This is a genomic window from Actinomadura sediminis (genome assembly GCF_042675525.1).
GTDB lineage: Bacteria > Actinomycetota > Actinomycetes > Streptosporangiales > Streptosporangiaceae > Spirillospora > Spirillospora sediminis.
In genome coordinates this window covers 1-55,767 of sequence record NZ_JBHTJA010000012.1, presented here as the reverse complement: position 1 = coordinate 55,767, position 55,767 = coordinate 1, and the positions used below count along the sequence as shown (strand labels likewise).

Genomic DNA, 55,767 nt, shown 5'->3' with positions numbered 1-55,767 from the left:
GCGCAGCGCGCACAGGCCGCTGCCGACGACCTCCCGGTAGATCCGGTCGGACACGACGAGCGCCAGGTCGCGGTCGGGCCGCTCGGCGAGCCGGCGGCGCACCGGCTCCGCGTCCAGCAGCCGCGCGACCAGCACCGGGGCGTCCCCGGCCGGGCCGAACGGCGACACCGGGCTCGTCACGACGAAGCCGTAGTGGACGGCGAGGCGGAGCCGCAGGCGGGGCCCGGGACGGCCGGCGCGCGCGAGCCGCGCCAGTTCGCGCTCGATGTTCGCGGGGAGCCGGCCGACGATCCGGGCGTAGTCGATGCCCTCGGGCAGGACGACCAGGGCGCCGTCGCCGCCCGGTTGCAGCCGCCAGCGGCGCGGGTCGACACCGGTGGCGAGGGCCGCGCGGCCCAGCACCCGCGCGAGGTCCCGCTGGGCGTCGTCCTGCATTTTCGCAATGCGTCCGCCGAAGTTCTCGATGTCGACGCCGAACACGAGCCGCGGCTGCATGGAACGGACGGACGTGTCACCGGCGGCGAACTTCGACGGGTTGAGGAATCGGAAGGGATTTCCGGACGGTGACGGCACTGCAAAGATCCGCATGGTGTCCTCTTCTGTTCGGGCCCCGCTTCCCGAACGTAGGATGACATGCGGATCCGCCCTTTACCAGGCGCCTTTCGGGCCGCCGGGAGCAGAGTGGCAGGTGGCATCGAGCCATCCGGCGCGACGACACGGAGCACAAGTGAATATGGCCGCTGGGTCATCCGGAAAAATGACTGGTCTCCGCGATGACACCATTGGGCATATTCCAGTTCGCCACATGGCACGGCGACAGTTGTCCGGAACGGCGGCCGAGAAATTTTCGACCGCGCCCCCGGGTATGCGGGGCCGGGGGCAGTGCGGTGAATGCCGGGAACCGGTACAACAGGGTGAAACCGCCAGCGCTCCCGGCGGGTCAGATCTCCTGACACGTACAGGCGACGGCCGGAGGGAGAAGATCCGTGAGCAGTGGCGACGACCCCGCCGGCCGGGCGGACACGGGCAAGGACCGGCCGGGCGCGCCCGGCCCGTACGCCGACCTGGCGCGGGCGCCCCGGCCGCAGGCGAACCGGACGCGCGCGGGCCGGACGCGCGCGGACCGGGCCGGCCGTCCCGCGTCCGGGGGCGAACCCGCGGGGCCCGCGTGGCTCGTCGTGCCGCTCCGCGCGATCGCCTTCGTGATCGTCCTGCCGTTCCGGCTGCTGTACGACCTGATCCGGGTGGTCGGCAGGGGTCTCGGGCGGGTGTTCGGCGGTATCTGGAACGCCCTGTACAGGTGGATTCTCGCGCCCGTGGGCCGCGCCATCGGTGTGACGCTGTACTACCTGCTCGTCGTCCCGGCGCGGTGGGTCCACCGGGTCCTGCTGACCCCGCTCGGGCACGGTATCGCCGCGGCCCTCCGGTGGATCGGGTGGCTGCTCGGCCTCGTGCTGCTGACGCCGCTGCTGTGGCTGCTGAACGTGCTGATCGCGATCCCGGCCGTCTTCCTGTGGAAGTACGTCCTTTACCCGCCGCTCTTGTGGATCGGGAAGATGTTCAAGGCCGTGGGGCGCGGGCTGGCCTGGGCGTGGAACGTCCTGATCGTGACGCCGTGGGGGTACGCCGCCCGGTTCCTCAAGTGGCTGTGGCGGGTGTTCGTCGCGACGCCGTCCAGGTGGCTGTGGACGAACGTGCTGAGCCCCGTCGGGCGCGGCATCGGCGCCGTCGGGAACGTGGTCGTCGGCGTCCCCTACCGGGCCGTCCGGCAGGCGCTCCGCGACGTGCGGCTGACGCTCCGGCGCATGTTCCGCGGCGCGTGAGCCCGCCGCGTGAGCCCGCCGCGTGAGCCCGCTGTGTGAGCCCGCCGTGTGCGGGCCGCGCATGGGAAGCGCGCCGGTTCCCGGGGGAACCGGCGCGCATCATGCTACTTCTCGTTCTCCGCGGCGGGCCGCTCGTTGCGTTCCCGCATCTTCTCGAGCAGTTCGCGCTTCGCCGCGGCGGCGTCGTTCCGGTCGCCGGACGTCCGCGCCGTCTCGCCGCGCAGCCGGCGCCGCGAGACGTTGTTGCGCTGGCCGCCGACGCCCAGCAGTCCGTTCCGGCCCTTCTTGGCCATGGTCACTCCCGTGCATCTCGTGCCTGAATGGTCCGCACGTCCGGCTGCGGGAGCACGGCGGATCTCAGCCGCCGATCGCTTCCCGGCCGGACTGGTCGGCGGGGCGGGGGCGGTACGCCCGGATCGGAAGCGGCCACCATCCGGTGGCCAGGGCATTGATCAGCATGCGGTCAGCCTACGCGGCAGGGCACCGGGCCGTCGAAAGGTTTTTCCTGGGATACTGGCGGCGATGTACCGACTCCTGTTCGCACTGGTCGTCGCCCGGGTCCCGGCCGAGACCGTGCACCACCTGACGATGCGGGCGCTGCGGGCGATCCAGACCGTGCCGGGACTCGCGCCCCTGCTGCGCCGCCTGCTGGCCCCCCGCGACCCGGCCCTGGCCGTCCGCGCGTTCGGGCTCGACTTCCCGAGCCCGCTGGGCCTCGCCGCCGGGTTCGACAAGGACGCCGTCGCCTACGAGGCCCTCGGCGCGTTCGGGTTCGGGCACGTCGAGATCGGCACGGTGACCGGGCGCCCGCAGCCGGGCAACCCGCGGCCCCGGCTGTTCCGGCTGCCCCTCGACCGGGCCGTCGTCAACCGGATGGGGTTCAACAACGCGGGCTCCGAGGCGGCCGCCGAGCGCCTCCGCGGGCGCGGCGGCGCCACGATCGTCGGGGTCAACATCGGCAAGACGAAGGCCGTGCCGGAGGCCGAGGCCGTCACCGACTACGTCGCGAGCGCCCGGCGGCTCGCGCCGTTCGCCGACTACCTCGTCGTCAACGTCAGCTCCCCGAACACCCCCGGACTGCGGAACCTGCAGGCCGTCGAGCACCTGCGGCCGCTCCTCGGCGCGGTCCGCGAGGCCGCCGACCACGCCGCGGGCCGGCACGTCCCGCTGCTCGTCAAGATCGCCCCGGATCTCGCCGACGCCGACGTCGACGCCGTCGCCGACCTCGCCGTCGACCTCGGCCTGGACGGCGTCATCGCCACCAACACCACCATCGGCCGCGACGGCCTGCGCAGCGCCCCCGAGCTGGCCGCCGAGACCGGCGGGCTGTCCGGCGCCCCGCTGAAGGACCGCTCGGTCGAGGTGCTGCGCCGCCTGCGCGCCCGCGCCGGCGACCGGCTCGTCCTCGTCTCCGTCGGCGGCGTCGAGACCGCCGACGACGTGTGGGAGCGTGTGCGCGCGGGCGCCACGCTCGTCCAGGGGTACACGGGGATGATCTACGGCGGGCCGCTGTGGGCGCGCCGCGTCCAGCTCGACCTGGCCCGCCGCCTGCGCGGCAGCGCCTTCGCGACCATCGAGGACGCCCGCGGCTGAGCCCGCGCGGGTCAGCGGAAGAAGCCGTCCGCGATCAGCTCCGGGAGGACGGCGTCCGCGTGCGCGCGCACGCTGTCGGCGTCCATCCCGGTGAGGCGCGCGATGGCGTCGAGGAGCGGCTCCAGGGGCAGCGAGCCGTCGCAGACCCCGGCGAGGCCCGCCTCGACCGTCCCGACGCCCGCCGCCCGGCGGAGCCGCCCGGTCTGCCGGAGGACGATCCGTTCCGGGTCTTCGGCGCCGGGCGGGCCGATCTGCTCCTGCACCAGCCCGGGCGCCGCGCGCAACGTTCGTCCACAGGCTGTGGAGAACTCGGCGCCCGCACGGAACCCGTCGAGGACGTCCGCCACGTAGGCGCCCACGGGTTCCTCGACCGCGTGCCGCAGCTCCTCGACCCGGACCGGGCCGTCGCCCCGCCGCAGCGTGATCCACCCGAACCCGACGCCCGTCACCCGGTGCCGCTCGAAGTGCCCGAGCCACGCCTCGTACCGCGCGCGGTACTCGGGCGTCCCCGCCTCGCACGAGTCCCGCAGCCACAGCTCCGCGTACTCCGCCGGATCCTGCACGTCCCGCTGCACGATCCACGCCTCGCACCCCGACGCCTCCGCCCAGCCGCCGACGCGCTCGTCCCACGGCACCCCGTCCACGTGCAGCCAGTTGGCCAGGAGCTGGCAGTATCCCCCGTCGTTCAACATCCCGGCGGACTCCGTGACGAGCCGCCTGCAGAAGTCGTCACCCGGCATTCCGGACTCGCGGTAGGTGAACGTCCGGTCGCCGGGCGGCGCGACCACGAACGGCGGGTTCGAGACGATCAGGTCGAACCGCCGCCCCCGGACGGGCTCGAACAACGGCCCGTCCAGCACCTCGACGTCGTCCGTTCCGGACAGCGCGAAGCTCATCCGCGCCAGTTCGAGCGCCCGCGCGTTGACGTCCGTCGCGGTGATCCGGCGCGCCTGCCCGCGCGCCGCCAGGTGCACCGCCTGGACGCCGCATCCCGTGCCGAGATCGAGGACGTTGTCCACAGGCCTGTGGACGACCAGCCGCGCGAGGCTCGCCGACGCCCCGCCCGCGCCCACGACGTGATCGGGCGCCGGGACCCCGTCGCCCGGCCGCACCTTCCGGTCCGACACGACGTACCCGGCGTGCCCGTCCCCGCCGACGTCCTCCAGCGGCTCGACATGGAACAGGCCCCGGACCTCGCCGCCCGACTCCTCCGCGAGCCCCGCCCGGACGAGCTCGCCCGTCGTCCCGTCCGCGGGCACGGGCACCTGGAGCCAGAACAGCCGGGTCAGGGTCTCCAGCGCCGAACCGCCCCCGGTCGCCCGCAGCGCGGGCACGATCTCGTCCCGCGCCAGCGCCCCGCCCGCCACCGGCCCCAGCAGCGCGCGCACACCGGCGACGGTGTACCCGGCCTCCAGCAGGACGTCACGGACACGGTTCAGCGGCACACGAAGATCGGACATCCCCCCATCCTGCCCGTCCGTCCCCGCCCGCACCGCCGAACACCCCGCGCGATCGACGACGGGCGCGGGGCGTCACGCGAGGTCCGGCCGTGCCGCCGTCCCGATCGGCGCGCGCGGGGAGCGCGGCGCGCGCGGGGAGCGCACGGCGGGCCGGGGTCAGGGGGTGTCGGGGCTCCAGGAGGCGACGAGGCGCAGGAGCCCCGGGAAGCGCTCGTCGAGGTCGGCGATGCGGACCTCGCTGCGGCGTTCGAGGCCGTACTGGCGCTGCCGGAGGACGCCGGCCTCGCGGAGCGCCTTGAAATGGTGCGTGAGGGACGACTTCGGGCGGTCGATGCCGAACCAGCCGCAGGGGTGGTCGAACTCCTCGCGGTCGAGGAGGAGCTTGCGGACGATCCCGAGGCGCAGCGGGTCGCTCAGGGCGCCGAGGACGACGGGGAGGCTCAGGTCCGCCACGTCGGGCTCGGGGAGCGGGGACGGCAGGCCGGCGGGTTCCGGCAGCACCTTGATGTCGGGCATGGGCGGCCTCCTCACCTTCAGTACGAGTTCGATCGTACTGGATGCTAAGTTCGATTCGATTCGTACAAGTACGAGCAAAGTCGAACTTAGGAGGTCCCGTGCGGGGATCGATGCGGTGGGTGTGGCTCGCGGCGTGGCCGGTCACGGCCGTGTTCGTGCTGTCGAACGCGGCGACGCCGCTGTACGTGCTGTGGCAGCGGGAACTCGGGTTCTCGGACGGCACGCTCACGGTCGTCTTCGCGTGCTACATCGCGGGGCTGATCGCCTCGCTGCTGGTCTCCGGCGTGCTGTCCGACCGGTTCGGCCGCAGGCCGGTGCTGCTGCCCGCGCTCGGGCTCGCCCTCGTCGCGTGCGCGGTGTTCGCCGCGGCCCCGTCCGTCGCCGCGCTGATGCTCGCGCGGCTGCTCACCGGCATCGCGGTCGGCGCGGTCGTGTCGGCCGGCATGGCGGCCGTGACGGACGTCGCGGGCCCGCGGCGCGCGCGCCTGGCCGCGCTCCTGGCGTCCACGGCGATGGTGCTCGGCGCGGGGCTCGGGCCCCTGCTGGCCGGGGTGCTCTCGGAGACGCTGCCCGCGCCCACGCGGACCGTGTTCGCCGTCGAGGCCGTCCTGCTCGCCGCCGCCGTCGCCGTGGTGGCGCGGATGCCGGCGGGACGGCCCGCGGCGCCGGACGCGCGCGGGTTCGTCCGGGTGCCCCGGGTGCCGCGCGGGGACGGCCGGCGCCTGGCGCTCGGCGTCGCGGTGTTCGCTCCCGGCATCACCGCGACGTCCTTCATGCTCTCGCTCGGCCCGTCCCTGCTGCACAGCGGGAACCGGGCGGTCGCGGGCGGAACGGCGTTCGCGATGTTCGGCGCCGCGACCGGGGTGCAGTTCGCGGCCCGCGCCCTGCCCCGGCGGACGATCCTGGCGGCCGGCGCGGCGGCCACCGCGATCGCGATGGCGTCGCTGGTGGCCGCCGTGTGGACGGGCCGGACCGGGGTGCTGCTCGCCGCGGCCGTCCTCGCCGGTGCCGGGCAGGGGCTCGGGCAGTTCGCCGGGCTGTCGCTGCTGAACGCGTCCGTGCCGCCGGGACGGCTCGCGGAGGCGAACGCCGCGTTCAACCTCGGCGGCTACGTGCCCGCGGGCCTGCTGCCGGTCGCCGCGGGCCACCTGGGCGACGCGGTCGGTCTGACGGGCGCCGCCACGGTGTTCGGCGCCGTGCTCGGCGCGTGCGCGATCGGCGGCGGCGCGTTCGTCCTCGCTCAGGCGAAGTAGTTCTCGAAGCCCTGCGCGAGGGAGTCGGCGATGCGCTCGCGGAACCGCGGGTCGGTCATCTTGGCCGCCTCGCCCGCGTTGCGCATGTTGCCGCACTCGATGAAGACCTTCGGGACGGTCGACAGGTTCAGCCCGCCGAGGTCGTCGCGGTAGTCCATCCCCTTGTCGCCCAGGTAGTTCGAGTAGGGGACGCCGGTGCCGTCCTTGAAGGCGTCGCGGAGGGCGAGGCCCAGCTCGCGCGACTTCGGCACCGTCTCGGCGTTCCGGCCGATCGACTCGGGCGCGATGATGTGGAAGCCGTGCCCGGACGCCGACGTGCCGTCCGCGTGGACCGAAAGGGCCGCGTCCGCCCTCAGCTTGTTGGCGATCTCGGCGCGCTCGGTGATGCACGGGCCGACGCCGTCGTCGCTGTCGCGGGTCAGCGTCACCTCGGCGCCCTCCGCCTCGAGCGCCTTCTCGAGCCGCTTGGAGACGTCCCAGGCGAACGCGTGCTCGGCGTAGCCGCCGTCCGTGCTGGTGCCGGTGGTGTCGCAGGCCTTGCTGCCGTTGCCGATCTCGACCTGCTTGTTGATCTCCTCCGGGTGGTCTGCGTTGCCGCCGTTGTGCCCGGGGTCGATGACGATGACCTTGCCGTCCAGGGGGGACGCGCCCGGCGCCGCGGAACGCTGCTGTTCGGCGCCCGCCGGGGACGTGGCGCCGGCGGTCGGAGGCTGCGCCGCGTCACCGGACCCGCCGCCGGTGCCGCAGGCGACGAGGGCGCCGAGGCTCAGCGCGAGACCGGCGACCGCGGGGCCGCCTCGTTTGATGCGCACAGGCCGATTCCTCCGTGATGGGTTCGTTATCGCCGATGCCAGTCTGCACCCGGCATCGAGTTCGTCAAACGAAAGTCACGCGGAACGGCATTCCCGATCAGCGAAGAGGATCTTCCCGGCCGAGCAGGGCGGCGAGCGCCCGCGCCTCCTCCGCGTCCAGGCCGAGCACGACGCGGGGGCGCCCCCACGGATGGTCGATGGAGTGCGCCACGTAACTCGCGACGGACTCCGACACCTGCTCGGCGAGGCCGCGCGCGTGCCTCCACCGCGACCAGGCCCGTTCCAGCTCGCTCGCGGCGCGCTGCGCGCACGACACCAGCTCCGGATCACGCACGGCCGAACCCCCCATCGTCCATGACGCACCTCCCGTGCCCGCTCGCGCGGGTCCGGGCCGGACGGCCGCGCCGGCGCCCGGCCGGGGGCCGTCCGGCCCGCTGTCCCCTGCCCACCGAACGGTGAGTCCATTAAGCCCCCGGCGACCGTCCGCGGTCCGGGAAATGCACCGGCCTTGGCCCGCCCCTTACCCGATGCGCACCTGTTCGGGATGCGGAGCGGGCGGCCCGGGCCGTGCGCCGCTGCGATCGGGGGGCTGATCACGCGGCGATCCCTCGGACGGGCCGGAGCGATGCGGCGATCCCACGCGCGCTCGTCGCGGGGGGAAAGGCCCCCCGGGGCCTGACGACGAGGGCGGCGGATCACGCGGGGGCGGGGCCTGTCGTGGAGCGGACGACCAGGTGGGGAACGACGAGGTTCTGGCGGGGGGCGCGGGAGGGGTCGCCGATGCGGGCGGCGAGCATCTCGGCCGCGAGGCGGCCCATGTCGCGGCGCGGCTGGTCGACGCTCGTGAGGGAGATGTGGCGGATGGCCGCGAGGTGGGTGTTGTCGTAGCCGATGACCGACAGGTCGGCGGGGACCCGCAGGTCGAACTCCACCGCGGCGGAGAGCGCGCCGGTCGCGACCAGGTCGTTCGGGGCGAAGATCGCGGTGGGCCGGTCGGCGCGGCGGAGCAGGCCGCGGGCCGCGCGGTAGCCGCCCTCCTCGGTGAAGTCGCCGGGCTGGACGGCGATCTCCCGTTCGAGCCCGTGCCGCCGCATCGCCTTCTCGTAGCCGATGCGCCGGTACCGGGCGGCGGTGGAGCGGGTGCCCTCGATGTGGGCGATGCGGCGGTGGCCGAGCGAGACGAGGTGGTCGACGGCGAGGCTGGCGCCCAGCTCGTCGTCGTCGACGACGATGTCGACGCCCTTGACGTCCCGTTCGCCGACCACGACGACGGGGACGCTCGCCGCCGCGTCCTTCAGCGACTCGGGGACGACGCTGAGCAGCACGAGGCCGTCCACCCGCATCTCCAGGAACGCCTCGACCGCCTCCGCCTCGAACATCGGGTCCCAGCGGCCGCTGCCGACGAGCATGCGGAGCCCGGCGCCGTGCAGGCTCTCCTGCAGGCCGTCGAGGAACTCCGCGAAGAACGGGTTGTGCAGGTCGGCGACGATCGCGCCGATGAGCCGCGTGCGGCCCTCGACGAGGCTGCGGGCCACGGCGTTCGGCCGGTACCCGAGTTCCCGCGCGGCCTGCAGGACGGCCTGCCTGCGGCGCTCGCTGACGTGCGGGGAGCCGCGCATCACCAGGGAGACGAGGGACTTGGAGACCCCGGCCCGCTCGGCGACGTTGCGGATCGTCGGCTTCGGCGCGGGCACGGGCCTCCCCTCGTCGGGGGCGGCCGAGGAGGGGCGGCGCGGCCTCGGCACCACGACGTCCTCCTGCGTCTTGTGCGGGGGGTCAACTTCACCAGACATGGCACTCCGTCCAGGGGGGCCTGCGGGACCTGCCGTCACGGCGCGCCTGGGGCCGCGGCGCGCCGCCTCCGCGCGGGAGGAGATGCCATGATGCCTCGGCTTCCCCACAAATCGTCGCAACAGGGAGTAACGGTCAGCCGCCAATGCGGGTTCGGGTCTGTGGTGTCCCGGATCACACGACGGTCCGGAGCGGGTCACGGGAGGGTGACGGGACGCGCCGCGGCCGGGTCGGCGCCGCATGCCCCGGCCGGGGGCTCGGATACGCTTCCCAGGTGGCAGAACGTGCGGTGACCGGTGACAGGGCGCGGAGCCGGCAGCGCGGCGGGCAGGGACGTCGCAGGCTCAGCGTGGACGAACGACGGGAAGAACTGATCGAGGCGGCCCTGCAGTTGTTCAGCACGCGGTCGCCGGAGGACGTCTCCATCGACGACGTCGCGGCGGCGGCGGGGGCGTCCCGGGCGCTCGTCTACCACTACTTCGGCGGCAAGTACGAGCTGTACATCGCGGCGCTCGGCAACGCGGCGAACAAGCTGTCGGTGCTGCTGGAGCCGCCGACCGAGGGCAAGCCGCTGGAGCGGCTCGGCATCTCGCTGGAGCGTTACTTCGACTTCGTGGAGAGCCACGCGGCGGGCTACACGGCCCTGCTGCGCGGCGGCCCGGCCGACCGGTCGGGCGAGGCCGGGGAGATCGTGGACGGCGTCCGCCAGCTGCTGCTGAGCCGGATCCTGCACTCGCTGGACGTGGACGTCCCGCAGCCGACGCTGCGGATCACGCTGCGCGCGTGGATGGCGGCCGTCGAGACCGCGGGCCTCGACTGGCTCGAGAACCGCGACGTCGGCCGGGCCGACCTCGAACGGCTCCTCGTGGACCACCTGGTCGTGATGCTGCACGTCGCGGGACGGCACGACCCCGGCACCGGGGCCCTGTTCGACCGCCTCGCGAACGAGGAGCTCACCACGGGACGGGCGTCCGGCTGAGCCCCCGCCGGACCGATTGGTCCATCCGGGGCGGGTGTGACGGCTGCGACTCTGGTGACCACTATCGGCCACCGCCTTGCCGCGCGCCCGGCTGGGGCCCGGCGCGCGTCCGGGGCGTGCCGGAGTCCCGCCCGCCGAGTCGCGGGCGGGACGTCCGATCGAACCGTGAGCGGGCCGGGACCGCGATTCTCGGATGACCGTGGTCCCGGGCCGTTCGCAGCCCCCCTGTGGTGCGTCCGGCGTGCCGGTGCGGGGCGCGCCGGCCGGAGCGGTTACTCCGAGCGCTGCTGCGGGATTCCCGCGAGCAGCGCCCGCACCTCCGCTTCGCGGTAGCGCCGGTGCCCCCCCAGCGTCCGGATGGACGTGAGCTTGCCCGCCTTCGCCCAGCGCGTGACGGTCTTGGGGTCGACGCGGAACATCGTCGCCACCTCCGCCGGCGTCAGCAGGGGCTCGGCCTCTGGCGTACGTGCTGACATGTTTGCGGCCTCTCCTCCGTGGACCGATGACAGCGATCCTGCGAATGATCCTCGCGCGGTCACTGATGTCCCCTATGGCCCGAAAGAGCCACTATGACATCACAACGTGTAACCTTGCCACCACTGAGCGCAACAAGCAAGTTCCTGGCGTACGTTGCGGGCAAACATCCCCTCGAACGCCGCGAGCTGCGCATCGGCGATGAACAACGGGTCACGCTGCGTGATTCTAGCGACACGTATAGTCGTATCGCGCGCGGATTCGGGAATTTTGTTCAGTACGTCCATGGGACCGGCATCCCCGGCCGCGCTCAGTTGGCGGATTCGAGGGCCCGGACGGGCCGCCAGCGGGCCAGCAGCCGCTTGTACATCGCGACGGTCAGCTCGACCTCGCCGCGCTGCATGCCGGTCAGCGCCACCGTCATCTCCGCGACCGACTCGTCCGCCCGCAGGGCCGCGTCGTCCAGGAGATGGACGAGCCCGCCGTAGTCGAGCTCGACGAGGGCGCGGGGATGGAACTCCCCGAGCCACCGCGAGAGCGTCTCCAGGCGCCCCGCGGAGAGCAGGTACACGTCCCCCGAACCGTCCCCGAGGTTCTCCCGGACGATCGGCAGCGCGTGCTCCACGCGGCGACGGGCCTCACCCATCGACGTGACGTAGAGCAGTGTGCGCGCGGGCGCGGCCGTCGCGGGCCCCTGCCCCGCGTGGTCGCACGCGGCGTCGTCGTCCGGTCCGGGGGCGCCCAGGGTCAGGGAACGCTCGGTACGGACGAACGGCACGAACCAGTCCAGCGGGACGTGCCAGGTGCTCGTCAGGATGTGCGGGCGCATCGGACGCCCGGCCCGCTTCCAGCGCTCGAAGGCCTGCGCGATGCGCTCGGACTGCGGCGGCGGGACGAACGCGGCCGCGACCCCCGCCGGCTGCTCGTCGCGGAACCGTTCGAACGCGATCCACGAGCGCAGCCGCGTCTCCCACGGGCACACGTAGATCATGTCGTCGAGGCGGCGCACGTAGGCGTCGCGGCTCTCCCGGTCCGGGACGACCTCGGGCGGGGCGGCGGCCAGCCGGCAGGCCGCGTCGCGATGCTCGACGCCGAGCGCGTGGATCCGCCGCGGGCGCCGCCTGGATTCGGCATAGGCCGTCCACAACGTCCGCGCCGGTTCCTGGAAGGCGGTCACCGGTTCGTATACCCGTAGGTATGCGGCGTACGGAAACACGATCGCATCGTGACACGAGACCCGCCCGGCGGTCGCGACGACGGGCCCGGCGAGACGCCCGCGTTACCTCCCGGTGGGGCGCGCCGCGCCCTAGGCTGATCTGTGGACAGGAAGGAGGGCACTACCGTGCCTAATGTCTTCGGGTCGCCCCACAAGGGCTCGGAACCCCGACACGAGCAGGTCGTCTTCTGCCAAGACGAGGCCAGCGGCCTGCGCGCCATCATCGCCATCTACTCGACCGCCCTGGGGCCGTCGCTGGGCGGCACCCGCTTCTACCCGTACGGGTCGGAAGACGAGGCCCTCGCCGACGTCCTGAACCTCTCCCGGGGCATGGCCTACAAGAACGCCCTCGCCGGGCTGGACCACGGCGGCGGCAAGGCCGTCATCCTCGGCGACCCGTCCAGGGACAAGACCGAGGCGCTGCTGCGGGCCTACGGACGGTTCGTCAAGTCCCTCGGCGGCCGGTACTACACCGCTTGCGACGTCGGCACGTTCAGCGAGGACATGGACGTCGTCGCCCGCGAGTGCGAGTTCGTCACCGGACGGACGGTCGCGCACGGCGGCGCGGGCGACTCGTCCATCCTGACGGCGTACGGCGTGTTCCAGGGGATGCGCGCGGCCGCCGAGACGGTGTGGGGCACGCCGACCCTGCGCGGCCGCCGGGTCGGCGTGGAGGGTGTCGGGAAGGTCGGCCACCGGCTCGTCGAGCACCTGCGCGAGGACGGCGCGGACGTCGTGATCTGCGACGTCAGCGAGGCCGCCGTCGAACGCGTCCGGGCGCTGCACCCGGAGGTGGACGTCGTCGCGGACGCCGCCGCGATGATCCGCGCGGACCTGGACGTCTACGCCCCGTGCGCGCTCGGCGGGTCGCTGAACGACGAGACGGTGCCCGTGCTCGGCGCCCGGGTCGTCTGCGGGGCAGCCAACAACCAGCTCGCGCACCCGGGCGTGGAGAAGAACCTCGCCGACCGGAACATCCTGTACGCACCCGACTACGTGGTGAACTCCGGCGGTGTGATCCAGGTCGCGGACGAGATCACCGGATTCGACTTCGAGCGGGCGAAGTCGCGGGCGTCCGGCATCTACGGCACCACCCGGAAGATCTTCGCGCTCGCCGACGACGAGGGCGTGCCCCCGGCGGTGGCCGCCGACCGGCTCGCCGAGCGCAGGATGTCCGAGATCGGCCGTCTGCGCGGCATTCTCGTCTGACGATCCCATCCGGCCGTCGTGGGCCGCCGTGCGCGTTCCCCACGACGGCCACCGGGCGCTTGACGTCCCGTTCGGCCTGGTCGGGCCCGTGTTCACATGGCGTCAAGTCGGTCCACTGGTACCTACCGGATACACTGGAGTTCCCGAACAAGAGCGCCGCCACGTGCCACCCAAGTACCGAGCCGGGCGCAAAACGGGTACGGTTGTACTCGTGACTGACGCATGGCTCATCAGGCATCGGTTCGTGTGGTACACGCGCGCGTTGATGGGCCCACGAAAGCCCTGACCATCGAGGGGGTCGAGCCAATGGGTCGCGGCCGAGCCAAGGCCAAGCAGGTGAAGGTTGCCCGCCAACTCAAGTACAACAGCGGCAACACGGACCTCGACCGCCTGAAGAGCGAACTCGGAGTCAACGACTCCGCCGGCGACGACTACGACGAGCTTGTCGAGAAGTACGCCGACTACGCCGACGATTACGGCACCGAGGACCGCAAGAACGACTCCTCGGGCTGAGTCTCATCACGACGCCCTCGGTGGCCGGGCTCTCGCCCGCCCCCGGGGGCTTCGTGACGTGCGGGCGCCATGACCTTCGACCGTTCCGCCGTGCTGCGCGGCGGCCTGGTGATCGTGATCTCCGCGGTGGGCCTCGTCTCGTCCTCCGCCGCCTTCCTGTGGTGGGGGACGACGAGCGGGGCGGTGCTGGTCGTCATCGGCATCATGGCCTCGCTGGCCGTGCTGGTGCGGCTGTACGAGCGGCGCCGGCCGCTCCGGTTCGCGAGCGTGGCGCTGGTCCTCGGCGTCGTGGCGCTGTTCGTCCTCAACATCGTCGGTCTCGCCGCCGCCCGGGACGCCGTGATGACGCTGGCCGGCGACGACGCCGAAGCGGTCGTGACGCGGACCTGGACGGAGCCGGGGCGCGGCGGCGAGACGTACCACTGCACCGTGCGGCGGGCCGACGGCGGCCCGGTCCGCCGCGAGCTCGCGTCCGGCTGTGCGGGCTACGAGCCCGGCGACACCCTGCAGATCGTGATCGACCCGGGCGGGCGGTTCGCGCCGGTCGCCGGCCCCGAGTCCGATCTGCCCGTGGTCGGGCAGGCGCAGGTGGCGGGGGCCGCCGCGCTCGTCCTGCTGCTCTCCGTCGCGATCGGGAGCGGGCCGCGCCGGCCCGCGAGGCACGGCCGGCGGGGCGGCTAGCGGGCGACGATCTCGCCGAGGATCCAGGACGGGACGCCTCGCCCGGCGAGCAGCCGCAGGGCCGCGTCGGCGGCGTCCGGAGCGACGATGGCGGCCATGCCGACGCCGAGGTTGAAGGTCTTGTCCATCTCCGCCTGCGGGACGTCTCCGTGCGCCTGGAGCACCCGGAAGAGGGGCGGGACCTCCCAGGACGAGCGGTCGATGACGGCGTCCGTGTTCGCGGGCAGGGAGCGGGCCAGGTTCGCGGCCAGGCCGCCCCCGGTGATGTGCGCGTACGCGTGGACGCCTCCGGCCGCGGTGAGGGCGAGGCAGTCCTTCGCGTAGATGCGGGTGGGGGTGAGGAGCTCCTCGCCGAGGGAACGGCCGAGTTCGTCCGGGCGGGACTCCAGGGTGAGGTCCGTGGTGGCGAGGATGTGCCGGACGAGCGAGTACCCGTTCGAGTGCACGCCGGACGAGGCCATGGCGATGACGGCGTCGCCCGCGCGCACACGGTCGGGGCCGAGGATGTCGTCGGCTTCGACGACGCCCGTACCGGCGCCCGCGATGTCGAACTCGTCCGGCTCCAGGAGGCCCGGGTGTTCGGCGGTCTCGCCGCCGACGAGGGCGCAGCCCGCGAGGGCGCACGCGTCGGCGATGCCGCCGACGATGTCGGCGATGCGCTCGGGGACGACCCTGCCGCAGGCGATGTAGTCGGTCATGAACAGCGGCTCGGCCCCGCAGACGGCGAGGTCGTCGATGACCATGCCGACGAGGTCGTGGCCCACGGTGTCGTAGACGCCGAGGCGGCGGGCGAGGTCGACCTTGGTGCCGACGCCGTCGGTGGACGTCGCGAGCAGGGGGCGCTTGTAGCGCAGGAACGCGGAGGCGTCGAACAGCCCGGCGAAGCCGCTGGCATCGTCCACGACCTCGGGACGGCGGGAGCGGGCCACCCGGGACTTCATCAGCTCGACGGCGCGCTCACCGGCGGCGATGTCGACCCCGGCGGCCTCGTAGGACGTCATCGTCCGGCCTCCAGCAGGTGCTTGCCGCGCTCGGAGCTTTCGACCTCGATGGGGTAGACCCCGTCGAAGCAGGCGCGGCAGAGGCGGTCCTTGGCGATGTGGGACGCGGAGATCAGTTCGTCCAGCGAGATGTAGCCGAGGGAGTCGGCGCCGATGGAGTCGCGGATCTCCTCCACCGACAGGTTCCCGGCGATCAGCTCGGCGCGGGTGGCGAAGTCGATGCCGTAGAAGCAGGGCCACGCGACGGGCGGGCTGGAGATGCGGACGTGCACCTCGGCGGCGCCCGCGTCGCGGAGCATCGACACGATCGCGCGCTGGGTGTTGCCGCGGACGATCGAGTCGTCGACGACGACGAGGCGCTTGCCCTCGATCGCCTCGCGCAGCGGATTCAGCTTCAGCCGGATGCCGAGCTGCCGGATCGTCTGCGACGGCTGGATGAACGTGCGCCCGACGTAGGAGTTCTTGACGAGGCCCTGCCCGTAGGGGATGCCGGACGCCTCGGCGTAGCCGATCGCGGCCGGGGTGCCCGACTCGGGCGTCGGGATGACCATGTCGGCCTCGACGGGGTGCTCGCGGGCCAGGCGGCGGCCGACCTCCACGCGGGTCGCCTGGACGCTGCGCCCGGCGATGGCGGTGTCGGGGCGGGCGAGGTACACGTACTCGAACAGGCAGCCCTTGGGGCGGGCCTCGGCGAACCGCTCGGAGCGGACGCCGTCCGCGTCGGCCGCGATCAGCTCGCCGGGCTCGATCTCCCGGACGAACCGGGCGCCGACGATGTCGAGGCCGGCGGTCTCGGACGCGACGACCCAGCCGCCGTGGCCCTCCAGGGAGCCGAGGACGAGCGGGCGGATGCCCTCGGGGTCGCGGGCGGCGTACAGGGTGCCCTCGTCCATGAAGACCAGCGAGTACGCACCGCGGACGGCGGGCAGGACGTGCCGCGCCGCGTCCAGCGGGCCGCCCTCGCGGGCGCACAGCAGCGCGGTGAGGACCTCGGTGTCGGTGGTCGCGGTCAGCGCCCCCGGGGGGAGGTCCTCGGCGAGCTCACGGGTGTTGATCAGGTTGCCGTTGTGGACGAGCGCGAGCCCGCCCGCGTCGGTGGACCGGAACGTGGGCTGCGCGTTCTCCCAGGTCGGGGAGCCCGTCGTGGAGTAGCGGCAGTGGCCCACGGCGATGTGGCCGCGCAGGGTGTTCAGGACCGATTCGTCGAAGACCTGGGCGACGAGCCCCATGTCCTTGAAGACGACGATACGGTCGCCGTCGCTCACGGCGATGCCGGCGGACTCCTGCCCGCGGTGCTGGAGCGCGTACAGGCCGTAGTAGGTGAGCTTGCTCACTTCGGCCTTGGTCGCCTGGTCCGCGGGGACCCAGACGCCGAACACCCCGCAGGCGTCCTGCGGGGGGCGGTCGGTGGGATCGATGTCGTGGCTCAGACGTCCATCACGGAGAGGCACGCCCGTCAGTCTAGATGCCACCTTCACCTGCTCGGATCGGCGGATCTCCTTAAAGGACCTTTACCCCCTGCAAGCACGGGCTTCAGACGCGGCACGGGAATGTATGGCAAGAGACGGGGAGGACCGGATTGATGCTGCCTGGGTACCAGACCTACACGCCTCCCGCCCCACGCCCGCGCAGTGGGCTGGCGCGGGCCTCTCTGGTGCTCGGGATCGTCGGGCTCCTGGGGCTCGCGGTCTGCCTGCTGGGCGTGCTGCCCGCGATCGTGGGGCTCGTCCTTGGCGCCGTCTCGCTGGCCCGCCACGACGCCGACCGCTGGCCCGCGGTGGTGGGGGTGGTCTGCTCCGCGGTGGCGCTCGTCCTCGGAGGGCTGGCGCTGTTCGTCCTGCTGAGCAAGGCCGCGGAATGCGGCGACGAGAGCCGGTATCCGAACGCGGACGAGCGCCGCTACTGCGTCGAGCGCGAGTTCCCCTTCGCGCGCTCCACCATGGCGCCTTAGGACGGTCCCTGCTCCGCGAGCGCCCGGACGGCTTCGACGTCGAGCGCGGACGCGTACACGCGGAGGTCGTCGATCAGGCCGCCGAACCCCGGTTTCGTCTGCTCGCTGCCGAGGAGGATGGGGCCCGCCGGTGTGACCACGGGCTCGTCCAGGGCCTCGGCGACGTCCTGCTCGCCGTCGACGTACAGGGCCATTCCCTGGGGGTTCACGACGAAGGCGACATGGGCCCACTCCCCGACGGTCAGGCGCACGTGGCTGTCCATGTAGTCGGGGCCCTTGGCGGTGAACAACTGGAGGCGGAGCCGCATGGCGTCCGGGTAAAGCCATAGACCCAAACCTCGGGCGTCATTCTCCCCGACCGGCTTGTACAGGAGGCTGCGCCACTCCCCGGTGGGTTCCTCGGTCACGTTCACGGAGAGCGCCACGGTGAAACCGAAGATCTGGCTGAAGACGAGCTGGGGCGCGGCAGGAATCACGGCGCGCGCGTGTGCGCCAAGGGCGAGCGCCTCCCCGGCACGTCCGGGGACGATCTCGGCGACCTCGTCCAGTTCGGCGTCCGGTGCGGCACCGGACGCGACGTGCACCCGGCGGCCCTCCACGGTCGCGACATCGAACGTCCAGTGCGCGACGAGCATGGCGTCACCTCCATGCCCCCGATCGGCCGGTGGTGACCACGCTCCCAGCGCGGGGACGCGGTGGCAAGACCCGAATCGGGGCCCCTACTCCAAAGGGAGGTAGGGCGACAGGTCCGCGCGCGCGCCGCTCGCACGGACGCGTCCGTCCGTTACGGCGTCCGCCCACGCGAGCCGCCCGGTGGCGAGGGCGATCCACGTGGCGGCGTCCATCTCGACGACGTTCGGCGGGGTCCCGCGCTTGTGGTGCGGCCCCTCGATGCACTGCACGGCCGCGTGCGGCGGGACCCGCACCTCCACCGACCGTCCGGGCGCCCGCTCCGCGAGGCCGTCCAGCAGGTGCCGGACCGCGCCCCGCACCACCGGGCGGGCCGCGCCCGGCCCGGCGTCGCCCGCGGCCGCGACGGTCTCGAAGGCGGCGCGCCGCAGGTCGGCGGCGTCGTCCCCGCCGGTGTACGGCGGCAGGCCGAGCGCGGCGCGCTGTTCGTTCAGGAGGGCGGCGGTCAACGGAGTCCGGGGCACGCACCGAAGTTACCGGGTCGCCGGCGCGGAGCGCCCGGCGCGTTTTTGCGCCGCCCGCCCGGTGCGCCTACGCTCCGGGCGGCTGGCGCGCTCACCCGGGCGGTCGTCCCCCAAAAGGCACGAGACGCCGCAAATGACGGTAAAAAAGGACCGATGCCAGGCGGGGAGTGAACAGGACGGGGAGGCGGCGAACTCGCTCCCCGGAGGACACGGAGGTTCGTCAGATGCCAGAGGCGCTGCCCCTGCAGCCTGGTGACCCGCGAAGACTCGGCTCGTACGAGATCACGGGCCGGCTCGGCGTCGGAGAGCAGGGCGCCGTCTTCCTCGGCGCGGACCCCGCCGGACGCACGGTGGCGGTCAAGCTGCTGCACGTGCGGCTGAGCGGCGAGCCGGCCGCCCGCGCGCGGTTCACCGCCGCGTTCGACGCCGTGCGCCGGATCTCCGGGTTCTGCACGGCCGCGGTGCTGGACGCCGACGTGCAGGACGACCGCGCCTACGTCGTCAGCGAGTGCGTGGACGGCCCGTCCCTGCAGCAGCTCGTGGACGAGGAGGGCCCGCGCGGCGGCGCCGTCGTGGAACGCCTGGCCGTGGGCCTGGCGGTCGCCCTGGCGGCCGTGCACCGCGCCGGGGCGGTCCACCACGACCTGAAGCCCGCGAACGTCCTGCTGGGACGGGACGGCCCCAAGATGTGCGACATCGGGGTGCACGGCGCGCTCGACGCGGTGCTCGGCGACACCCGCCGGGGCCCCGACCCCGGCGACCCGGCCCACCTGCTCTACCGGGCCCCCGAGCAGCTCAGCGGCCTGCGCGCCGACCCGCCGGCGGACGTCTTCGCCTGGGCCTCGACGCTGCTGTTCGCGGCGACGGGCGCGCCCCCGTTCGGGGACGCCTCGCCGTCCGAGACCGTCCAGCAGATCATGTACGACGACCCGGACCTGTCCGCGGTGCCCGATTCGCTGCGCGACGTGCTGGCGGCCGCGCTCGCCAAGGACCCCGCCGCGCGCCCCACCGCCACGGGGCTGCTCGAAAGCCTCCTCGACGAGGGCGGCCCCCTCGCCGCCCGGATGCCCGCATCGCTCGTCGGCGAGGGCCGGGCGCTCGCCGCCGGGGCCGTGCCCGTCCCGCAGCCGCAGGCAGCCCCCCAGGCCCCGCAGGCCGCGCCCCCGCCGGTCCCACACGCCGCCCCGCCGGTCCCCCAGGCCGCGCCCCCGGCGGGCACCCCTATGGGCGCGCCGCCGCCGGCCCCGCGCGCGCTTGCACCGCTCCAGGGAGCCCCCGTACAGGCCGTCCCAGGGCAGCCGAGCGTGCCCCCGCACGTTCCGCCTCCGCCCCCGGCCGAGGCGACCCGCCCGGAGCAGCCGCCCGGACGGACGCTGCTGGGCAAGCTGTCGCGCGGACGCGACCGTCCCGAACCGCCGCCCGCGCCCGCCGTGGAGATCGACCCCGGCGCGTTCGAGGCGACGACCACCATGGGCGCCGTCGCGGACGACCGGACGACCACCATGGGCGCCGTCGCGGACGACCGGACGGCGGCGATCGGCGCCCTGCCGTCCGGGGACGGCGAGACCCGCACCTTCGACGCGATCGACGAGCCCCGCGACCCGACGGCGCCGCACCTCATCCCCGGGCTGCGGGCCATGGACGACGAACCCCCGCGGCGATCGCCGTCCCTCCCGTCGCTCGGCGGCATGCGCCGCCCCGGCAACCACGTGCTGGGCGTGGCGCTGTCGCTGCTGATCGGCGTCGGCGTCGGCGTCGCGATCATCGCGCTGGTGCTGTGGCCGCAACTGAAGGGCGACGACACGGCCGAGCCGCCCGCGGGCGTCGGCGACACCCGCCCGGTGTCGGTGATCCCCGAGTCGTTCGCGGGGACCTGGACCGGCACGATGGTCAACAACAACAGCCAGGCGTCGTTCCCCCTCGAGGTCACGTTCGAGGAGGGCGCCACCACGGCGCGCGTCGTCTACCCCAAGGAGAAGTGCAATGGCACCCTCACGTTCGAGAGCGGCACCAACGGCAGCCTGAAGCTGGCCCTCGAGGTCGCCAAGCCGTGCACCTCGGGAGCCGTGGAGGCGACGCTGCAGCCCGACGGCACCCTCCGGTACGCCTGGACCAGGCCCGGCACGAGCCTCGGCTACCAGGGGGCTCTCAGCCGCCGCTGACCCGGCCCCGCCCGTGAACCCGGTCACGTAAGATGGCCCGGCTCCCAGCATGACGCCGGGCGCCACGGGTCCCGGACCGCCCCACTCGCCACTTGGGTTTAGCCTTGGCCGTGCGGCAGACGGTTCTTTAATGTTCATTGACCTGAGGAGAGGACGTGGAGACCCCCACCTCCACCGCCCTTCGGCGCGGCGGCCGCCGTGCCGCCGCGGCCGTGCTCGCCATCGCCACCGCGCTGCCCCTGATGGGCACCTCGGCACCGACCGCGGCCGCCGCACCCGCCGCCGCGCCCATGGCCGACCCGGGTGACTCGGAGAAGTTCAAGCAGCTCAGCAGGCAGATCGAGAAGCTGGAAGACGAGTACGGCGGCGACCTGGCGAAGCTGAAGGACACCCGGTACGCGGTCACCCAGGCCATGAAGAGGGCCCAGGTCCTGGAGAAGGACCTGGTGGCCGCCCGCGAGGTCGTCGCCCGCCTCGCCGCGACCCGCTACATGACCGGCGGCGAAGACCCGACCGTCCAGTTCCTCGCCGCCGCCGAGCCGACCGACATGCTCAGCAACGCCAGCCTCGTCACGCACCTCGCGCAGAACAAGGCGGGCAAGGTCGAGCAGATCCAGCGGCTGATCGACGAGCAGAACCAGGCGCGCAAGAAGGCCGAACAGAAGATCGACGCCCTGGAAAAGGAGATCAAGGAGCTGAAGGGCCGCCAGGCGCAGATCAAGCAGCTCGTCAAGAAGTACAAGCCGGAGTCACCGAGCACCGGCATGGGCGGCGTCACGTCCCGCATGCTCAACGTCAAGAACACCATCGACGTCGAGTTCGGACCGTTCCCCACGATCGGCTGCGTCCGCTACGCGGGCGACCCCCAGGACCACGCCACCGGCCGCGCCTGCGACTTCATGGTCACGACCGGCGGCGCCGTCGCGTCCGGCAGCGCCAAGAGCCAAGGCGACCAGGTCGCCGAGTACGCCGTCGCCCACGCCAACTCCCTCGGCATCAAGTACGTCATCTGGCGCCAGCGCATCTACGACATGCGCAGCCCCGGCTGGCGCATGATGGAGAACCGCGGCGGCGCGACCGCCAACCACTACGACCACGTCCACATCTCGGTCTTCTAGACGTATACCGCTCTGACCATGGTCGGAGGTCACGACACCTCCCGAGAGGGCACATCCAGGGCACTCGCCCCGGAAAACTCGCTCCAAGCGCCGTCGATCGCGTTGAGCATCTTCTCTTGGCTGGACGGCATGAGATGCGTGTACGTGCGAAGCGTGAAGCCGGGGTCAGTGTGGCCGAGGAACTCGGCGAGCGCCCGGACGTCCACGCCACGCGCCAGCAGCACGCTTGCGAAGTGGTGCCGCAGCGCGTGAAAGCCGTTCTCCCGAGTTGCCGGAACCTCAGCGCGTATGAGGGCAGGCTTCCAGACGAACCGGTTCCACTCCGTACGGTTGATGGGTGTCCGCTGCCGAGTCGTGAAGATCAGCCGCGCCGTCACCGGGTCACCGTCCGGCGTCCTCCACGGGAGCGTCACCGCGACCGGCGGATTGTTGTCCGGCTGCATGTGCTCAGCGAGGAGGAGGCGAAGCGACTCCGGAAGCGGTATGTGCCGCTCCTTGCCGCCCTTGGGCAGAGCGAACACCATCCGGCGGTCCTTGAAGATCTTGACCTGTCGCCGGACGTGCACAACCCCACGGATGAAGTCGACGTCTTCCGCTGCAAGGCCGAACGCCTCACCTTGCCGAAGTCCGAGCCGAGCCCCCACGGCGACCATCACGGCGTAGCGTTCGGTGATGGCAGCACCCACCGCAGCGACTCGTTCGACGGCCCAGGGCTCGACCTTCTTCGTTTCCCGCTTCGGAGCCCGGACCGACGAGGCGTGACAGGGATTCTTGGTGATCAAGCCGTCATCCACGGCCGCATTGAACACCGTGGAGAGGTGAGCCAAGACCACCCGCACGTAGTTCGGCGCGATCACCTTCTGCCGACCGCGCAACCAGGCTTGGAGCAGAGACGGACGCTTGGCCAAGACGCCCATCTGCTTGTCCCCGAGGTCCGGGTAGACGTGCAATCGAAGCCGCTGCTCTATGGCGTCGCGGGTCGTCTCTTCGAAGGTCTGGGCCGCAAGCCACTGCTCAGCGTAGGCCCGTAGCGTGATCTTGCCCGCGTTCGGGTCAACGTACGTCCCCGCATCGAGGTCCGCCCGTATCTTGGCCTCGAACGCGTCAGCAGACGTGTTCGGGTCCTTGCCGGCCTTCTTCCCGAAGTTGCGCTTGCACTGCTTACCGTTCTCGTCCCGCCAACGCACTTGCCAGCGATCCCCCTTGCCGTGATCGACGCTGGGGAACTGCTTGTGCTCACGGCACCGAGACACGGCCTTGCCGTCTTCGCCCAATCGCGGCTTAGCGGTATGCCACCGATCGTAGACGGCCATTACGCGGCCTCCTGCTGACGCCGGAACCAGTCCAAGACATCGGCGGGCAGGTAACGGAGGTGACGCCCCACCTTGGCCGCCTTCGGTCCTACGCCGAGGTAACGCCACTGATGCAGGGTGGCGACGGGAACACCCAGGAAGCGCGATACCTCCTGCGGAGTCCAAGTGCGATCAATCGGCAGGTTCAGCACTGCCGCATCACGATCTTCGTTCACGCTGCCTCCGCAGTTGCCGAGAGTTCGGGGGTGGGGTTCTGGGTTGCTGCGTCGAGCTGTCGGCGCCGTTCGGCACGTTCGTTGATCAGCAGCAGAAGCCGTTGTTCGATCGGCCGCACGTCGGGGTCACCAGGCCCCGCGCGTTCCCAGACGTGGGCCGCATCCGGGTCGGCCGGGTTGGCGACGGGGATGCCCGCCTCAGCGAGGCGAGCGAGCGCCCAGGCTTTGCGGTCGGCCTTGTGGTCGGCGAGGGTCTTGCCCGACCACTTGCGCGAGACCAGGACGCGACGGCCGCCGTAGCCGAGGTGTTCGCGTCGGTGTGCCTTGCCCTTGCAGAAGCCGGGAGTGAGACCGGGCCGCGGATTCTTGGGCTGGACGCCGTAACGGAGCCAGTTCGCGCACGTGGGCGAGCACGGTTCGTAGCGGAGCGTTTCGGCCATGCGGTCGGCGTGCTCGCGCTGGGCGTGCGTTTCGGCGGTGTGGCATTCGGCGACGCCCTTGACGAGGTACTTGGTCAGGTAGCCGATCAGCTTGCGGGACTGCGGGGAGTCGGCCAGGACGCCCTGTGCGTCGATCTGGCGGCCGAAGCGGACGACGTGCAGGGGTTCGGCGCTGTCGTCCAGGCCGATGGCGTCGAGTGCGCCATCCCAGGTGGGCAGCACCTCACCGGTTGCCGGATCGACATAGCCGCCGTCCTCGCCCGCCGCGTCGTCCCAGACCGGAAGCCGGTCCCCGGAGTACACGACCCGTTCGGTCGAGGGCCACCACACCTGGTGATAGGTCGCCGCCACCACTTGCCGAAGTTCGGCGCGGGAGATGGTGCCCCGTATGGCCATGTGCAGGTGGGGAGCCAGCCGCCGTTGGGGTTCGACGGTGGCGAAGTACTGCACGTCATGGCCGACGAACCGGCGGAGGTTCTGCACGAACCGGTCGATCAGCTTGGAGAAGTGCAGGGCATCGCGAGCTGCCCGCGCGTAGTCGTAGGTGTCGGGATCGACCGGGGTGCCATCGGTGCGAACGCGCCCGTAGGAGTCGAGGGTGAGCGTCAGGAACAGCGACGGCCGGAAGGTCTTCCCGTCGCGTCCCCGGTAGACCTTGCCGACCGTGCGCGAGTCCACCGGCCGCCGAGGCAGATCCGGCGCGTCCTGACGCCGCCGAGTGGACCGGGTACGGCGCTGCTTGCGCTCGCCGGTCTTGAGGGAGCCCCGCACGCCGGAGCGTTCGAGCTGGCCGTCGAGTTCGCGAAGGACGCCGTCCCAGAACTCGACCGGTTCCCCGTGCGAGGTGCCGTCCTGTGCCGCGCGGTCGTGTTCGGCTTGTGCCTGTGCCCGCAGTTCCATCCAGGCCCGCTGTTCGTCGTTCGGGTCGGCGCGGGCGATGACGGGTTCCTCGGCCAGGTGCCAGCCCTGGCGGCACTGGACGGCCCGGAGCTTGCGCTTGCGTTCGGCGCACGGAGGGCACACCGAGGCGAGCGTGTGACCGCACGGGACGTTGATCACCTCGGAGGCGCCCGTGTTCAGGTCCACCCGCCGCATGGGGACGGGCCGGATGCAGACGCCGTGGTCGATGGCGACCTGTTCCAGGACCCCGCGCGCCAGCGGGGGCAGTGTCTTGACGAGCGCGCTCGTCTCCTCAGGGGCCGCCAACGGTTCGGGGGCGGAGCCGTCGAGGGAGAGCTGTGTCATGCAGCCTCAGCCTCCCCCGCGTCGAGGTCGGCCAGGGCGAGCGCGACCATCTCTTGGATGTCGTCGTCAGAGACGTAGGCCGCCCGGACGCGGATCGGGTCGGGCGAGGTCTCCAGCCGGACGTACCCGACCCCCGCACCGACCTCGGGAACGCTGGAGATCTGGTCGGCCAGCGCGCCACGGTCGCGGGCACCGTCGCCGAGAACCATGTCGACCTGTTCGTCTTCATCCAGGCGCAGGGCGATGCGGTCGGGGAACAGGTTGCGCTGGTTGTTGACCTCCTTGCGCGCGTCCTGCTGCGCCCCGATCACGCAGTAACCGACCGACCGGCCCTGTGAGGTCAGCACGGCCAGCGCCGATTCGGCCCGCTTACGCAAGTCGCGTTCCGGGCAGTACGCCGTCAGGAACGCCAGCTCATCCACGATCACGACCCGGAACGGGTGGGACGTCGAGGGAGCGAACGAGCGGGTCACGCCCGCGAATTCCTCAGCCCGCGCGTTCATGTCCTCGGCCGCCTCTTCCAGGAGCTTGACCATGCCGCCATGCGGGTCGGAGGAGTACCGGCCGTACCGTTCGAACAGCGGACGGCCGTAGCTCAGTTCCATCCGTTTCGGGTCGATGGCCCACACCTCCACCAGGCCCGCGAGCATGAGCGGGAGCAGGGCGCGGACGGTCGACCAGATGACCGACCCCTTGCCGGCCCCCGTCGCACCCGCGATGAGGACGTGCGTTCCGAGGAGGCGCAGCCGCCACGGTGAACCGTCCTCGGTCCGGCCGACGACCACCCCGGACAGGTCTACGGCGGACGGAGACGGAATCGGGAGCGCGGGGAGGGGAAAGGCGAGGGCATCGTGGCGGACGAACTCCAGCCAGATGCGCCCCGGACGGTCCCCCTCACGGACCCGGACGAGGACGGCGCCGAACCCGTGCGCGAGGTTCGCCGTGACGCGTTCCCAGGCGTCAGGAGCCTGCCCCTTGAGCATCCGGACGAGGACACGGTCCGAGGTGGGGCCGCAGCGGACGCGGACGATCGACGGGAGATACTCGCGGCCTTTGTGGGTCTTGGTGAGTCCGGCCGTGACCAGGACGGGTTGCCAGTGCCGCCGGTAGGTCCACGCCGACCGCCACCGAGCCCGCACCGGACGAGCGAGGTAGCGGACGAACGAGGACCGGTCGGCAGCGGCCCAGGTGCCGAGCAGGACCAGGACCAGGGCGACGACGAGGACCGGGACGGTCCAGCCGTAGGTATAAGCGAGCCAGCCCAGACCGGCCGCCGCCGACACGGGGACGATGTTGCGAACGAGGAACACCACGACGCGGACCAGGACGCGGACAGCGTTGACGAGCAGCACCAGGGCTTCGGGCATGTGCCACACCGGAGGCGCCCACTTCGGAGCGGCGAACGGGTCACGCTGCGACTCGACCGCGACGTTCTCACCGGGACGGATCTTGCGGAACTCCCATGCCATGATGGGTCACCTCTTCTTGCCGGGATGTGCGAGGGGAGAGAAGAGGGGGCGGCCGGAGGTACCAGCTCCAGCCGCCCCCGCCTGAATCAGGCCGCCACGTCGCCCGCGGATTCGGCCGCCGTCTCGTTGGCCGCGTGGAGTCGTTCGACCTCGGCCGCGAACGTGGTGACGGCCTCCAGCAGCCGCCGCGCGTTCTCCACGTCACCGGCCACCATCGCGACGGGCGTTCGGTTCGTCAGGGACAGGGAGATGCCCGGCGCGTCGATCGCCAGGATTGGACCGTCGTCCTTGTAGGTGAAGCACTGGACGACCGCACCCGCCCCGAGATGCACGCTCAGCGTGCCCGTGGTGTCCTTCACGCCGCCCTCCCCGCATCCGAGGACCGGCCCGAGGGACGACGGCCGGAGCGGTACAGCCGCTCGACCTCGGTCGCGTACGCCGCCGCCTGCTCGGCCAGCCGCCGGGCGAACTCCACGTCACCCGCGCTCAGCCGCTCTGGAAGAGCCAGGGTCACCAGCACCCGACCGGCCGAGACCGTGAACAGCGGCGTACGCCCACGGAAGGCCCGGTACTCGGTCGAGGCCGATGAGCCGACCGGCAGCGAGAGCGCCGACACGCGCCCGCCCGCCATCAGGCCGCGTCCTTAGCGGCACCGGCCGGACGGCCCGAGGGCTTGCCCGCACCGCCGGGAGCCCGCACACCACGCGCCCGGAAGCTGTAGGCGATACGCGTCCGGGGGTCGCCGTTCGGCTTGCGCCCCATCTCCTCGATGTACGGCGTCACGGTCAGCCCGTCGAACTCGACAGGGCGGAACGGGCCGAAGGCCGGTTCCGGGACGACCGGGCAGACCTCTGAGCTGATCTTGACCTTGATGGCGGACGCCTTGTGGTTACCGGCCGGGTCGGCGTCGTAGACGTCCACGACCCACACCGGGAGCCCGTTCTCCTTGTCGTTCTCCTGACGCTTGGTCTCGAAGTTCTCCAGGGGTTCCGCCGGTCCCGTCGCATAGACGCCGTGCGGGAACGCGTCCCCGAAGTTCACGGGATCCGGCCCTGAATCGCCATCCTGCATCACTCCATCTGTCGGGCGGTTCTCCTACCGGCAACTCGTCCTGTCGTGTTGCTGGTGAGTCAGCGCCTACGTCACAGAGGGCGTTTTGCAATGAGGGAAAGACGATCTATCGAGTGATCTGGATCACATCACAGTATGTAGCTGTCTTCCAGCTCGTGAAGGGTGCCCGGGAGAACGACCTCCACGACGAGGACCGTTCGCCCCGTCGAGTCCCAGACCGATCCAAGGACCGACAGCACCGGATCACCCACAGCGAGCCCGAGAAGCTCACTCTCGTCCTCGGTCGGACGGCGAGCGCTCAGTCGTTCGTCAATGCGCGTCAGTCGCTCCTTGAGCCCCGCCGTCATCAACTGCCGTACCGGGACGCTCAGCGGCCCGTCATGGTCGATGCCCGTCACGCGCGCAACGTCGAGGGATGCCCAGATGGAGACGAGTTCGCTTGCGATGGAGTCGTGATAGCCGACGTAGCGGCGCAGATGGACCGCTGCCCCTTCCGCGAGGCCGAGGAGGGCCGCCGCCGGGTTGGATGCCGACTGGCGGCCCACCGTCACAAGCTGCATGGACGTCGAGGACTCTTGCCGATCCAGGACGGCCAAGCCGGGGCCGGCGTGTTCGGCCGCACGCGCCGAGGAAGGCGGCATGACGAAGGAGCCCCGCCCGTGTTCGCGCCGGATCTCGCCGAGGAGCTGCATCTCGTTCAAGGCGCGCACGACGGTGGGGCGGGACGCGCCGAACTCCTTCATGAGCTTCGGCTCTGAGGGCAACGGCTCATTAATCGGATAGACGCCGTCCGCGATCCGTCGCCGGAGCGTCTCCATGATCTGGACATACTTCGGGGCGTAGGAGGCGATGCCATCCGACATGAGGACCTACCAACATCTCGACAACACGAGTAGAACCTCAGGAAACCAGAGGTCACCCGTCCTGTCACTCCGTTCGGAGCGCCCCGAGCAGTACTTTTGTTGGAATCAGCGCGAGGCTACGCCCACGCCTGCACCTTCACGATGGCCTCACGCAGGCCCCGAGGAGTCTCGGCCTCGACGAGCCGATCCCCGCTCGTCACCGGGACGAACGCCCACCATGAACCCGTCTCGTTGCCGTACCAGGCCAGGACGCCCGGCAACTGGCGTTCGAGTTCGCCGCACAACCGCCGGACCGCGTCCGGCGCCCACTCGACACGCGTAGCCATCAGACACCGGCGTTCGGTGCCTCAAGCACCGCAAGAACCTTTGCAAGCCGGTCAGCAGCCGTCACGACGTCATCGGCCGGACACAGCGGTTCCAGTTCCGCACAGGAATTGCGCGTGGGGCCGCTCCAGACCCAGAACCACCAGAGCACGCCATCGGTCCAGAGACGGCTCACGACCTCTTGCCGCAGGCCAGGGCTGAACGCCTGCCCCTGTGGGTCGTCCTGGTCCGGCTCACCGGCCGGGTTGCGTACGCGGACCGACCCAGCCCGGACCGCTACGACCTCTAGGTTCCGCGCTTGGACCTCTTTGGCCAGCGCGAGGGCCGCCGAGTGGCCTTCCCCGTCGGCCCCCGAGTGGACGCGTGTTATCTCGCTCATGGGTCCCTACTCCCTGTGGAAGCGGGACCGGTGACGCGGGGGGCATGGCAGTCCACCCGTTCGACCGGAACGGGGAGAACCGGCCGAACTCGCCACTGATCTACGTCACCGGTCCCGCGGCTTCTACGCGGCCCGAGCCGATTGCACCGGCCGACACCGCAGGCACGGGGCGCGCTCAGGCTCAGGACCGGGGTTGGACCCCCGAAGAACCACGAGGACAGCCCGGCGGGGGTGAACCAGCTTCCAGCCCCGTCCGTTGCACGACGAGCACTGTTCAGCGGAACGCGCATCTGTCATGACCCCAGGGTTCAAGGTCAACAGGGGGCAACCCCAGATCCTCGCGTTATCTAATGAGTAGATATAGGCTCCCCGGAGTCACGAGCACGGGAAGAAGTAGGACGGAAACACCGCGAAAGGGACAGCCGATAATGGTCGGGTCAGCGTTCGAGCCGATCCATCTACCGGACTGGGTGTGGCAGGGACCCGAGGCCGACGAGGCACTGTCCAGCCGGGACACCGGCGCACTGTTTCGACTCGCGAAGAAGTACGCCGGAGCTACTCAGACCAGGATCGCGGCACTGACCGGCGTCCCGCAGAGCCGCGTCAACGGCCTCATGCGCGGCAACGGTGGCCCCGTCGAGAAGCTGGCCCTGTTCGAGCAGATCGCAGACGGCCTGAACATGCCCGACCACGCGCGTATGCGCCTCGGTCTGGCCCCGCGCAACGTGCCCAACTCACGGGAGTCCGAAGCAACGCCCGCACTCGCCGCTCCCCCTGTCGCCAACCTCACCACCGCACACCCGAGGACGACCGCAGGTCTACGGGAAGTCCTGAAGGCCCACATCCAGGCCGACGCGGTGATGGGACCGCTCTACCTGCTCCCCGCGGTCCATGCTCAGGTGCCGGTCATTGAACAGGTCTGCCGGGTCACGCGGGGAGCCGACCGAGCCGAGGCACTGAACTTCGCAAGCGAATACCTTGAGTTCTTCGGGTGGCTCCACCAGGACGCGGGCCGCTACGAGGGCGCCATGTACTGGACGAACCGTGCGCTCGACTACGCGATGGAACTCGGAGACCAGCGCGTCGTTTCCTACATCCTCATGCGTAAGAGCAACATTGCGACCGACGCCCGAGATCCGTCGCTCGCTCTCAGTCTAGCCAATACCGCGTTGAAGCCGAACGAAGCACTTACCCCCCCGACTACGCGCCGTCATCCTGCGGCAACGCGCGAACGCCCATGCCATGCTCCGCCAACCCAGCAAGGTCGAAGAGGACGCCGAGAACGCGCTTGCACAAGCCGCCGGCGGACTCGACCAGGAAGAGGAAGACCGCGCTCCTTACTGCTCCCCTGCATACGTCGAGATGGAGACCGGCGCGGCATGGCTCGCTCTCGGTCGTCCGAGCGAAGCGCTCACCGTCTTTGAAGAGAGCCGAGCCCAGTTGAATGGCTCTACTCAGATCCGTGATCACGTGCTGTGCCTCGCACGTCTGGCCACCGCCTACGCTGTGGCCGACGAGGTCGAGGAAGCGTGCAACGTCGCCGAGGAGGCACTGACGCTCACGCAGTCAATCGGGTCGGTCCGGGTCGCCGCTCAGCTCCGCCGAGTGCGTCACCGTCTCGCCCGCTGGTCACGCGATCCAACGGTGACAGACTTGATCATGAGGCTTGACCGGGTGGCCGAGTCGTTCCCGAGCCCGAGATCTCGACCAGAGGGAGCACAGTGAAGCACCTAATGCCCACGGCGACGAGCACGGAGGAGCGCGAGCGTAACGCCTCCGTCGCGATCCTGCCCGTTGGCAGCTTCGAGCAGCACGGCGATTTCCTTCCGTTGGCGACAGACACCGTGGTCGCGTGCGCGATCTCCCGCGAGCTGGCGGACGTCTACCCCGTCCGTCTACTTCCACCGGTCAGCATCGGCTGTTCGCACGAGCACAGCGCATGGCCCGGAACGGTCAGCATCTCGGCCCGCACGCTCTACGCGATCGTTTCCGACATCTATGACTCGCTCACCCGCTCCGGACCCGAAGCACTGGTCATCGTGAACGGGCACGGCGGCAACTACGTCCTCAGCAACGTCGTCCAGGAGGCGAACGCCGAAGGGCGCCGGATGGCCCTCTACCCCCAGTCCGACGACTGGAAGGAAGCGCGGCAGGCCGGACACCTCACCACCAACCACCACGAGGACATGCACGCCGGAGAGCTAGAGGTTTCGATCCTCCTTCACTCCGCCCCCGAACTCGTCCGCGACGGCTACCAAAGCGCCGACCACCTTGCCGACGACCGCCGCCACCTGCTGACCACGGGCATGCAGGCGTACACCGAGAACGGCGTCATCGGCCGCCCGTCACTGGGCACCGCCGAGAAGGGCAAGGCTGTCCTCGATTCCCTCGTGCGCAACTTCGCAGCCGTCCTGCGCCTGCTCGACGAGCCGCCGGACGCAGCCAACTCCTTGCCGAATTCAGCCATTTGAGATCAAGGCGGCGCCGCTTCGCGCCGCCGCAGGCCCGGCGGCTACGCCGCCCGGGGCGTGCGGCGTGGGCGCCGGTCCCCGGGCGGCGGACCGCCGAGCCGCGCGAGTCGAAGCGTCAGCCCGATTAACTCAGCGACGGCCGTGGCGCTGAACCGCCGTCGTCCGGCTGACGACCGCAGCGTGCATCGGATCGGGCGTGCGCTTACCAGGGGGTCTCGCGACCCCCATGGACCCCCGCGCGCCGAAGTACTCATTCGCGCGATGAGGCCCTTGCCAGCTTGAGATCGTCCGCGCGAATAAGCACTTCGGAACGTTGTTTCGTCCGTTCAGGAGGCACCATCGTCCGGAAGATCAGCGCAACCAGAGCCAAGCAGCCCCAGTATGCGGGACGACAGCAGCCGAGAAGCACAGGTGAGCAGCAGCACGGTAAGGCAATCCAATCGACCGGGAGCGCTCCCGACGTTACTGTGGAACTATCGCTACAGATTCTGCTGTGTGCCCCCGGAGGGTGCGATGTGGACCTTGCTGGTTGACGAGACAGCGATCATCACACTCCAGACGGGTTGGCCAGAGACAGAGCGTTTCTATCTGATGCAGCTCGTCGCGATCCTCATCGCTATACCGCCTGGATACTTGATCTTTAAGCGCTGGGTGCAGCCGAAGACCCTCCGCCGAAGGGAAGAAGTCCTGCGCCAAATCGCCGAGGAGCAGGCGCATCAGTCCGCCTTGCGAGCCCACATGGCGGCCATGAGCCGCGAGGCTGACCGGCGTGCGGCCATACGGGAGGCCGCTGAGCGCGAAGCCATGCGGGAGGCCATATGGGAGGCCGAACAAAAGAGGGAGCGCATGGCTGAGCGCGCGCGTCAGGCCGCAGAGCAGGAAGCCATCAAGATCAAGCGTCAGGCAGAGGAGGATGTGCGTCGAGCCGACGAGGACCTACGTCGAATACGCCACCTTGGCCCAGAAGACGGGTATTGGCTTCCAGACTGAAGCCGTACGGAACTATCGCGGAACGGACGGCCCCGGTTGTGCGGTGTGAGACCGTCCGTTTGCTGGTCAAGGGGGTCTAGTCGTCTTCTTGTTCACTCCACCCTGTGGAGCGGCTACAAGTGGCGGCGCGTGCCCGCTGCGTGCCCGTCAGGGCGGACGATCATGGACGCTTACGGTCGTCAACGGGGTCGAGGGCACGCCAGGGCAGGTCAGCGGGTCGGCTGGTAATCGTTGATCTAGGGACGAGACTTCCCAAGCTGACGCCCTTCCTCAAGGGCACGCAGGGCACACCGGGGGCACATGGGGTCGCGATCATGTGCGAGATGTTGAGAGTCGACAAGGACTCAGGCCCCAGGTCAGCGCGGTCATACGAGGTATCCTCGCTGGTCATGATCTTGTAGGGTTCAGAACTCGGTCTTCTAACCGGTCCGCCGAGGAGGCGCGGTGCCGTCCGCCGCACTGACGCGCGCTCTGCACGACCCCGCCGAACCGCCCCTGCCCCCGCTGCCGGACCGGGTCGCCGAGCTGCTGACGGCGCTGGACTGCCCGCCCCGCCTGGCCGCCCACCTGCGCCTCGTCCATGACGTCGCCGGGCGGCTCGCCGACTGGGTCGGGCGGCGGCACCCGGACGTCCCGTTCGACCGGCGGGCCGTGCTCTTCGGCGCCGCCACCCACGACATCGGCAAGGCCCTGCACGTCGCGGAGCTCTCCGGCCCCGGCTCGTCCCACGAGGCCGCCGGCCGGGAGCTGCTGCTGCGGCACGGCTTCGACGCGGCCCTCGCCCGCTTCGCGGCCACCCACGCGTCCTGGAGCGGTCCCGGCATCACCCTCGAGGACCTGCTGGTGAGCCTGGCCGACAAGGTGTGGAAGGGCAAGCGCGTCCCGGACCTCGAAGACCTCGTCGTGGCCCGCCTCGCGGACGCGTCCGGCCGTCCGGCATGGGAGGAGTTCGCCGCGCTCGACGACCTCCTCGCCCGCATCGCCGAAACCGCCGACGACCGGCTGGCCTTCCAGGCCGCCCACCCGATCCACGCCTGAGGCCCGGCGAGTTCACGCCTCCTGGACGGTCACGGCGACTTCGACGGCGTGGTCGTGTTCGTCCTCGCCGAGGACCGTCTGGCGCACCTCGTCGTGGGACACGACGACGCCGCGGGCGGCGATGGCGTCGAACAGCGCGACGACCGCCGGGTGCACCGAGCCCTCCGGGAGCGGGCCGCCGGTCACCGAGCGCCAGGTCGCGACGAGCTCGCGCCGTTCGGGCAGCACGCCGACGATCGTCCCCGGGCCGCCCCACCCGGCGGGCGCGGGCTCCGCCGTCGGCCAGCAGCACACGACCTCCGCGTGCTCGGGGGCGTCGCCCTCCCGGACCGCGGTCCAGAACCGCCCGGACGGCTCGATGCCGTCGCGCCGCAGATCGGCGAACAACCCCATCAGCAGGTCGTTCGCCGCGTCGTCGCTCACGTCGTGGTCGCCGTCCGTCCGGACCGTGAGGGCCCGGCCCGCGTACGGGCGGGGCGCGCTCTCGCGCTCGGTCACCTCGACGGGGGCCGCGAAGGACGACACGACGAGCCGGGCGTTCTCGAACGCCGCGTCCTCGCGCGCCCGCTCCGCGAGGACCCGCCGCCGGTGCTCGTCCAGCGCGGACGCCACGTCGCGGTCCCGCACCGCCGCCGCGACCGCCGGCAGCGGCAGCCCCGCGTCCCGCATCGCCCGCACCAGCGCCCCGGAACGCACCTGCCCCTCCGAGTAGCGCCGGTAGCCCGTGGCGGGGTCGACCTCCGCCGGGGAGAGGACGCCCTTGTCGTCGTAGTGGCGCAGCGCCTTCACGCTCAACCCGGTCATGTTCGCGAACTCGCCGATGCTCAACATGCCATCAGTGTCCGACCTCCCGTTGCAGGAGGGTCAAACGCCGACCGGCGAGCAGGTCCGCCCTGACCAGCGGACGCGCGAAAGGCGCCCTCCGCGGTGGAGGGCGCCCTTTCGCGCGTCGTCAGTCGGCGTAGCTCGGAAGCATGCGCTCGTGCGACTCGCGCAGTTCGTGCAGCGGGATGCTGAACAGCTCGTCCTGGCCCGCGGACACGGTGAGGGCGTCGCCGCCCGCCACGCCGAGCTGGGCCACCGGGACGCCGTGCGCCTCGCACAGCGCCGCGACCTTCGCCTCCGCGCCCGGCACGATCGCGACCATCGCCCGCGCCACCGACTCGCTGAACAACTGGACGAACGGGTCGCCGTGCAGCGTGATCCGGGCGCCGAGCCCGCCGCGCAGGCACGACTCGACGAGCGTCTGCGACAGGCCGCCGTCCGACAGGTCGTGCACCGTCGTGAGGAGCCCGTCCCGGACGGCCTGCTGCAGGACGTTCGCGAGCGCGCGCTCCGCCGCCAGGTCGACCAGCGGCGGCAGCCCGCCCAGGTGCCCGTAGACGACGTGCGCCCACTCGGACCCGCCGAACTCCTCGCGGGTCTCGCCGAGCAGCGCGATCGTCGCGCCGTCCGTCGTCAGCGACATGTTCACCCGCCGCCGGACGTCCTCGTGGACGCCCAGCACGCCGATGACCGGCGTCGGGTTGATCGGCGTCGAACCCGTCTGGTTGTAGAAGCTGACGTTGCCGCCGGTGACGGGGACGCCGAGGTACTGGCAGGCGTCCGCGAGGCCCGTGACGGCCTGCTGGAACTGCCACATGACGCCCGGGTCCTCCGGGGAGCCGAAGTTGAGGCAGTTCGTCACCGCGAGGGGACGGGCGCCGGTCGCGGCGACGTTCCGGTACGCCTCCGACAGCGCGAGCTGCGCGCCCGAGTACGGGTCCAGGCGCGTGTAACGGCCGTTGCCGTCCAGCGACAGCGCGATGCCGAGGCCCGATTCGTCGTCGATCCGGACCACGCCCGCGTTCTCCGGCTGGGCCAGGACCGTGTTGCCGAGGACGTACCGGTCGTACTGGGACGTCACCCACGTCTTGCCCGCCAGGTTCGGCGACCCGGCGAGCCACAGGACGGTCCGGCGCAGCTCGTCGCCCGTGGACGGGCGCGTCAGCCGTCCCGGCGTGTCCGACTGCAGGGCGCCCAGGTCGTGCGGCGGCTCCAGCGGACGCCGGTAGACCGGGCCCTCGTCGGCGGCGGTGCCCGGCGGGATGTCGACGATCGTCTCGCCCTGCCAGCGCATCACGAGGCGGCCCGTGTCGGTGACCGTGCCGATCACCGTCGCGGGGATCTCCCAGCGGGCGCAGATCTCCATGAACCGGTCGACGTTCTCCGGCGTGACGACCGCCATCATGCGCTCCTGAGACTCGCTCATGAGGATCTCCTCAGGGCGCAGCGTCTCGTCGCGGAGCGGGACGGCGTCGAGCTCGACGTCCATGCCGCCGGTGCCGGCGGCCGCCAGCTCCGTCGTCGCGCACGACACCCCGGCGGCGCCGAGGTCCTGCACGCCGACCACGAGGTCCTCGCGGAACAGCTCCAGGCAGCACTCGATCAGGAGCTTCTCCATGAACGGGTCGCCGACCTGCACGGACGGGCGCTTCTGCTGCGACTCGTCGTCGAACGTCGCCGACGCCAGGACGGACGCGCCGCCGATGCCGTCCGGGCCCGTGCCGGCCCCGAACAGGATCACCTTGTTGCCCGGGCCGGGCGCCACCGCGCGCTGGATGTCGTCGTGCTTCATCACGCCGACGCACAGCGCGTTGACCAGCGGGTTCTGGGCGTAGCACGCGTCGAAGACGGTCTCCCCGCCGATGTTCGGCAGGCCCAGCGAGTTGCCGTAGCCGCCGACGCCCGCGACCACGCCGGGCAGCACCCGCTGCGTGTCGGGCGCGTCCGCCGGGCCGAACCGCAGCGAGTCCATCACCGCGATCGGGCGGGCGCCCATCGACATGATGTCGCGCACGATCCCGCCGACGCCCGTCGCGGCGCCCTGGTAGGGCTCCACGTAGGACGGGTGGTTGTGCGACTCGACCTTGAACGTGACCGCCCAGCCCTTGCCGACGTCCACGACGCCCGCGTTCTCGCCCATCCCGACGAGGAGCGCGTCCGTCTGCGGCGCCTTGTCGCCGAACTGGCGCAGGTGCACCTTCGAGCTCTTGTAGGAGCAGTGCTCGCTCCACATGACCGAGTAGATCGCCAGCTCGGCGGACGTGGGACGGCGGCCGAGGATCTCGCGGACCCGCCGGTACTCGTCGTCCTTCATGCCCAGCTCGGCGTACGGCTGCGGCCGGTCGGGCGTCGCCGCCGCGACCGCGACCGTGTCCGTCCCCTGCGGGACCTCCGGCCGCGGACCGGGGCCGGGCTCCGGGCCCTGCTCGGCGGCCGGGAACGGCCCGCCGCCCTCGCCCGGGGCGTGCGGCTGCTCCGCGGCGACCGCGTCCTGCGGGCCCGTGCCGCCGCCGAGCGCCGGGAAGGCGCCGCCGTCCGGGTCCACGGACGCCTGCGGGCCCGTGCCGGTCCCGATCGCGGGGAACGATCCCGTGGTCGGGTTGGCCGGGTACCCGTGGGCCTCCTCGGCGTCCTCGTGGCCTCCGTCACCGGACGTCCCGGCGCCGCGGCCCATGACCACGCCCTGCAGGCCCGTCCCCGGGGGGAACTCCACGTGCGGGACGCCGTCGCCGGACGGCGAGGCCCCGGTGCCCATCGCGAACAGCGCGTCGGCGCCCGAGTACTGCTGCTCCGGCGCCCCTCCCACGGCGGCCTGCGGCCCGGTGCCCGGACCGACCGCCGGGAAGCCACCGGTGCCGGGACCGACCGGGGGCTGCGGACCCGTACCCGGGCCGCCCACCGCCGGGAAACCGCCTGTGCCCGGACCGACCGGAGGCTGCGGGCCCGTGCCCGGGCCGTGCTCGCCGGACGGGCCGGGGCCCTGCCCGACGGCCGCCTGCGGGCCCGTGCCGGGGCCGCCGACGGCCGGGAAACCGCCCGTGCCGGGACCGACCGGGGGCTGCGGGCCCGTGCCCGGGCCGCCCACCGCCGGGAAACCGCCTGTGCCCGGACCGACCGGAGGCTGCGGACCCGTGCCCGGGCCGTGCTCGCCGGACGGGCCGGGGCCCTGCCCGACGGCCGCCTGCGGGCCCGTGCCGGGGCCGCCGACGGCCGGGAAGCCGCCCGTGCCGGGGCCGACCGCCGGGAAACCGCCCGTACCCGGACCGACCGGGGGCTGCGGGCCCGTGCCCGGACCGTGCTCACCGGGGGCCGGGCCCACGGCGGGCTGCGGGCCGGTGCCGGGGCCGACCGCCGGGAAGCCGCCGGTGTTGGGGGCCACGCGGGGAAGCGGGCCGGTGCCGAGGGCGGGGAAGCCGCCCGTCCGGCTGCTCACCGGGGCGCCGTTCGGGTCGGGCATCGTGACGGTCGGGTCCGCGTCGGGGACGGCGCCCGACTGCTCTTCGGCGAGCGCGCGCGCGAACTCGCCGGCGGCCGGGTCGGCGCCCTGGGCGGGCGCGGGGCCCTGGACGGGCGCGGGGCCGGACGGCTCGGCGGCTGCGGGCGCCGGTGGTTCGGCGGGGGCCTGCGCGGCGTCGTCGTCCTCTTCGAGGATCGCGGCGAACCCCTGGGTGACCGATGGGTCGACCGGCTGCAGTTCGGGGTCGTCGGCGTCGGAGCTCAGCTCGGCGAGCCACTCGAGGGAGGGCTCGTCGGAGTTGTCCCGGGCCTTGCGCTCGGGGACGTCGTGCCGTTGCTCGCTCATGCGTTGACCAGTCTCTTGACGATCGAGGTGAAGAAACCGAGCCCGTCGGTGGACGGGCCGGTCAGGGACTCCACGGCGTGTTCGGGGTGCGGCATGAGCCCCACCACGTTGCCGGCCTCGTTGGTGATCCCGGCGATGTCGTCGAGGGAGCCGTTGGGGTTCAGGTCGACGTACCGGGCGACGATGCGGCCGGATTCGGCCAGCTCGTTCAGGGTCTCCCGGTCGGCGGTGTACCGCCCGTCGGCGTTCTTGATCGGGATGACGAGTTCCTGGCCCTCGCGGTACTCGCTCGTCCAGACGGTCCCGGCGTTCTCGACGCGGAGCCGCTGGTCGCGGCACACGAAGTGCAGGCCCGCGTTGGGCAGCAGCGCGCCGGGCAGCAGGTGCGACTCGCACAGCACCTGGAAGCCGTTGCAGATGCCGAGCACGGGCAGGCCCGCGTTCGCCGCCGCGACCACTTCGGTCATCAGCGGCGCGAAGCGGGCGATCGCCCCGGCCCGCAGGTAGTCCCCGTAGGAGAACCCTCCGGGCAGCACGACGGCGTCCACGCCCCGAAGGTCGTGGTCGCCGTGCCACAGGGCGACCGGCTCGGCTCCCGCGAGCCGGACCGCTCGTGCCGCGTCTTTGTCGTCAAGGGAACCTGGGAAGGTGATGACCCCAACCCGGGCAGCGTCCATCTGTTCTGTTCCTCCGAAATGAGGTGCGGCCGCGGACGGTCGGGTGGTCCTCGTCGATCACCGCTGCGTCGAACTCCGCTGCGCGTCGCATATCCCCCCGCGCGCGTACCAATCTACCCGGCACTCGTCATGAGCCGGTCGTCCGGGCGGCGGACCAGTGCCCCGTCTCGCCAGGTCAGCCGCTTCCGCAGGTGGACGACGGTGCCCCGGTCGGGCGCGTGGTCGATGTCGAGGTCGTCCACCAGTGCGCGCATGATTTTAAGCCCGCGCCCGGATTCGCTCAAAACCCCCCGTTCGGCGGGGGCCGGGCGCGGCCCGCGGCCCCGGTCGGCGATCTCCAGTTCGCAGACGGTCTCGTCGACCCGCCCGGCGACCCGGTAGTCACCGGACGCGCGGGCGTGCTCGAGCACGTTCGTGCACGCCTCGGAGGCGGCGACGAGGACGTCGTCGACGCAGTCCTCGGTGGCGCCCAGGCCGCGCAGCGCGTCCCCGATCAGCCGCCGTATCAGCGGGACGGTCGGCGCCTCGCGGGGCAGCGCGAAGGTGAACGTCACATCCACCGTGACACCTCTGTCGTGCCCCGGCTCGCTCGGACGTCCCCCGTCCCCGGAGCGTGTTCGAAGACTCGGCCGCAGGTAAGTCTCCCCCGGCGGAAACTCGCGTAATCGCCACACTGGCGGGTCTTTCCGTGAATCCTCGGTGACGTGGTCAACGGTTCACAGAATGTGGAACGTGCCGGAACCGCGGATCACCGGATCCACATTTCCGCCATTCCGGTTCAGAGCACCCGGACTTCGAAGTTCTCGATCACCGGGTTCGCCAGCAGCGTCTCCGCGATCTTGTGGACCCGCTCCAGCGCGGCCTCGTCGGCCTCGCCCTCGAGCTCGACCTCGAACCGCTTGCCCTGGCGGACCGCGACGACGCCCTCGAATCCGAGCTGCGGCAGCTTCCGGGCGATCGCCTGCCCCTGCGGGTCGAGGATCTCCGGCTTGAGCATGACGTCGACGACGACACGCGCCACGACCGCCCCCTCACTGATCTGCGATTTTCCTGACGACCTGAAGCGTACGGCACCATTGCAGGACACAGCCCACCGTCCCCCCGGACCACCGGAGCCGATTCATGAACATCGAGGACCTGTCGCCGTCCGAACGCCGCCTGTGGGAGGCGTTCCCGAAGGGCGAGCTCGTCGACCTGTCCTCCGGGGACCCCGCGCTGGACGACCCGGGCCAGGCGGGCCGCTGGGGTCACGACCGGCTGATCCGGGCCGAGGTCCTGGTCGCGCTGCTGGCCGGGGCCGTCGAGCCCGAACCCGGCCACGTCGCGGCGGTCCGGCTCAGCGGCGCCCGCGTCTTCGGGTCGCTGAACCTCGGGCACGCGGCCGTCGAGGTCCCGCTCGCGCTGACCGGCTGCGCGTTCGACGAGGCGCCGCACCTGTACTGGGCGAGCATGAACAGCGTGCACCTGATGCGCTGCCGGCTGCCCGGGCTGGTGGCGTCCGGCACGCGCGTCGACGGGCACCTGTGGCTGGAGGGCAGCCACATCTACGGCGGCCTGTGGCTGGACGGCGCGAACGTGACCGGCATCCTGAACATGTCGGGCGTCCAGCTCGCGAACCCGGACGGCGACGCGCTGCTGGCCGACCGGCTGACGGTCGAGGCGAACGTGTACTGCGACCAGGGTTTCACCGCCACCGGCGAGGTGCGGCTGCCGGGCGCGCGCATCGGCGGGCAGCTGATCTTCCGGAAGGCGCGGCTGCACAACCCGGGCGGCGCGGCGCTGACCGCGAGCCGCCTGGACGTCGCCGCGAACGTGTTCTGCGACGGCGGGTTCACCGCCGAGGGCGAGGTGCGGCTGCGCGGCGCCCGCGTCGGCGGCTACCTGTCGTTCGTCGGCGCGCGCCTGGCCAACCAGGGACGGACGGCGCTGAACTGCGACGACCTGGGCGTGGAGAACGACGTGTACTGCTCGGACGGTTTCGTCGCCGAGGGCGCGGTGTCGTTCGCCGGGGCGCGGGTCACCGGGCAGCTCAGCCTGAGCGAGGCGCGGCTGGTCAACCCGGACGGGACGGCGCTCAGCCTGCAGCGCGTGCAGGCGGAGGAGGTGCTGCTGCGTCCCGCGGAGCCGATCCGGGGCGTCGTGGACCTGTCGTACGCGCGCATCAACCTGCTGCGGGACGCGGCGGACACGTGGGCGGAGCGGCTCCAGTTGGACGGGTTGCAGTACGAGACGCTCGACCCGCCGATGACCGCGAAGGAGCGCCTCGGCTGGCTGCGCCGCGACACCGACGGGTACGCGCCGCAGCCGTACGAGCGGCTCGCGCAGACGTACCGCTCGCTGGGCCTGGACGCGGACGGACGGTCGGTGCTGCTCGCGAAGGCGCGGGACCGCCGGAAGACGCAGGGGATCCTCCGGAAGACCATCGGCTGGATGCAGGACGGGCTCGTGGGTTACGGGTACCGCCCGTTCCGGGCCGCGACCTGGCTGATCGGGCTGCTGGCTTTCGGGACGATCGTGTTCTCCATCCACCGGCCGGACGTCCTGAACAGCGACGACAAACCGCACTTCAACGCTTTCTTCTACACGCTCGACCTGATCCTCCCGATCGGCACTCTCGGCCAGGAGGGGCTTTTCGCCCCCAAGGGCGTCTACCAGTGGATCGCGAACTTCATCGTCGCGGCCGGACTCGTCCTCGGCCTGACGGTCGCCGCCGGGGTCACCCGCGTCCTCTCCCGGGAGTGACCGGCTCCGGACCGTGACCGGGCGGCGACGGACGGCCGGGGAGGCGCGGCGCGCGGGGATGATCGTCCGCCGGCCGGGTAGAACGCCGGCAGGCGGGACTTGCGGAGCACGGTGTGATGTCTGCCACGATGGCATCAGCGGCCTTTGTTCCTTACCGGGGTAAAAGGTCACTGACCCCGGCCGGCGTGCGGCGATCCCGCGTTCCGGCCCCGACCGAGGAGTGTCATCGATGACGATCGACTCCGTGCGAGGCGCGCCGGCCACCGCCGCGACCGCCGAGCCAGAGCCCGTCCAGCTGCTCACCCCCGAGGGCGAGCGCGTCGAGCATCCCGACTATCCCCTCGAGCTGTCCGCGGACGAGGTCCGGGCGCTCTACCGCGACCTGGTGATCACCCGGCGCATCGACCGGGAGGCCGTGGCGCTGACCCGGCAGGGCGAGCTGGGCCTGTGGGCGTCACTGCTCGGGCAGGAGGCGGCGCAGATCGGCTCCGGCCGGGCGCTCACCGACAACGACATGGTGTTCCCGACGTACCGGGAGCACGGCGTCGCGTGGTGCCGCGACGTGAACCCGCTGAACCTGCTGGGCCTGTTCCGGGGCGTCAACCACGGCGGCTGGGACCCGGATGAGCACGGCTTCCACCTGTACACGGTCGTGATCGGCGCCCAGACGCTGCACGCGACCGGGTACGCGATGGGCATCCAGCGGGACGGCGTCCTCGGCTCGCCGTCGGCGGGCGCGACGATCGCCTACTTCGGCGACGGCGCGACCTCGCAGGGGGACGTGAACGAGGCGTTCGTGTTCGCGTCGGTGTTCAACGCCCCGATCGTGTTCTTCTGCCAGAACAACCAGTGGGCCATCTCGGAGCCGCTGGAGAAGCAGTCGCGCATCCCCCTCTACAAGCGCGCGCAGGGCTACGGGTTCCCGGGCGTCCGGGTGGACGGCAACGACGTGTTCGCGTGCCTCGCCGTCACCCGCAAGGCGCTGGAGGCGGCCCGCACCGGGCAGGGCCCGATGCTCATCGAGGCGTTCACGTACCGGATGGGCGCGCACACGACGACGGACGACCCGACCCGCTACCGGATGAAGGCGGAAGAGGAGTCCTGGAAGCTCAAGGACCCGATCGAGCGCGTCAAGGCGTACCTGACCCGCGGCGACCTCGCGGACGCCGCGTTCTTCGACGGGGTCGAGGACGAGGCGAAGGGGATCGCCGCCGACCTGCGCAAGGGCTGCCTCGCCATGCCGGACCCGCAGCCGCTGTCGATGTTCGAGCACGTGTACGCCGAGCCCCACCCGCTGATGACCGAGGAGCAGGAGCAGTTCGCCGCCTACCTGGCGTCGTTCGAGGAAGAGGTCGCGTCATGACCGCGGAGACCCTGACGCTGGGCAAGGCCGTCAACACCGGCCTGCGCAAGGCCATGGAGAACGACCCGAAGGTCCTCATCATGGGCGAGGACGTCGGGAAGCTCGGCGGCGTGTTCCGCATCACGGACGGGCTGCAGAAGGACTTCGGCGAGGAGCGGGTCATCGACACCCCGCTCGCCGAGTCGGGCATCGTCGGCACCGCGATCGGTCTCGCCCTGCGCGGCTACCGGCCGGTCGTGGAGATCCAGTTCGACGGGTTCGTGTTCCCGGCCGCCGACCAGATCATCACGCAGCTCGCGAAGATGCGGATGCGCTCGCTCGGCGCGCTCGAACTGCCCGTCGTGATCCGGATCCCGTGCGGCGGCGGCATCGGCGCGGTCGAGCACCACTCGGAGTCGCCGGAGGCGTACTTCACGCACACCGCGGGGCTCCGCGTGGTCGCGTGCTCGAACCCGGTGGACGCGTTCACGATGATCCAGCAGTCGATCGCGTCCCCGGACCCGGTGATCTTCTTCGAGCCGAAGCGCCGGTACTGGGACAAGGCCGAGGTCGACGTCGACATCGACGCCTCCGGCTGGGCGGCGCTCGACGCGGCTCGGGTCGTCCGTCCGGGCGAGCACGTGACGCTGCTGGCGTACGGCCCGTCGGTCAAGACGTGCCTGGAGGCGGCGGCCGCCGCGGCGGAGGAGGGCCGGTCCCTGGAGGTGATCGACCTGCGCTCGCTGAACCCCCTCGACATGGACACCGTCGCGGAGTCGGTGAACCGGACGGGACGCTGCGTCGTCGTCCACGAGGCGCCGGTGTTCAGCGGCTACGGCGCCGAGCTGGCCGCGCGCGTCACCGAGCGCTGCTTCTACCGGCTGGAGTCGCCGGTGCTGCGGGTGGGCGGGTTCTCCACGCCCTACCCGCCGTCCCGTCTCGAGGACCATTACCTGCCCGACCTCGACCGCATCCTCGACGCGGTCGACCGGACCTTCGCGTGGTGACGCCGGTGACCGAGCCGAACCTGTTCAAGCTGCCGGACGTGGGCGAGGGCCTCACCGAGGCCGAGATCGTCAAGTGGCACGTCCAGCCGGGCGACACCGTCGAGATCAACCAGACGATCGTCGAGATCGAGACGGCCAAGGCCATCGTGGAGCTGCCGTGCCCGTTCGAGGGCGTGGTGGCCGAGCTGCTGGTCTCCGAGGGCGAGACCGTGGACGTCGGCACGCCGATCATCGCGGTCGGCGGGGCGGACGGCGCCGTGGCGACCCCGGTGTCGGAGCCGCCCGCGCAGGCGGCGGCGCTCGCGGAGTCCGACGCCGTCCCGACGCCGGACGAGCCGGGCATGACGTCCCCCGACAAGCCGAAGCGCACGCCCGTCCTCGTGGGGTACGGGGTGAAGGAGGGCTCGACCCGCCGCCGCCCCCGCAAGACGAACGGCGCCGCGCCTCCCCCGCCGCCCGCCGCGGCCCCCGCCCCGGCCCCGGCGGCGCCCGCTCGTCCACAGCCTGTGGACAACGGCGGGCTTCCGCTCGCGAAGCCGCCGGTGCGCAAGCTCGCCAAGGACCTCGGCGTCGACCTGGCGACGATCACCGGTACGGGCCCGAACGGCTCGATCACGCGGGACGACGTCCGCGCGGCCACCTCGGCGCCCGCGCCCCAGGCCGCCCCCGCGCCCCGCGCCGCCGCGGGCCCGCGCGAGGAGCGGGTCCCGGTGAAGGGCGTCCGCAAGGCGACGGCCGCCGCCATGACCGGCTCCGCGTTCACGGCCCCGCACGTGACCGAGTTCCTCCAGGTGGACGTCACGCGCACCATGGAGGCGGTCAAGCGCATCCGGGAGCTGCCGGAGTTCGCGGACGTCAAGGTGTCGCCGCTGCTGCTGGTGGCGCGCGCGCTGCTCACGGCCGTGGCGCGGCACCCGATGGTGAACGCGACGTGGGAGGACGGCCCGTCCGGCGCGGAGATCGTCGTCAAGCGCTACGTGAACCTCGGCATCGCGGCCGCGACCGACCGCGGCCTCATCGTGCCGAAGATCAAGGACGCGCAGGACCTCGACCTGCCCGGCCTCGCGCGCGCGCTGAACGACCTCGCCGCGAAAGCCCGTGCGGGCAAGGCGTCCCCCGCGGACCTGTCGGACGGGACGATCACGATCACCAACGTCGGCGTGTTCGGCGTCGACGCCGGCACCCCGATCATCACGCCCGGGGAGGCGGCGATCCTCGCGTTCGGCCAGGTCCGCGACATGCCGTGGGTGCACGAAGGCGAGCTGGCGATCCGCAAGGTGACCACGCTGGCCCTCTCGTTCGACCACCGCATGGTCGACGGCGAACTGGGCTCCCGCGTCCTCCGCGACGTCGGCGACATGCTGGAGGACCCCCTCCGCATGCTCGCCTGGAGCTAGAGCGGGGATCCGGCCGGGGAGCGGGCTCCCCGGCCGGTCCCCCAGGGCCACGACGGCCCCGGCGACTGGACGGACCGCCACCGGTCAGGCACCGGCGGCACTCGCCTCCGAGCGGCGCGGTGACTCCGCGGCCACCGCGCCGCCCTCAGCGGACGGCGTCGCGTGCCGCGGGCGGACGTTGTGGCGGCCGATGGGGAGCATCAGGGGGCGGCCGGAGACGGGGTCCTCGATGATGCGGCTCTCGAGGTCGAAGACGGTGCGGACGACGTCCTCGGTGAGGACCTCGGCGGGGGTGCCGGACGCGTGGACGCGGCCGTCGGCGAGGGCGATCAGGTGGTCGGCGTAGCGGGCGGCGAGGTTCAGGTCGTGCAGGACCATCACGATCGTCGTGCCGCGGGCGCCGTTCAGGTCGGTGAGCAGGTCGAGGACGTCGATCTGGTGGCTGGGGTCGAGGAAGGTGGTGGGCTCGTCGAGCAGGAGCAGGTCGGTCTGCTGGGCGAGGGCCATCGCGATCCAGACGCGCTGCCGCTGGCCGCCGGAGAGCTCGTCGACGGCGCGGTCGGCGAGGCCGGTGGTGCGGGTGGCGTCGAGGGCCGAGGCGACGGCGGCGTCGTCCTTCGCGTTCCACCGCGCGAAGACGCCCTGGTGGGGGTGGCGGCCGCGGGAGACGAGGTCGAGGACGGTGATGCCCTCGGGCGCGATCGGCGACTGCGGCAGGAGGCCGAGGGTGCGGGCGAGTTCCTTCGCGGGCATCCGGTGCACCTCGCGGCCGTCCAGGACGACCCGTCCGGTGCGGGGCGCGAGCAGGCGGGAGAGGGAGCGGAGGAGGGTCGACTTGCCGCAGGCGTTCGCGCCGACGATGACCGTGATCTCGCCGGGCGGCACCGTCAGGTCGAGGGACTCCACGACGACGCGGTCGCCGTAGCCGAGGGCGAGGTCCTCGGCGGCGAGGGTGTGGGACGTGGTCACAGCGAGCCTCCGGCACGGTGGGTGCGGACGATCAGGTAGACGAGGTAGGGCGCGCCGAGCACGCCGGTGACGACGCCGACCGGGTAGCGGGAGTCGAACGCGAACTGGCTGGTGAAGTCGGCGACGAGGACCAGCAGGGCGCCGACGAGCCCGGCGGGCGCGAGCAGGGAACCGCCCGTCCCGATCAGCCGGGCCGCGATGGGGCCGGCGAGGAACGCCACGAACGCGATCGGCCCCGCGGCGGCGGTGGCGAACGCGATCAGGCCGACGGCGGCGACGATCACCGCGACGCGGGTGCGTTCGACGCGGACGCCGAGGGCGGACGCGGTGTCGTCGCCGAGCCGCAGCGTCGCCAGGTCGCGCGCCAGGAGCAGCAGGACGGGGGTGAGGACGAGCAGCGCGCCGAGGGTCGGCAGCACCTCCGCCCAGGTCGTGCCGTTGAGGCTGCCGGTCAGCCAGCGGGCGGCCTCCTGCATGTCCCACTCCCCGGCCCGGGACAGGACATAGAAGGTGACGCTGTCGCCGATCGCGGCGATCCCGATCCCGATCAGGATGAGCCGCATGCCGACGACGCCGTCCCGGAAGGCCAGGACGTACATCAGCAGGGCGACGGCGAGGGACGCGACGATCGCGAAGACCGACACCTGGGTGCCGCCGAGGCCGAACACGACGATCGCGACGGCCGCGGCCGCGCTCGCGCCCGAGCTGATGCCGATGATGTCGGGGCTCGCGAGGGGGTTGCGGAGCATCGTCTGGAACGTGACGCCGCCCAGCCCGAACGCGGCCCCGGCGGCGACCGCGAGGACGGCCCGGGGCAGCCGCAGCCGCCCGACCGTGAAGGACGCGCCGGGCACCTGCTCGCCGAGGACGACGCGGAGCACGTCGCCGGGCGGGTAGAACGACTGCCCGACCATCAGGGAGACGGCGAACCCGGCGGCGACGAGCGCGGCGAGCGTCCCGATGATGAGGCGGCGCCGGGCGGCGCGCCTGCGGCGGCCGCGGGCGACGGCCTGGACGGCGGACGGCCGGGCGGCGGCGAGGGCCGGGGGGCTCACAGCTCACGCACCTTCTGACGGCGGACGATGTGGATGAAGAACGGCGCGCCGATGATCGCCGTGACGATGCCGACCTCGACCTCCTGCGGCCGGGCGAGCACGCGCCCGACGACGTCGGAGAACGTGAGCAGCGCCGCGCCGGCGAGGACCGTGGACGGCAGCAGCCAGCGGTGGTCGACGCCGACGAGCAGCCGGCAGGCGTGCGGGACGAGCAGCCCGACGAAGGCGATCGGCCCGGCGACGGCGGTCGACGCGCCGCACAGCACGACGGCCCCGAGGGCCGCCGTCGCGCGGACGACGGCGACGCGCTCGCCGAGCCCGGCCGCGACGTCGTCGCCGAGCGCGAGCGAGTTCAGGCCCCGCGCGGACAGCAGGCAGATCGCGAATCCGGCGGCGAGGAACGGCAGGACCTGCCCGATCCGTTCGTAGGATCCGCCGCCGACCCCGCCGACCTGCCAGAGCCGGAAGCCCCCGGCGATGTCGTTGCGGGGCAGGACGACCGCGCTGACCAGGGACGCGAACGCCGCGGACGTCGCGGCGCCCGCGAGCGCGACCTTGAGCGGGGTGGCGCCGCCGCGCCCGAGGGACCCGACGGTGTAGACGAACACGGCGGAGACGGCGGCGCCGCCCATCGCGACCCAGATGTAGGCGGTCGGCGAGGACAGGCCGAGGAACGCGACGCCGCAGACGACGGCGAGCGACGCGCCCATGTTGACGCCGAGGATCCCCGGGTCGGCGAGGGGGTTGCGGGTCACGCCCTGCATGACGGCGCCGGAGAGGGCGAGCGCCGCGCCGATCAGCATCGCGAGGAGGGTGCGCGGGATGCGCTTGGCGACGGCCGCCTCCTCGAGGGTGCCCTGCGCGCCGCCGAGCGCCGCCCAGACGTCCGCCCAGGCGACGTTCCGCGACCCGAGGACGACGGACGCGAGCATGGCGGCGGCCAGGACGGCGACCCCGGCGAGCAGCCACAGCACGCGCACGCGCGCCGGACGCCGCGCGACGGCGGCGTCCGGCACCCGTTCGGTGTCGACCGTTGTCATTTGACCTTGTCGGCCGCTTCGGCGAGGGCCTTGACGTAGTCCTCCAGGACCCAGGAGATCGCGAGCGGGGTCGGGTTGGCGGCGGTGCCGGCCGGGGTGGTGCCGGACATCAGGTACACCGAGCCGCGCTCGATGGCGGGGACCTTCGACAGCAGCGGGTCATCGCTGATCTGCGCGAGCAGCTTGTCGTCGCCGTAGCCGACGATGATGTCGACGTCGTCGAACATGTCGATCCGCTCGGAACTGACGGTCTGGGAGAACTTGTCCGAGCCCTTGGACGCCTCGGCGATGCTGCCGGGGGTCGTCATCCCGAGGTCCTCGAAGAACAGCGTGCGGGTGTCGTGGGTGGTGTAGAAGCCGACCTCGCTGACGTCGTTCGGGTCCATGTGCGTCATGAACATCGCCGACTTGCCCTTGAGCTGCGGGTACTTGGCGACGGCCGCGCCGATGCCGCCCTCGATGTCCTTGATCAGCTTCTCCGCCTCGGCGCCGAGCCCGATCGCCTTGGCGTTGATCCGGATCACCTCGCGCCACGGCGTCGCCCAGGGCGCGTCCGGGTAGGCGACGACGGGGGCGATCTCGCTGAGGGTGTCGTAGTCCTCCTTGGTGAGGCCCGAGTACCCGGCGAGGATCACGTCCGGCTTGGTGTTCGCGACGGCCTCGAAGTCGATGCCGTCGGTCTCGTCGAACAGGACGGGGCGTTCGGCCTCGAGCTCCTTGAGCTTCTCGTCGACCCACGGCAGGACGCCGTCGCCGTCGTCGTCGCCGAAGTTCGCGGCGGCCATGCCGACCGGGACGACGCCGAGGGCCAGCGGCACCTCGTGGTTGGCCCAGTTGACGGTGGCGACGCGTTCCGGCTTCTTCTCGATGGTGGCCTTTCCGAGCGCGTGCTCGATCGTCACGGGGAACGCCCCCGTGCCGCCGCCCGCGCTTTCCCGCCCGGTCTCCGACGAGTCGCCGCAGCCCGCGAGGGTGCCCAGCAGAATGGCCACCGCCGCGAAGACGCGCAGGCCAGGTGGACGTTTCAATCCGCACTCCACGTTCAGGGTCCGCCGCAAGCCCACCGACTTAGGTAAGGCTTGCCTTGGTGCGCACCCTAGGAGAAATGACCGACTTGTCGCAATCACCCATTTGGGACATCCGTTATCGCGATCGGGACATCAACGCGCCCGGAACGCCCCCGGCGTCAGCCCCGTCGTCCGCCGGAACGCCGCGCCGAACGCGCTCACCGAGCGGTAGCCGACCTCCTCGGCCACGACGTCGATCTCCTGGCCGCGGGTGAGCAGGGTCACCGCGTGCCGGGCCCGGACCGCCGCGACCCACCGCGCGAAGCTCGTGCCCGTCTCCGCGTTGAACGCCCGGGTGATCGTGCGGGCGCTCACCCCGAGCCGCGCCGCCCAGTCCGCGAGCGTGCGCCGGTCGCCCGGGTCGTCCAGGACGGCGTCCGCGATCGGGCGCAGCAGGTCGGACGCCGGGATCCGCACGAGCAGCTCGCGGGACGAGGGGACGAGCACGTCCAGCACCATCGCCTCGGTGAGCGCCCGCGACCCGTCGGGCAGGGCCGCGTCCGACAGCCGCTCCAGCAGCAGCCGGAGCAGCGGGGTGATCTCGACGCCGACGGGCACCGGGGAGATCGAGTCCACGGCGCCGAACCCGAAGAGCCCGGCGCGGCACCACGTTCCGGCGGGCGCCGACCCGGAGTGCAGGGTGCCCGCGGGCATCCACAGCCCGAGCGTCGGCGTGATCGTCCACACCCGCGACCCCACGACGGCCGTGGACGCGCCCCGCTCGTTCCACAGCAGCTCGTGGAAGGGGTGCGAGTGCTCGTTCCAGGTGGTGTCCCGGGTGAAGGGCTCGCTCCAGTTCAGGATCGTGAACGGCGCCTCGGCGGCACCGGCCGCGCAGGCCGGCAGGACGCGGGTCTCCTTCCCCGCCGCACGGGCGCCCCTCACGTCACCGGCTCACTGCACGGGTCCACTGCACGGGTTCACTGCACGGGCACGTTGTCCACGTTGCCGAACGGGCCGCCGACGAACGTGACCGTGGAGACGTTCCCGGGCGGGGCCGGGATGTAGGCGAACCCCCGGACGGGCTCTTCCACGGCGGTGCGGAACGCGGCTCCGGCCGAGCCGATGTACGGGGCGGGCCTGCCCGGCTCGGCCTTGCCGACGCGGACGGCCCGGTAGGTGTCGGTGCCGCCGGGGACCTGGATCGCCATCGACGTGAACACGCCGCCCGGGTAGTCGCGGTGCGGGTACGCGGCGTTCGCGGGCGTGTCCCCGGGGCCCTCGTTCACGATGTCGAAGACCGCGACGATGTAGGCGCCGTCCCGGTAGAACGGCTTGACGTCGATCCGCCGCTTCTGCTCGCCGAACCGGGCGTAGCGGCTGGCGACCTTCTCGCCGTCGGACGCGCGGAACGCGGCGGGCGCGGCGGCGGCGCCCCGCCCGTCCGCCGACGCGGTCGTCGAGCCGTCCGCGCCCTCGGTGACCTCGCGGACCTCGTACCGGATCTCGACGCGGCGGTTGCGGGCGCGGGCCTTCTCGTCGTCCTTGCCGCCCTCCTTGGCGATGGGCTCGGCCTCGCCCTTGCCGTGCGCGGAGTACTTGAACGCGCCGCCGAGCCGCTTCTCCAGCTCCGCCATGACGGCCTCGGCGCGCTGCCGCGACAGCTTGAGGTTGTAGTCGTCGCCGCCCTTGCTGTCGGTGTGCCCGTTGAAGGTCAGGGGCCGCTTGTCCGGGTCGGCCTTCGCCTTGATCTCCGCGGCCGCCTCGTCGAGCACCTGCTTCGCGCGGCCGGACAGCTTCGCGGAGTCGAACGCGAACAGGACGTCCGTCCGGAGGTTGACGGTGACGTCGGAGCCGCTGGACGTGACGTCCTTGACCTCGCCCTCGGTGATGTCGTAGAGGAACGCGGGGTTGCCGCCCTCGCCCTGACCGCCGTTCGCCGGAGCACCGCCCCCGCCGGTGACGGGGACGCCCGTGAACTCGCCGGCGGTCCCCGGGGTGACGGCGGTGAGCTTCTGGACGTTCTGCGGGATCGCCGGGTACGTGGCGGTGAGCTGCTGCGGGGCGTTCGGGGCGAACTGCCGCGGCGCCGGCGGCGCGGCCGGCCTGTACAGCTTGCCGCCGACCGGGTCCAGCAGGTCGATCGCGAAGGGGACGCTCTTCGGCGCCCCGTCCACCGACGTCACCGTGTAGCTCAGCACGGACGTGGCGCCCTGCCGCTGGACGCCCTTGATCTGGACGCGCGCGTGCAGTGCGGCGTCGCCGAACCAGCCCTCCTTCACGAGCTCGCCCGGCCGGGCCGCGGGCCCGCTCGCCGGGCCGCCCGGCGCCGCGGTCGGCGGCTCGCTCTCCTCCGCTTCGCCGGAGCCGGAGCACCCGGTCGCGAGCAGCAGCCCGGCGAGGAACACGGCGAGGGGAACGCTCGATGAGGCGCGCATCGGCTCTCCGGTCGGTCGGGAGGGGGGCGGGAGGTCGAGGCTTACGGTAGCGGGCCGGGCACCGGACGCGCAGCGGCCCCCGCTCCGCCGGTGGGGTTCCGGGGGCGGGGGCCGCGTGCCGGCCGCGGGAGGCGGACCCGGTCGAGGTGCGAGGTCGAGGGGGCCTCCCCTGGCGCGTCGGGGATCGGCGCGTCAGCGGACCGCGCGTCAGAAGGCCTCTTCGGGCAGCTCCATGGCGTCCAGCGTGGTGGCCTCGGTGACGGCGCGGTCGGAGGCCAGGCGCGGCAGGACGGTCTGGCAGAAGAACTGCGCGGCGGCGACCTTGCCGGTGTAGAACGCCTTGTCGGAGTCGGAGACGTCCCCGCCGCCGAGGGCGGTCAGCGCGACCTCGGCCTGGCGGCAGAGCAGCCAGCCGACGATCAGGTCGCCGAGCGCGATGAGGAGGCGGCTGGAGTTCAGCCCGACCTTGTAGAGCTCCTTCGGGTTCTCCATGGAGGAGAGCGCCCACCCGATCATCGGGTTGAGGATGCCCTGGACGTCGTCGAGGCCGCGGGCGAGGGCGGCGCGCTCGTTCTTGAGGCGGCCGTTGCCGGCCTCGCTCTCGGTGAACGCCTTGATCTCGCCGGCGAGCACCTTCAGCGCCTCCCCGTTGTCCCGGAGGATCTTCCGGAAGAACAGGTCCTGGCCCTGGATGGCGGTGGTGCCCTCGTACAGGGTGTCGATCTTGGAGTCGCGGATGTACTGCTCGATCGGGTACTCCTGCAGGAAGCCCGACCCGCCGAGGGTCTGCAGCGACTCGGCGCCGAGGAGGGCGTACGCGCGCTCGGACCCGAAGCCCTTCACGATCGGGAGCAGCAGGTCGTTGATCTTCTCGGCCTGCTCGTCCTTGCGGCCCTCGTGCTCGGCGATCTGCACGGCGTCCTGGTAGGACGCGGTGAGCAGCACGAGCGCCCGCATGCCCTCGGCGTACGCCTTCTGCGTGAGGAGGCTGCGCCGGACGTCCGGGTGGTGCGTGATCGTGACGCGCGGGGCCGTCTTGTCGGTCATCTGCGTCATGTCGGCGCCCTGCACGCGCTCCTTGGCGTACTCGAGCGCGTTGAGGTAGCCGGTGGAGAGGGTGGCGATCGCCTTGGTGCCGACCATCATCCGGGCGTACTCGATGACGAGGAACATCTGCTTGATGCCCTCGTGGACGTCGCCGACGAGGTAGCCGACGGCCGGGTGCTTCTCGCCGAAGGTGAGCTCGCAGGTGGTGGAGACCTTGAGGCCCATCTTCTTCTCGACGTTGGTGACGTAGGCGCCGTTGCGCTCGCCCAGCTCACCGGTCTCGAGGTCGACCATGTACTTGGGCACGAGGAACATCGACAGGCCCTTGGTGCCGGGGCCGGCGCCCTCGGGGCGGGCCAGCACCAGGTGGAACACGTTCTCGGACATGTCGTGCTCGGCCGAGGTGATGAACCGCTTGACGCCCTCGATGTGCCAGGTGCCGTCCGGCTGCTGGACGGCCTTGGTGCGGCCCGCGCCGACGTCGGAGCCGGCGTCCGGCTCGGTCAGCACCATCGTGGCGCCCCACTGCCGTTCGAGGGCCAGCTCGGCGAACTTCTTCTGCTCGGGCGTGCCGATCTGCCACAGGATCTGGGCGAAGCCGGGACCGGAGGCGAACATGTACACGGCCGGGTTGGCCCCGAGTACCTGCTCGGCGACGGCCCAGGTCAGCGAGCGGGGAGCGCCGCTGCCGCCGAACTCGGGCAGCAGGTCGAGGCGGTACCACTCGGCGTCCATCCACGCCTGGTAGCTCTTCTTGAAGCTCTCCGGCATGGTGACGGTGCCGGCGGCCGGGTCGAACACGGGCGGGTTGCGGTCGGCGTCCTCGAACGAGTCGGCGAGCGGCCCCTCGGCGAGGCGGTTCACCTCGTCGAGGACGCTGCGCACGGTGTCCTCGTCCAGCTCCGCGTACGGGCCGCTTCCGAGGAGGTCCTGGCGCCTGAACACCTCGAAGAGGTTGAACTCCAGGTCACGGAGGTTGCTCTTGTAGTGCCCCATTCGAGACTCCGTTCGGCTCGGCGGGCTGCCGACGGCCCCGCACTTCGTACTGGTCAGTAACTCGACATCATGCTACCCGCTGGTAACCAGTGAGAACCACCAGGAATCCGGCGTTCGACGGGACGCGGGCCACATGTGCCTTACCATCGGGCCTACAAAGTGACGCAACTCACACGAAAGGCGCAACTCCGTTACCAGGCGGTAGACACAAACGAACATTTCGCAACAAACGGGACTATTCGCCCTCAACAACCTGGTCAACTCAGGGTTGGGCGTTTCAGAATCATGTCTCCCGGCCGACACACGCGTTGCCGGTATACCGCTTTCGGAACGATCCTCGCCGAACCCTTGACAGGAACGGTTCACCTCGCTAGCCCTCCGGCGCCTCTGGGCGCCGTGACCGGATCTGGCAAACGTGAACCAATAGGAGACCCTTTCCCTCTTACTTGAGGTGGCACGGGGTCACAAGGGTCTGCGGGTTCTCCCCCGGAGCCCGGAGGAGAGGAAGGACTGGAATTGTCGTCTGTCACGGGGTGGCTCAACGATGCCTGGGGTTCGATGACGGGGGCGCTCTCCGGCGGCGACTGGAGGGCCTTCATCCCGCTGGGCTTCGCGGGGCTCCTGGTCTGGGGGCTCTGGCTCTACCGGGTGATCCTCTCCCGCATGGACAAGCCGGTCGTGAACAACTTCCGCACGACCGTGTCCGTGGTGGTCCCCTCGTACCGCGAGGACCCCGAGATCATGATGCGCTGCCTGGACAGCTGGCTCGCGCAGAACCCCAGCGAGATCATCATCGTGATCGACGTCGCCGACACCGAGGGGCACCGGCGGCTCGCGCAGGTCACCGACCCGCGCGTCCACGTCCTCGTCTACGAGCACTCGGGCAAGCGGTCGGCGCTCGGCGTCGGCATCCGCGCGGCCCGCGGCGAGATCGTCGTCTTCGCCGACTCCGACACCTGGTGGCAGCCGGGCCTGCTGGACGCCGTCCAGATGCCCTTCGAGGACCCGCAGGTCGGCGGCGTCGGCACCCAGCAGAACGTCTTCCAGCGCGAGACGAGCGTGTGGCGCCGGATCGCCGACTGGCTGGTCAACCTGCGCTACTACGACTACGTCCCGGCGATGGGCTCCAAGGGCGGCGTCGCCTGCCTGTCCGGCCGGACGGCCGCCTACCGCCGCTCGGTCATCCTCCCGGTGGTGGAGAACCTGGAGAACGAGTTCTTCCTCGGCCGCCGCTGCATCGCCGGCGACGACGGGCGGCTCACCTGGCTGACGCTGTCGCAGGGCTACAAGACCGTGCACCAGTCGTCCGCCCGCGCGATCTCCATGTTCCCCGACTCGTTCCGCGCCTTCTTCAAGCAGCGCATCCGGTGGAGCCGCAACTCCTACCGCTGCTACCTCACCGCCCTGTGGAAGGGCTGGCTGTGGAAGACCCCGTTCGTCACCAAGGTCACCGTCCTGCAGATCCTGCTGACCCCCGTGACCATGGGCGTGACGCTCGCCTACCTGATCTTCAGCCGCATCCTGGACAACCTCACCCCGCTCGGCATCTCGCTGGCCATCGGCTGGGTGCTGTTCGGCCGCGGCGTGCGCGGCTGGTCGCACCTCAAGCGGCACCCGAAGGAGATCCTGCTGCTGCCGCTGACCGCCCTCGTGATCATCATGATCTCGCTGCCGATCAAGCTGTACGCGTTCATCACGATGAACAAGCAGGGCTGGCTGACCCGCTCCGCCGACCAGGTCGGCGGCGCCGGGCAGAGCGCCAGCTCGCTGCAGGGAGTGGGCTGAGGTGACCCTTCCCACCCCCCTCGCGCGGACGCCCGTGGCGCGCCCGCCCGGCCCGCTCCGGCGCGGCCCGCGGGCGGCGTCCGCCGGGCTCGCGCTCGTCCTCGGCCTGGTCGG

At 71.9% G+C, this 55,767-nt stretch carries 55 protein-coding genes (1 of these 55 only partly in view); 19 read left to right on the top strand and 36 right to left on the bottom strand.

All coding sequences use genetic code 11. The features are described from left to right. Positions 1-495 carry the 5' portion of a hypothetical protein gene (locus ACFQ11_RS09385; protein WP_378297602.1) on the bottom strand. It extends 93 nt beyond the left edge of the window, so only the first 495 of its 588 coding nucleotides appear in the window; the start codon lies at positions 493-495; its stop codon lies beyond the left edge, outside the window. Positions 496-986: 491 nt separating this feature from the next. Here ACFQ11_RS09385 and ACFQ11_RS09380 point away from each other — a divergent pair, with 491 nt between their 5' ends. Beyond that, positions 987-1,823, top strand: a complete 837-nt coding sequence (locus ACFQ11_RS09380) for a hypothetical protein (protein WP_378297601.1) — start codon at positions 987-989, stop codon at positions 1,821-1,823. 104 nt (positions 1,824-1,927) lie between these two features. On the opposite strand, the gene ACFQ11_RS09375 is transcribed toward ACFQ11_RS09380, so the two are convergent. Continuing rightward, a complete protein-coding gene (locus tag ACFQ11_RS09375) occupies positions 1,928-2,116 on the bottom strand; it encodes a DUF6243 family protein (protein ID WP_378297600.1) in 189 nt (62 codons plus the stop codon). A gap of 229 nt (positions 2,117-2,345) precedes the next feature. Between ACFQ11_RS09375 and ACFQ11_RS09370 the strand changes: the two genes are divergently transcribed. Next, positions 2,346-3,416 (top strand): quinone-dependent dihydroorotate dehydrogenase, encoded by a 1,071-nt coding sequence (locus ACFQ11_RS09370; RefSeq protein WP_378297599.1) that lies wholly within the window; start codon positions 2,346-2,348, stop codon positions 3,414-3,416. A gap of 11 nt (positions 3,417-3,427) precedes the next feature. Here ACFQ11_RS09370 and ACFQ11_RS09365 read toward each other — a convergent pair whose 3' ends face one another. Further along, complete coding sequence (locus ACFQ11_RS09365) at positions 3,428-4,876, bottom strand: DUF7059 domain-containing protein (protein ID WP_378297598.1); 1,449 nt, start codon at positions 4,874-4,876, stop codon at positions 3,428-3,430. Between the two features lie 156 nt (positions 4,877-5,032). Next, entirely contained in the window at positions 5,033-5,392 is a 360-nt protein-coding gene (locus tag ACFQ11_RS09360) for an ArsR/SmtB family transcription factor (protein WP_378297597.1), read from the bottom strand. A 98-nt stretch (positions 5,393-5,490) separates the two neighbouring features. Here ACFQ11_RS09360 and ACFQ11_RS09355 point away from each other — a divergent pair, with 98 nt between their 5' ends. Then, the gene (locus ACFQ11_RS09355) at positions 5,491-6,645 is read left to right on the top strand and encodes an MFS transporter (RefSeq protein WP_378297596.1); all 1,155 of its coding nucleotides are present in this window, start codon (positions 5,491-5,493) and stop codon (positions 6,643-6,645) included. On the opposite strand, the gene ACFQ11_RS09350 is transcribed toward ACFQ11_RS09355, so the two are convergent. The 3 genes from ACFQ11_RS09350 to ACFQ11_RS09340 all read right to left on the bottom strand — a co-directional run bounded on the left by ACFQ11_RS09350 (position 6,633) and on the right by ACFQ11_RS09340 (position 9,250). Further along, entirely contained in the window at positions 6,633-7,457 is an 825-nt protein-coding gene (locus ACFQ11_RS09350) for an N-acetylmuramoyl-L-alanine amidase (protein WP_378297595.1), read from the bottom strand. The genes ACFQ11_RS09355 and ACFQ11_RS09350 overlap by 13 nt on opposite strands. Before the next feature lie 97 nt (positions 7,458-7,554). Next, a complete protein-coding gene (locus ACFQ11_RS09345; protein ID WP_378297594.1) occupies positions 7,555-7,791 on the bottom strand; it encodes a hypothetical protein in 237 nt (78 codons plus the stop codon). Between the two features lie 361 nt (positions 7,792-8,152). Then, the gene (locus ACFQ11_RS09340; protein WP_378297593.1) at positions 8,153-9,250 is read right to left on the bottom strand and encodes a LacI family DNA-binding transcriptional regulator; all 1,098 of its coding nucleotides are present in this window, start codon (positions 9,248-9,250) and stop codon (positions 8,153-8,155) included. A gap of 272 nt (positions 9,251-9,522) precedes the next feature. Between ACFQ11_RS09340 and ACFQ11_RS09335 the strand changes: the two genes are divergently transcribed. Then, positions 9,523-10,227, top strand: coding sequence for a TetR/AcrR family transcriptional regulator (locus ACFQ11_RS09335; protein WP_378297592.1), 705 nt, complete (start codon positions 9,523-9,525; stop codon positions 10,225-10,227). 272 nt (positions 10,228-10,499) lie between these two features. On the opposite strand, the gene bldC is transcribed toward ACFQ11_RS09335, so the two are convergent. The 3 genes from bldC to ACFQ11_RS09320 form a co-directional block, all read right to left on the bottom strand. After that, positions 10,500-10,703, bottom strand: coding sequence for a developmental transcriptional regulator BldC (gene bldC, locus ACFQ11_RS09330; RefSeq protein ID WP_012850682.1), 204 nt, complete (start codon positions 10,701-10,703; stop codon positions 10,500-10,502). A gap of 99 nt (positions 10,704-10,802) precedes the next feature. Further along, a complete protein-coding gene (locus tag ACFQ11_RS09325) occupies positions 10,803-10,988 on the bottom strand; it encodes a hypothetical protein (RefSeq protein WP_378297591.1) in 186 nt (61 codons plus the stop codon). A gap of 23 nt (positions 10,989-11,011) precedes the next feature. Beyond that, positions 11,012-11,878, bottom strand: a complete 867-nt coding sequence (locus tag ACFQ11_RS09320; protein ID WP_378297590.1) for a hypothetical protein — start codon at positions 11,876-11,878, stop codon at positions 11,012-11,014. Between the two features lie 165 nt (positions 11,879-12,043). Between ACFQ11_RS09320 and ACFQ11_RS09315 the strand changes: the two genes are divergently transcribed. The 3 genes from ACFQ11_RS09315 to ACFQ11_RS09305 all read left to right on the top strand — a co-directional run bounded on the left by ACFQ11_RS09315 (position 12,044) and on the right by ACFQ11_RS09305 (position 14,320). After that, positions 12,044-13,126: a Leu/Phe/Val dehydrogenase gene (locus tag ACFQ11_RS09315; RefSeq protein ID WP_378297589.1), complete on the top strand. Its 1,083-nt coding sequence runs from the start codon at positions 12,044-12,046 to the stop codon at positions 13,124-13,126. 306 nt (positions 13,127-13,432) lie between these two features. Further along, positions 13,433-13,639 (top strand): DUF3073 domain-containing protein, encoded by a 207-nt coding sequence (locus ACFQ11_RS09310; RefSeq protein ID WP_378297665.1) that lies wholly within the window; start codon positions 13,433-13,435, stop codon positions 13,637-13,639. Positions 13,640-13,708: 69 nt separating this feature from the next. After that, entirely contained in the window at positions 13,709-14,320 is a 612-nt protein-coding gene (locus tag ACFQ11_RS09305) for a hypothetical protein (protein ID WP_378297588.1), read from the top strand. On the opposite strand, the gene purM is transcribed toward ACFQ11_RS09305, so the two are convergent. Together purM and purF are read right to left on the bottom strand one after the other, a co-directional pair. Continuing rightward, positions 14,317-15,321, bottom strand: a complete 1,005-nt coding sequence (gene purM / locus ACFQ11_RS09300) for a phosphoribosylformylglycinamidine cyclo-ligase (protein WP_378297587.1) — start codon at positions 15,319-15,321, stop codon at positions 14,317-14,319. The two genes, ACFQ11_RS09305 and purM, sit on opposite strands and share 4 nt — an antisense overlap. Beyond that, positions 15,318-16,772, bottom strand: a complete 1,455-nt coding sequence (gene purF / locus ACFQ11_RS09295; protein WP_378297586.1) for an amidophosphoribosyltransferase — start codon at positions 16,770-16,772, stop codon at positions 15,318-15,320. Before purF ends, purM begins: the two co-directional genes overlap by 4 nt. A gap of 131 nt (positions 16,773-16,903) precedes the next feature. On the opposite strand from purF, the gene ACFQ11_RS09290 reads away from it, so the two are divergent. Then, the gene (locus ACFQ11_RS09290; protein WP_378297585.1) at positions 16,904-17,272 is read left to right on the top strand and encodes a DUF4190 domain-containing protein; all 369 of its coding nucleotides are present in this window, start codon (positions 16,904-16,906) and stop codon (positions 17,270-17,272) included. On the opposite strand, the gene ACFQ11_RS09285 is transcribed toward ACFQ11_RS09290, so the two are convergent. Both ACFQ11_RS09285 and ACFQ11_RS09280 read right to left on the bottom strand, forming a co-directional pair. Beyond that, complete coding sequence (locus tag ACFQ11_RS09285) at positions 17,269-17,907, bottom strand: LamG domain-containing protein (protein ID WP_378297584.1); 639 nt, start codon at positions 17,905-17,907, stop codon at positions 17,269-17,271. The genes ACFQ11_RS09290 and ACFQ11_RS09285 overlap by 4 nt on opposite strands. An 84-nt stretch (positions 17,908-17,991) precedes the next feature. Next, positions 17,992-18,426: a sterol carrier family protein gene (locus ACFQ11_RS09280; RefSeq protein ID WP_378297583.1), complete on the bottom strand. Its 435-nt coding sequence runs from the start codon at positions 18,424-18,426 to the stop codon at positions 17,992-17,994. A 224-nt stretch (positions 18,427-18,650) separates the two neighbouring features. Here ACFQ11_RS09280 and ACFQ11_RS09275 point away from each other — a divergent pair, with 224 nt between their 5' ends. Then, entirely contained in the window at positions 18,651-20,588 is a 1,938-nt protein-coding gene (locus ACFQ11_RS09275) for a serine/threonine protein kinase (RefSeq protein ID WP_378297582.1), read from the top strand. Between the two features lie 155 nt (positions 20,589-20,743). Further along, on the top strand, positions 20,744-21,706 hold the full coding sequence (locus ACFQ11_RS09270) for a coiled-coil domain-containing protein (protein ID WP_378297581.1): 963 nt from the start codon (positions 20,744-20,746) through the stop codon (positions 21,704-21,706). A gap of 29 nt (positions 21,707-21,735) precedes the next feature. Here the strand turns inward: ACFQ11_RS09270 and ACFQ11_RS09265 are convergent, their stop codons facing one another. The 10 genes from ACFQ11_RS09265 to ACFQ11_RS09220 form a co-directional block, all read right to left on the bottom strand. Further along, the gene (locus ACFQ11_RS09265; RefSeq protein ID WP_378297580.1) at positions 21,736-23,019 is read right to left on the bottom strand and encodes a tyrosine-type recombinase/integrase; all 1,284 of its coding nucleotides are present in this window, start codon (positions 23,017-23,019) and stop codon (positions 21,736-21,738) included. Next, positions 23,019-23,234: a helix-turn-helix transcriptional regulator gene (locus tag ACFQ11_RS09260; RefSeq protein WP_378297579.1), complete on the bottom strand. Its 216-nt coding sequence runs from the start codon at positions 23,232-23,234 to the stop codon at positions 23,019-23,021. Before ACFQ11_RS09260 ends, ACFQ11_RS09265 begins: the two co-directional genes overlap by 1 nt. Next, positions 23,231-24,919 (bottom strand): replication initiator, encoded by a 1,689-nt coding sequence (locus tag ACFQ11_RS09255; RefSeq protein WP_378297578.1) that lies wholly within the window; start codon positions 24,917-24,919, stop codon positions 23,231-23,233. Before ACFQ11_RS09255 ends, ACFQ11_RS09260 begins: the two co-directional genes overlap by 4 nt. Next, positions 24,916-26,388: an FtsK/SpoIIIE domain-containing protein gene (locus ACFQ11_RS09250; RefSeq protein ID WP_378297577.1), complete on the bottom strand. Its 1,473-nt coding sequence runs from the start codon at positions 26,386-26,388 to the stop codon at positions 24,916-24,918. The genes ACFQ11_RS09255 and ACFQ11_RS09250 overlap by 4 nt, the downstream gene beginning before the upstream one ends. Before the next feature lie 86 nt (positions 26,389-26,474). After that, positions 26,475-26,747: a hypothetical protein gene (locus ACFQ11_RS09245; protein WP_378297576.1), complete on the bottom strand. Its 273-nt coding sequence runs from the start codon at positions 26,745-26,747 to the stop codon at positions 26,475-26,477. Beyond that, complete coding sequence (locus ACFQ11_RS09240; protein WP_378297575.1) at positions 26,744-27,019, bottom strand: hypothetical protein; 276 nt, start codon at positions 27,017-27,019, stop codon at positions 26,744-26,746. Before ACFQ11_RS09240 ends, ACFQ11_RS09245 begins: the two co-directional genes overlap by 4 nt. Then, complete coding sequence (locus ACFQ11_RS09235) at positions 27,019-27,429, bottom strand: plasmid replication, integration and excision activator (RefSeq protein ID WP_378297574.1); 411 nt, start codon at positions 27,427-27,429, stop codon at positions 27,019-27,021. The genes ACFQ11_RS09240 and ACFQ11_RS09235 overlap by 1 nt, the downstream gene beginning before the upstream one ends. Before the next feature lie 158 nt (positions 27,430-27,587). Beyond that, positions 27,588-28,322: a GntR family transcriptional regulator gene (locus ACFQ11_RS09230; protein WP_378297573.1), complete on the bottom strand. Its 735-nt coding sequence runs from the start codon at positions 28,320-28,322 to the stop codon at positions 27,588-27,590. 116 nt (positions 28,323-28,438) lie between these two features. After that, positions 28,439-28,648: a hypothetical protein gene (locus tag ACFQ11_RS09225; RefSeq protein WP_378297572.1), complete on the bottom strand. Its 210-nt coding sequence runs from the start codon at positions 28,646-28,648 to the stop codon at positions 28,439-28,441. Then, a complete protein-coding gene (locus tag ACFQ11_RS09220) occupies positions 28,648-29,025 on the bottom strand; it encodes a hypothetical protein (protein ID WP_378297571.1) in 378 nt (125 codons plus the stop codon). The genes ACFQ11_RS09225 and ACFQ11_RS09220 overlap by 1 nt, the downstream gene beginning before the upstream one ends. A gap of 1,242 nt (positions 29,026-30,267) precedes the next feature. Between ACFQ11_RS09220 and ACFQ11_RS09215 the strand changes: the two genes are divergently transcribed. From ACFQ11_RS09215 to ACFQ11_RS09200, 4 genes are all read left to right on the top strand, one after another. Then, the gene (locus ACFQ11_RS09215; protein WP_378297570.1) at positions 30,268-30,750 is read left to right on the top strand and encodes a hypothetical protein; all 483 of its coding nucleotides are present in this window, start codon (positions 30,268-30,270) and stop codon (positions 30,748-30,750) included. Between the two features lie 8 nt (positions 30,751-30,758). Then, a complete protein-coding gene (locus ACFQ11_RS09210) occupies positions 30,759-31,496 on the top strand; it encodes a creatininase family protein (protein ID WP_378297569.1) in 738 nt (245 codons plus the stop codon). Between the two features lie 411 nt (positions 31,497-31,907). Beyond that, positions 31,908-32,486, top strand: coding sequence for a hypothetical protein (locus tag ACFQ11_RS09205; RefSeq protein WP_378297568.1), 579 nt, complete (start codon positions 31,908-31,910; stop codon positions 32,484-32,486). A gap of 444 nt (positions 32,487-32,930) precedes the next feature. Further along, positions 32,931-33,524 (top strand): HD domain-containing protein, encoded by a 594-nt coding sequence (locus ACFQ11_RS09200; protein WP_378297567.1) that lies wholly within the window; start codon positions 32,931-32,933, stop codon positions 33,522-33,524. Between the two features lie 12 nt (positions 33,525-33,536). Here the strand turns inward: ACFQ11_RS09200 and ACFQ11_RS09195 are convergent, their stop codons facing one another. From ACFQ11_RS09195 to purS, 5 genes are all read right to left on the bottom strand, one after another. Next, positions 33,537-34,355, bottom strand: a complete 819-nt coding sequence (locus ACFQ11_RS09195; RefSeq protein WP_378297566.1) for a MerR family DNA-binding transcriptional regulator — start codon at positions 34,353-34,355, stop codon at positions 33,537-33,539. Between the two features lie 121 nt (positions 34,356-34,476). After that, on the bottom strand, positions 34,477-36,663 hold the full coding sequence (gene purL, locus ACFQ11_RS09190; RefSeq protein WP_378297664.1) for a phosphoribosylformylglycinamidine synthase subunit PurL: 2,187 nt from the start codon (positions 36,661-36,663) through the stop codon (positions 34,477-34,479). A gap of 1,484 nt (positions 36,664-38,147) precedes the next feature. Beyond that, the gene (purQ, locus tag ACFQ11_RS09185; protein ID WP_378297565.1) at positions 38,148-38,828 is read right to left on the bottom strand and encodes a phosphoribosylformylglycinamidine synthase subunit PurQ; all 681 of its coding nucleotides are present in this window, start codon (positions 38,826-38,828) and stop codon (positions 38,148-38,150) included. A 113-nt stretch (positions 38,829-38,941) separates the two neighbouring features. After that, positions 38,942-39,388 carry an ATP-binding protein gene (locus tag ACFQ11_RS09180; protein WP_378297564.1) on the bottom strand — a complete coding sequence of 149 codons (447 nt, stop codon included), beginning with the start codon at positions 39,386-39,388 and terminating at the stop codon, positions 38,942-38,944. 218 nt (positions 39,389-39,606) lie between these two features. After that, positions 39,607-39,849 carry a phosphoribosylformylglycinamidine synthase subunit PurS gene (gene purS / locus ACFQ11_RS09175; RefSeq protein WP_378297563.1) on the bottom strand — a complete coding sequence of 81 codons (243 nt, stop codon included), beginning with the start codon at positions 39,847-39,849 and terminating at the stop codon, positions 39,607-39,609. Positions 39,850-39,950: 101 nt separating this feature from the next. Here purS and ACFQ11_RS09170 point away from each other — a divergent pair, with 101 nt between their 5' ends. From ACFQ11_RS09170 to ACFQ11_RS09155, 4 genes are all read left to right on the top strand, one after another. Continuing rightward, positions 39,951-41,570 carry a hypothetical protein gene (locus tag ACFQ11_RS09170; protein WP_378297562.1) on the top strand — a complete coding sequence of 540 codons (1,620 nt, stop codon included), beginning with the start codon at positions 39,951-39,953 and terminating at the stop codon, positions 41,568-41,570. 229 nt (positions 41,571-41,799) lie between these two features. Next, the gene (gene pdhA, locus ACFQ11_RS09165; RefSeq protein WP_378297561.1) at positions 41,800-42,933 is read left to right on the top strand and encodes a pyruvate dehydrogenase (acetyl-transferring) E1 component subunit alpha; all 1,134 of its coding nucleotides are present in this window, start codon (positions 41,800-41,802) and stop codon (positions 42,931-42,933) included. Next, on the top strand, positions 42,930-43,919 hold the full coding sequence (locus ACFQ11_RS09160) for an alpha-ketoacid dehydrogenase subunit beta (RefSeq protein ID WP_378297560.1): 990 nt from the start codon (positions 42,930-42,932) through the stop codon (positions 43,917-43,919). The genes pdhA and ACFQ11_RS09160 overlap by 4 nt, the downstream gene beginning before the upstream one ends. A gap of 5 nt (positions 43,920-43,924) precedes the next feature. Continuing rightward, the gene (locus tag ACFQ11_RS09155) at positions 43,925-45,316 is read left to right on the top strand and encodes a dihydrolipoamide acetyltransferase family protein (RefSeq protein WP_378297559.1); all 1,392 of its coding nucleotides are present in this window, start codon (positions 43,925-43,927) and stop codon (positions 45,314-45,316) included. An 84-nt stretch (positions 45,317-45,400) separates the two neighbouring features. Here ACFQ11_RS09155 and ACFQ11_RS09150 read toward each other — a convergent pair whose 3' ends face one another. From ACFQ11_RS09150 to ACFQ11_RS09120, 7 genes are all read right to left on the bottom strand, one after another. After that, positions 45,401-46,285, bottom strand: a complete 885-nt coding sequence (locus tag ACFQ11_RS09150; protein ID WP_378297558.1) for an ABC transporter ATP-binding protein — start codon at positions 46,283-46,285, stop codon at positions 45,401-45,403. Then, positions 46,282-47,340: a FecCD family ABC transporter permease gene (locus tag ACFQ11_RS09145; RefSeq protein WP_378297557.1), complete on the bottom strand. Its 1,059-nt coding sequence runs from the start codon at positions 47,338-47,340 to the stop codon at positions 46,282-46,284. Before ACFQ11_RS09145 ends, ACFQ11_RS09150 begins: the two co-directional genes overlap by 4 nt. Further along, positions 47,337-48,380: a FecCD family ABC transporter permease gene (locus tag ACFQ11_RS09140; RefSeq protein ID WP_378297556.1), complete on the bottom strand. Its 1,044-nt coding sequence runs from the start codon at positions 48,378-48,380 to the stop codon at positions 47,337-47,339. The genes ACFQ11_RS09145 and ACFQ11_RS09140 overlap by 4 nt, the downstream gene beginning before the upstream one ends. Beyond that, on the bottom strand, positions 48,377-49,408 hold the full coding sequence (locus tag ACFQ11_RS09135) for an iron-siderophore ABC transporter substrate-binding protein (RefSeq protein WP_378297555.1): 1,032 nt from the start codon (positions 49,406-49,408) through the stop codon (positions 48,377-48,379). The genes ACFQ11_RS09140 and ACFQ11_RS09135 overlap by 4 nt, the downstream gene beginning before the upstream one ends. Positions 49,409-49,540: 132 nt before the next feature. Next, positions 49,541-50,332: a helix-turn-helix domain-containing protein gene (locus tag ACFQ11_RS09130; protein ID WP_378297554.1), complete on the bottom strand. Its 792-nt coding sequence runs from the start codon at positions 50,330-50,332 to the stop codon at positions 49,541-49,543. A gap of 35 nt (positions 50,333-50,367) precedes the next feature. Continuing rightward, the gene (locus ACFQ11_RS09125; RefSeq protein ID WP_378297553.1) at positions 50,368-51,825 is read right to left on the bottom strand and encodes an OmpA family protein; all 1,458 of its coding nucleotides are present in this window, start codon (positions 51,823-51,825) and stop codon (positions 50,368-50,370) included. Positions 51,826-52,032: 207 nt separating this feature from the next. Further along, complete coding sequence (locus ACFQ11_RS09120) at positions 52,033-53,868, bottom strand: acyl-CoA dehydrogenase (RefSeq protein ID WP_378297552.1); 1,836 nt, start codon at positions 53,866-53,868, stop codon at positions 52,033-52,035. 516 nt (positions 53,869-54,384) lie between these two features. Between ACFQ11_RS09120 and ACFQ11_RS09115 the strand changes: the two genes are divergently transcribed. Continuing rightward, complete coding sequence (locus ACFQ11_RS09115; protein WP_378297551.1) at positions 54,385-55,653, top strand: glycosyltransferase family 2 protein; 1,269 nt, start codon at positions 54,385-54,387, stop codon at positions 55,651-55,653. Positions 55,654-55,767: the final 114 nt, after the last annotated feature.

Bases quoted from the DNA above. Each gene is read 5' to 3' on its own strand.
- ACFQ11_RS09375 (WP_378297600.1), bottom strand. From the start codon at position 2,116: ATGGCCAAGAAGGGCCGGAACGGACTGCTGGGCGTCGGCGGCCAGCGC.
- ACFQ11_RS09370 (WP_378297599.1), top strand. From the start codon at position 2,346: ATGTACCGACTCCTGTTCGCACTGGTCGTCGCCCGGGTCCCGGCCGAG.
- ACFQ11_RS09365 (WP_378297598.1), bottom strand. From the start codon at position 4,876: ATGTCCGATCTTCGTGTGCCGCTGAACCGTGTCCGTGACGTCCTGCTG.
- ACFQ11_RS09360 (WP_378297597.1), bottom strand. From the start codon at position 5,392: ATGCCCGACATCAAGGTGCTGCCGGAACCCGCCGGCCTGCCGTCCCCG.
- ACFQ11_RS09340 (WP_378297593.1), bottom strand. From the start codon at position 9,250: ATGTCTGGTGAAGTTGACCCCCCGCACAAGACGCAGGAGGACGTCGTG.
- bldC (WP_012850682.1), bottom strand. From the start codon at position 10,703: ATGTCAGCACGTACGCCAGAGGCCGAGCCCCTGCTGACGCCGGCGGAG.
- ACFQ11_RS09325 (WP_378297591.1), bottom strand. From the start codon at position 10,988: ATGGACGTACTGAACAAAATTCCCGAATCCGCGCGCGATACGACTATA.
- ACFQ11_RS09310 (WP_378297665.1), top strand. From the start codon at position 13,433: ATGGGTCGCGGCCGAGCCAAGGCCAAGCAGGTGAAGGTTGCCCGCCAA.
- ACFQ11_RS09305 (WP_378297588.1), top strand. From the start codon at position 13,709: ATGACCTTCGACCGTTCCGCCGTGCTGCGCGGCGGCCTGGTGATCGTG.
- purM (WP_378297587.1), bottom strand. From the start codon at position 15,321: ATGACGTCCTACGAGGCCGCCGGGGTCGACATCGCCGCCGGTGAGCGC.
- ACFQ11_RS09290 (WP_378297585.1), top strand. From the start codon at position 16,904: ATGCTGCCTGGGTACCAGACCTACACGCCTCCCGCCCCACGCCCGCGC.
- ACFQ11_RS09285 (WP_378297584.1), bottom strand. From the start codon at position 17,907: ATGCTCGTCGCGCACTGGACGTTCGATGTCGCGACCGTGGAGGGCCGC.
- ACFQ11_RS09275 (WP_378297582.1), top strand. From the start codon at position 18,651: ATGCCAGAGGCGCTGCCCCTGCAGCCTGGTGACCCGCGAAGACTCGGC.
- ACFQ11_RS09265 (WP_378297580.1), bottom strand. From the start codon at position 23,019: ATGGCCGTCTACGATCGGTGGCATACCGCTAAGCCGCGATTGGGCGAA.
- ACFQ11_RS09255 (WP_378297578.1), bottom strand. From the start codon at position 24,919: ATGACACAGCTCTCCCTCGACGGCTCCGCCCCCGAACCGTTGGCGGCC.
- ACFQ11_RS09250 (WP_378297577.1), bottom strand. From the start codon at position 26,388: ATGGCATGGGAGTTCCGCAAGATCCGTCCCGGTGAGAACGTCGCGGTC.
- ACFQ11_RS09240 (WP_378297575.1), bottom strand. From the start codon at position 27,019: ATGGCGGGCGGGCGCGTGTCGGCGCTCTCGCTGCCGGTCGGCTCATCG.
- ACFQ11_RS09230 (WP_378297573.1), bottom strand. From the start codon at position 28,322: ATGTCGGATGGCATCGCCTCCTACGCCCCGAAGTATGTCCAGATCATG.
- ACFQ11_RS09225 (WP_378297572.1), bottom strand. From the start codon at position 28,648: ATGGCTACGCGTGTCGAGTGGGCGCCGGACGCGGTCCGGCGGTTGTGC.
- ACFQ11_RS09220 (WP_378297571.1), bottom strand. From the start codon at position 29,025: ATGAGCGAGATAACACGCGTCCACTCGGGGGCCGACGGGGAAGGCCAC.
- ACFQ11_RS09215 (WP_378297570.1), top strand. From the start codon at position 30,268: ATGCTCCGCCAACCCAGCAAGGTCGAAGAGGACGCCGAGAACGCGCTT.
- ACFQ11_RS09210 (WP_378297569.1), top strand. From the start codon at position 30,759: ATGCCCACGGCGACGAGCACGGAGGAGCGCGAGCGTAACGCCTCCGTC.
- ACFQ11_RS09195 (WP_378297566.1), bottom strand. From the start codon at position 34,355: ATGTTGAGCATCGGCGAGTTCGCGAACATGACCGGGTTGAGCGTGAAG.
- purL (WP_378297664.1), bottom strand. From the start codon at position 36,663: ATGAAGGACGACGAGTACCGGCGGGTCCGCGAGATCCTCGGCCGCCGT.
- purQ (WP_378297565.1), bottom strand. From the start codon at position 38,828: ATGGACGCTGCCCGGGTTGGGGTCATCACCTTCCCAGGTTCCCTTGAC.
- ACFQ11_RS09170 (WP_378297562.1), top strand. From the start codon at position 39,951: ATGAACATCGAGGACCTGTCGCCGTCCGAACGCCGCCTGTGGGAGGCG.
- pdhA (WP_378297561.1), top strand. From the start codon at position 41,800: ATGACGATCGACTCCGTGCGAGGCGCGCCGGCCACCGCCGCGACCGCC.
- ACFQ11_RS09160 (WP_378297560.1), top strand. From the start codon at position 42,930: ATGACCGCGGAGACCCTGACGCTGGGCAAGGCCGTCAACACCGGCCTG.
- ACFQ11_RS09140 (WP_378297556.1), bottom strand. From the start codon at position 48,380: ATGACAACGGTCGACACCGAACGGGTGCCGGACGCCGCCGTCGCGCGG.
- ACFQ11_RS09125 (WP_378297553.1), bottom strand. From the start codon at position 51,825: ATGCGCGCCTCATCGAGCGTTCCCCTCGCCGTGTTCCTCGCCGGGCTG.
- ACFQ11_RS09120 (WP_378297552.1), bottom strand. From the start codon at position 53,868: ATGGGGCACTACAAGAGCAACCTCCGTGACCTGGAGTTCAACCTCTTC.